This window comes from Streptomyces cynarae, assembly GCF_025642135.1.
GTDB classification, from domain to species: domain Bacteria; phylum Actinomycetota; class Actinomycetes; order Streptomycetales; family Streptomycetaceae; genus Streptomyces; species Streptomyces cynarae.
This window is the reverse complement of sequence record NZ_CP106793.1, coordinates 1532717-1588091: the sequence shown is the minus strand read 5'-3', so window position 1 is coordinate 1588091 and position 55375 is coordinate 1532717. Positions and strand designations below refer to the sequence as shown.

The window sequence follows — 55375 nt, the reverse complement described above, 5'->3', positions numbered from 1 at the left end:
CCTGCTTCGAGATGAGGACTCCCACCCACTTGATGGGGTAAGGCTCCCAGTAGACGACTGGGTTGATAGGCCAGGTCTGGAAGCCCGGTAACGGGTGGAGGTGACTGGTACTAATAGGCCGAGGGCTTGTCCTCAGTTGCTCGCGTCCACTGTGTTGGTTCTGAAACCACGAACAACCCCGCCGTGATTGTCACGGCGGCCGGGTTGTCAGTTTCATAGTGTTTCGGTGGTCATAGCGTGAGGGAAACGCCCGGTTACATTCCGAACCCGGAAGCTAAGCCTTACAGCGCCGATGGTACTGCAGGGGGGACCCTGTGGGAGAGTAGGACACCGCCGAACAATTCTTGAGAAAACCCCCGTGCTATTCGGCACGGGGGTTTTCTGCGTTCCAGGCCTGCCCCTGGGCAGGGCCGCAAGCGAACCCCTCCGCACCCCGGCGCGAACCCGCCGGGTAAGGTCAGGGAGCATCGTTGGTTCGTTCCCGCAGGAGGCCCCCGGGTGGAGGTCCAGGAGACCCGTGTCCAGACGGACCGCGTCCTCACCATCCCGAACATCCTCAGCATGGCGCGGCTGGTCGGCGTGCCCGTCTTCCTGTGGCTGATCCTCAGGCCCGAGTTCGGCGGGCCGAAGAGCGACGGCTGGGCCCTGCTGGTGCTGGTGCTGAGTGGCGTCAGCGACTATCTCGACGGCAAGCTCGCCCGGCGCTGGAACCAGATCAGCAGCCTCGGCCGGCTCCTCGACCCCGCCGCCGACCGGCTCTACATCGCCTCGACCCTGCTCGGTCTCACCTGGCGCGGCATTCTGCCTCTCTGGCTGACCGGTGTACTCGTGGCGCGAGAGTTGGTTCTGTTGGTGATGGTGGGCATCCTCAGGCGTCACGGCTATCCGCCGCCTCAGGTGAACTTCCTCGGGAAGGCCGCCACCTTCAACCTGATGTACGCCTTCCCGCTGCTGCTGCTCAGTGACGGAAGTGGATGGATCGCGTCACTCGCTGCTATTTTCGGATGGGCGTTCGCCGGATGGGGTACAACGCTCTACTGGTGGGCAGGAGTCCTCTACGTGGTCCAAGTCCGCCGACTTGTCAGGGCGGACGCCGTGGCCGATTCAGCCCACTGATTGCCCGCCGCGCGCGGCTCGATGGCCCGCCCAGGGAAACTGCGGGACAATCTAGACGGGTGAAGTCGGCTGGACCGTCGTCTCTTGGAGGAGGACGCTTCCGACATGAAGGCCGTCGTGATGGCCGGAGGCGAAGGCACGCGCCTTCGCCCCATGACCTCGAGCATGCCCAAGCCGCTCCTGCCGGTGGCCAACCGGCCGATCATGGAGCACGTGCTGCGGCTGCTCAAAAGGCATGGGCTCAACGAGACCGTCGTAACCGTGCAGTTCCTGGCCTCACTCGTCAAGAACTATTTCGGTGACGGCGAAGAGCTCGGTATGGAGCTCACATATGCCAACGAGGAGAAGCCACTCGGTACCGCCGGGAGCGTCAAGAACGCCGAGGAAGCACTCAAGGACGACGCGTTCCTGGTGATCTCCGGTGATGCCCTGACCGACTTCGACCTCACCGATCTGATCAATTTCCACAAGGAAAAGGGCGCCCTGGTCACCGTCTGTCTGACGCGTGTACCCAATCCGCTGGAATTCGGCATCACCATCGTCGACGACGAGGGAAAGGTCGAGCGCTTCCTGGAGAAGCCGACGTGGGGCCAGGTCTTCTCCGACACCGTGAACACGGGCATCTACGTGATGGAGCCCGAGGTGTTCGACTACGTCGACCCCGACGTTCCGGTCGACTGGTCCGGCGATGTCTTCCCACAGCTCATGAAGGAGGGCAAGCCGATCTACGGCTATGTCGCCGAGGGCTACTGGGAGGACGTCGGCACCCACGAGAGCTATGTGAAGGCGCAGGCCGACGTCCTGGAGGGCAAGGTCGACGTAGAGATCGACGGCTTCGAGATCTCCCCGGGCGTCTGGGTCGCGGAGGGCGCGGAGGTACACCCCGACGCCGTGCTGCGGGGGCCGCTCTACATCGGTGACTACGCCAAGGTGGAGGCCGGGGCCGAAATACGGGAACACACCGTCGTCGGCTCGAACGTGGTGGTGAAGAGCGGGGCGTTCCTGCACAAGGCCGTCGTCCACGACAACGTGTACATCGGCCAGCACAGCAATCTGCGTGGCTGTGTGGTCGGCAAGAACACCGACATCATGCGGGCGGCCCGGATCGAGGACGGCGCGGTGATCGGCGATGAGTGCCTCATCGGCGAGGAGTCCATCGTCCAGGGCAACGTACGGGTGTACCCGTTCAAGACCATCGAGGCCGGTGCCTTCGTCAACACCTCGGTCATCTGGGAGTCCCGCGGACAGGCACACCTCTTCGGAGCCCGCGGTGTGTCCGGCATCCTGAACGTGGAGATCACACCGGAGCTGGCCGTACGGCTGGCCGGCGCGTATGCCACCACCCTCAAGAAGGGTTCGACGGTCACCACGGCACGTGACCACTCCCGTGGCGCGCGTGCGCTGAAGCGCGCGGTCATCTCGGCGCTCCAGGCCAGCGCCATCGACGTACGGGACCTGGAGAACGTGCCGCTGCCCGTGGCGCGGCAGCAGACCGCGCGAGGCAGCGCCGGCGGCATCATGATCCGGACGTCGCCCGGCGTGCCGGACTCCGTCGACATCATGTTCTTCGACGGGCAGGGCGCCGACCTGTCCCAGGCCGGTCAGCGCAAACTGGACCGGGTGTTCGCGCGGCAGGAGTACCGGCGGGCCTTCCCGGGTGAGATCGGGGACCTGTACTTCCCGTCCAGCGTCTTCGACTCGTACACCGGTTCGCTGTTGCGGAGCGTCGACACCACGGGGATCGCCGAGTCGGGCCTCAAGGTCGTGGTGGATGCCTCGAACGGCAGCGCTGGGCTGGTTCTCCCCAGCCTGCTCGGCAAGCTCGGCGTGGACTCCCTGACGATCAACCCCGGACTGGACGAGTCCCGGCCCACCGAGTCCGCGGAAGCGCGGCGGGCGGGGCTGGTGCGGCTCGGTGAGATCGTCGCGTCGTCGGGGGCCGCGTTCGGCGTCAGGTTCGACCCCGTCGGTGAGAGGCTGTCGCTCGTCGACGAGAAGGGGCGCATCGTCGAGGACGACCGGGCGCTGCTGGTGATGCTCGATCTCGTGGCCGCGGAGCGGCGCAGCGGGCGGGTGGCGCTGCCGGTGACGACGACGAGGATCGCCGAGCAGGTGGCGGCGTACCACGGGACGCAGGTCGAGTGGACGACCACCTCGCCCGACGACCTCACACGCGTGGGCCGCGACGAGTCGACGATCTTCGGCGGCGACGGCCGTGGCGGGTTCATCGTGCCGGAGTTCAGCAGCGTCTTCGACGGCACGGCGGCGTTCGTACGGCTGATCGGGCTGGTGGCGCGGACCCAGCTCACTCTCAGCCAGATCGACGCGCGGATTCCGCGGGCGCACGTCCTCAAGCGCGATCTCGCGACTCCGTGGGCCGTCAAGGGACTGGTGATGCGCCGGGTCGTGGAGGCCGCGGGCGACCGGTTCGTGGACACGACCGACGGCGTGAGGGTCGTGGAGACCGACGGGCGCTGGGTGCTGGTGCTGCCGGACCCGGCCGAGGCGGTCACCCACCTGTGGGCCGAAGGGCCCGACGACGCCTCCGCGCAGGCCCTGCTGGACGAGTGGTCCACCGTCGTGGACAGCGCCGGACGGTAAAACACGCGGCACGTCGCGTGCCGGACAAGTGTCCCGCAAGGGGGGCCTGTCCGGCACGCGTGTGGGGCCATTCGGAGGTAGCGCGCGCGACGTGCGACGATGTGCGGCATGCCGCAGCCGCCCCCCGTTCGGAGCACATCGACGCGCTCCTCGCGCCCGGACGCCTCCATGTCGTTGCTCACCAACGTCATGGACCACAGCCTCGACGAGGGATACGCCGAGGCCGCCGCGCGGAAGAGAGCCGAGGGCGCTGCGGGCATGCCCAGGACGGTGCGGGCCAGGCTAGGTCTCGCGGCGGGTCTCGTGCTCGCCGCCCTGGTGGTGACCGTGGGCGCCGCGCAGGCGCGGATCGCCGCGCCGACGGTCGCCAAGGAGCGTCAGGAACTCATCGACCGCATCCAGCGGGAGACCGCCGCCGCGGACAAGCTCGAGGGCAAGGTCGACAAGCTGCGCGACGACGTGAGCGCACGGCAGCGCGCGGCCCTGCGACAGGACGGGGGCGGAGACGCGGCCGACCTGGTCGGGATTCTCTCGGGAGCCGTCGCGGTGCACGGACCTGGGGTGAAGCTCGTCGTGGACGACGCCAAGGAAGCCACTACGGGTGGCGAAGGCAACCCGCGTGAGACCTCGGGGTTCTCCGACACCGGTCGCGTACGCGACCGGGACATGCAGCGCGTCGTCAACGGTCTGTGGGAGTCGGGCGCCGAGGCGATCGCGATCAACGGGCAGCGGTTGACGGCCCTGTCGGCGATCAGGGCCGCGGGTGACGCGATACTGGTGGACAACAGGCCGCTGGTGCCGCCGTACACGGTGCTCGCGGTGGGGGACGGGCAACGGCTCAGCACGCGGTTCCAGAACAGCGCCGACGGGCTCTACCTGCACGCGCTGCAGGAGAACTACGGGATCCGGACCGGCATCTCCACCGAGAGTGACCTCCGGCTGCCCGCCGCCCCCAGTGTGATCGTACGAACAGCACAACCGAGTACAGAGAAGGGCACATCGTGATCGCGGTACTGGGCCTCGTCGTCGGAGTGGTGGTCGGCCTGTTGGTCCGGCCGGAGGTCCCGGCGGTCGTCGAACCTTACCTTCCGATCGCCGTCGTGGCGGCGCTCGACGCCGTGTTCGGTGGTCTGCGGGCCATGCTCGACGGCATCTTCGACGACAAGGTCTTCGTGGTGTCGTTCCTGTCCAACGTGGTGGTGGCGGCGCTGATCGTGTTCCTGGGCGACAAGTTGGGCGTCGGCGCGCAGCTGTCCACCGGTGTGGTGGTCGTCCTCGGCATCCGCATCTTCTCCAACGCGGCGGCGATCCGCCGGCATGTGTTCCGGGCGTGAGGCCGATGAGCGACGAGAACGAGAACAAGAACGGGGGCGAGGCGACCGAGCCGGCGCAGACCTCCGAGCACCGGCTGCGCAGGGAACTGCCCGAGGAGGTGCCGGCCGCGGCCCCCGAGAGGTCGGGGACGACGGACGACGAGCAGGCCACCGGGATGACCGGCCGTCAGCGTCTCGTGCAGGGACTGTGGCCGCCGCGCGTCAGCCGTGCCCAACTCATCGTGGCCGTGCTGCTGTTCGGCCTCGGCTTCGGCCTGGCCGTCCAGGTCGCCTCCAACAGCGACGGCAGCAGTGCCCTGCGCGGCGCGCGCCAAGAGGATCTTGTGCGCATCCTCGATGAACTCGACGACCGTACGCAGCGTCTTCAGGACGAGAAGCAGGGTCTCGAGGATCAGCGGGCCGAGTTGGAGAACAGCTCGGACCGGGCCGAGGAGGCCCGCAAGCAGACCGCCGAGAAGGAGAAGCAACTCGGCATTCTTGCGGGCACGGTGACCGCCGAGGGGCCCGGGATCACGATGACGATCCAGGACACGAAGGGGACGGTCCAGGCGGACATGTTGCTCGACGCGATCCAGGAGCTGCGCGCGGCCGGCGCGGAGGCGATAGAGGTGAACGGCGTACGGGTCGTCGCCGGCACCTACCTGGCGGACGCCGGGAAAGGTGTCAGTGTGGACGGGAACAAGATCACCCAGCCCTATCGTTTCAAGGTCATCGGCAAACCGCAGGACCTCGAACCGGCGCTCAACATCCCCGGAGGCGTGGTGCAGACTCTCGAGAAGGAGCAGGCCACGATCACCGTGGAGCGTTCCACGAAGATCATCGTGGACGCCTTGCGAGCGGCGAAGCGGCCTGACTACGCTCGGTCGTCCTCCCAGTGAACCGGGGGTGCATGGAGGCCGTCCGGCAGGGGCATGAGGTTGCGGGGGGTCGGCGCATCGATTGGGTGGTGCGTGGTGGAAACTGTCTGGTGGAAACGGACGTTGTGAGGATGTCCGGGTCGGCCGGTGTATGCAATCAGGGTTCGTCCTGCCCCACGGGCGGGTCTGTTTCGGTCAAGGGGAATCGCCCGTGAAGTTGTTTGCGAAGTTGTTCGGCAAGAGCGCGCGAGAGGGCAGCGACAACGCGACTGCCCGCCATCGCGCACAGCCGGGAGACGCGGAGGGCCAGCGGCCGCTGTTCCGCGATCAGGTCGGTGGTCCGGGTGGTCACATTTCCGGAGGTCAGGGCGCGCCGTCTGTTGACCCTGCCGCGTCCGGCGGCATAGGTTTCCGGGACATGTCGGCCCTGGTGTGTACGCGGTGTGGTCACCGCAACGCGGAGAACAGCCGCTTCTGCTCCAACTGCGGTGCGCCGCTGCGGGCCGGGGCGGTCCCGGAGCGTGCGTCGGAGACGACGTCCACGATCTCCATCTCGGGCCTGGAGGCCTACGACGCGGAGGCCACCGGCCAGACGCCGGTGCCGACGCTGTCGCCCGAGGCGCAGGCGGCCGTGGAGGCGCTGCCGTTCGGCTCGGCTCTCCTGGTGGTGCGCCGGGGCCCGAACTCGGGCAGTCGCTTCCTGCTGGACAGCGACCTGACCACGGCGGGGCGCCATCCGCAGAGCGACATCTTCCTGGACGACGTGACCGTCTCGCGCCGCCACGTCGAGTTCCGCCGGGGCCCGGACGGCATGTTCACGGTCGCCGACGTCGGCAGCCTCAACGGCACGTACGTCAACAGGGAGCGCATCGACCAGGTCGCGCTGCACAACGGCGACGAGGTGCAGATCGGCAAGTACAGGCTGGTCTTCTACGCGAACCAGCGGGGCATCTGACCCGCGCGGGGAAGGGTCCATGCTTCACACACCGAGCGGCGGTGCCGACAGCGGCACCGCCGCCGCGGACGGCCGGCTGATGAGCATCGGCACGGTGCTGAACGTGCTGCGCGAGGAGTTCCCCGAAGTCACCATCTCCAAGATCCGTTTCCTGGAGTCCGAGGGGCTCATCGAGCCGCAGCGGACCCCTTCGGGGTACCGGAAGTTCAGCGCGCGTGACGTCGAGCGGCTCGGCCAGGTGCTGAGGATGCAGCGGGACCACTATCTGCCGCTGAAGGTGATCCGCGAGCACCTGGACGCCCTGGAGCGGGGCGATGAGGTGCGGCTGCCGCCCCTGGGCCGGCCGGGGGAGACCGCCGAGGGCGAGCTGCTCGGAGACCTCCTGGGCGAGCCCGACTGCCCCGCGCCCGCCCGGATCGGCCGCGAGGAGCTGCTGACGGCCGCCGGGATCGGTGCCGAGCAGCTTCAGGAGTGGGAGTCGTACGGGCTGCTCGCGCCGCTGCCGGACGGCACGTATGACGCCGAGGCGATCACCGTGGCCACTCTCGTGGTGGAACTGGGCCGGCACGGCATCGAGCCACGCCATCTTCGCGCGGTGAAGGCCGCCGCGGACCGCGAGGCCGGCTTGGTGGACCAGGTGGTGGCCCCGCTGCGCCGCCACCGCAATCCACAGACCAGGGCGCATGCCGAGGCCCGTACGAAGGAGCTCGCGGGGCTCGCGGTGAAACTGCACGCGGCGCTGGTGCAGTCCGCGCTGGGCGTACGGCTGCCCTGATCCGGGCGTTCGCCATGGGCGGATCGGCCAGGCGTTCTGTGCCCGACTACCCAAACATCCCGGGCACGGCCTAGGGTTGCTGTGTGAACGAGCTCGATGTCGTAGGTGTCCGGGTCGAGATGCCCTCCAACCAGCCGATCGTGCTCCTGCGTGAAGTGGGAGGCGACCGCTACCTCCCCATCTGGATCGGCCCCGGGGAGGCGACGGCCATCGCGTTCGCCCAGCAGGGCATGGCCCCCGCGCGACCTCTGACGCACGACCTGTTCAAGGACGTGCTGGAGGCCGTCGGGCAGGAGCTCACGGAAGTGCGCATCACGGATCTGCGTGAAGGCGTCTTCTACGCGGAGCTGGTCTTCGCCAGCGGTGTCGAGGTGAGCGCCCGCCCGTCCGACGCCATAGCGCTCGCGCTGCGCACCGGCACGCCGATCTACGGCAGTGACGGCGTGCTGGACGACGCGGGGATCGCCATCCCGGACGAGCAGGAGGACGAGGTCGAGAAGTTCCGCGAGTTCCTCGACCAGATCTCACCGGAGGACTTCGGGACCAGCAGCCAGTGACGGTCCCTGAGGGGTCTCGGGCCGACGGGCGACGCGGCGCCCGCGGCGGCTTGCCCGTCTTGTGTCTGCGGCATCCCTTTGCCGGGCACGGGCCGGAGCATGCCGACCCCGGTGCGGGGCGGCGCACTGCGCTGAGAGGACGGCCCAGGACACGGCCGTGTGTGCGGGGAGCCGGGACACGTCCGGCCGTCGGGCGATACGACAGAGAGGCGGGCGGCCGGGGCCGCGGCCATCAAGGGCCGCGCTAGAGCATTCGGCTAGCCTTTCCCCGCGGAAGGGCACGGGAAACCACTCCTAGGGTGATTATCACTCGGCGTGCCGAGTGTGGCGATCGTTGACGCACCCGTGGTGACTGCCTACCGTCGAGAAGGCAGGTCAAGGACGGAGGTCGGCGTGAGAAGCAGCGGCGGCGGTACGGCTGGGGGTGCCCCTGGACGCAGTCTGGGGGAGAGCGGTCCGTACCGGCTTCACGGCAACGCGGCCGGCTCCGCCCCTCAGCGGCCGACGCCCGTGCCGGGCGGCGGAGGGGCGGCTTCCGAGGACATCGGCTATCGCGGCCCCACGGCGTGCGCCGCCGCGGGCATCACCTACCGGCAGCTGGACTACTGGGCCAGGACGGGTCTGGTCGAACCTAGCGTGCGCCCCGCCTACGGATCGGGGACGCAGCGGCTGTACAGCTTCCGCGACGTCGTCGTCCTGAAGATCGTCAAGCGTTTCCTCGACACCGGAGTGTCCCTGCAGAACATCCGAACCGCGGTCCAGCACCTCAGGGAGCGGGGTTTCCGTGACCTGGAGCGGATGACGCTGATGAGCGACGGCGCGACGGTCTACGAGTGCACGTCCCCGGACGAGGTCCACGCCCTGCTCCAGGGCGGGCAGGGCATCTTCGGCATCGCCGTGGGCGTCGTGTGGCGGGACGTGGAGAACGCGCTGTCGCAGTTGCACGGTGAACGTGTCGACACGGGCGAGACGATCGTGGGCCACAACCCGGCGGACGAGCTGGCGCGGCGGCGCAACCGGGCCGTCTGAGAGGCCGGCCGCGGCGGGGCCGCACTGTCAGTGGTGTAGGGCAGCATCGGAGATGTGAGAACCGCGCCGACCATCCTGCACCTCGACATGGATGCCTTCTACGCCTCGGTGGAGCAGGCAGCCAAGCCGAGCCTGCGCGGGAAGGCCGTGATCGTGGGCGGGCTGGGGCCGCGCGGAGTGGTGGCCACGGCGTCGTACGAGGCGCGCGTCTTCGGGGTGCACTCGGCGATGCCGATGGCCCAGGCACGCCGGCTCGCGCCCAACGCCGCGTATCTGGTGCCGCGCTTCGGGATCTACCGCAGGATCAGCGAGCAGGTGATGTCCCTGCTGCGGGGCCTGTCGCCGCTGGTGGAGCCGTTGAGCCTGGACGAGGCGTTCGTGGATCTGGAGGCCGGGGGAGCAGCCTGGGACGAGGAGTCGGCGCGACGGGTCGGTGTGAAGCTGCGCGCGGACATCCGGGCCGTCACCGGGCTGACGGGGTCCGTGGGGCTCGCCGCCTCCAAGATGCTCGCCAAGATCGCCTCGGAGCAGGCCAAGCCGGACGGCTTGACGCTGATACGACCGGGTACCGAGCGCGCACTGCTCGGTCCGATGCCGGTGCGCACGCTCCCGGGGGTCGGTCCGGCGACCGGTGACCATCTGCGGCGGGCCGGGATCACCACGATCGACGAGATCGCCGAGGCGGGCGAGGACGAGCTCGTACGGCTGCTCGGCAAGGCGCACGGGCAGGCGCTGTACGCGATGGCACTGGCGCACGACGAGCGGCCGGTGGTGGCCGAGCGGGAGGCCAAGTCGGTGTCCGTCGAGGACACGTACGACGTCGACATCCACGACCGGCTGCGGATCGGCCTGGAGGTGCAGCGGCTGGCGGACCGGTGTGTGCGCAGACTGCGGGACGCCGGGTTGTCGGGGCGGACCATCGTGCTGAAGGTGCGGAGGTACGACTTCTCCACCCTGACCCGGTCCGAGACCCTGAGGGGGCCCACGGACGATCAGGCGGTGGTGCGGGAGGCGGCGGCGCGGCTGCTGGAGCCCGTGGACACGACCGGCGGGGTGCGGCTGCTGGGGGTGGGGGTCAGCGGACTCGCCGACTACACACAGGAGGACCTGTTCGCGCAGGCCCACCTGGCGGCGGGGGAGGCCACGGCGGAGGAGCGGCCGGAGGCGGAGGAGCCCCTTGCCGAAGAGCAGGCGGCGCCACCCGAGCGGGTCTGGCTCGCGGGGCACGACGTCCGTCATGGCGAGTACGGGCCGGGATGGGTGCAGGGCAGCGGGCTGGGCAGGGTGACCGTGCGGTTCGAGACACCGCAGTCGGGGCCGGGCCGGGTCCGCACGTTCAGCGTCGACGACCCTCAGCTGGAGCCGGCGGACCCGCTGCCCCTGGTGCTCGACGTCCCCGAGATCGCGGAGCGTCCGGCCCCCACGGGCACGGGCGCCTGACACCGGCGAGCAGGCACGGAAGTCTGCCCCCGACGCATCACGCCTCGTCCGACCCCGCCAAACGGCCGAAGTCACGGTCCGGCGGCGGCGGTGCCGAGACGTCCAGGCCGTAGTGGTGGTAGAGCTGCAGTTCCTGTTCGGGGGACAGGTGGCGGCCGACGCCGAAGTCGGGGGCCTCCTTGATCAGGGCGCGTTCGAAGGGGACGTACAGCGCGCCCTCGACCAGCTCGCTGGGCTCCAGGGGGACGAACGCGTCCCTGCCGAACAGGCCGGTCCGTATCGCCGCCCACTCCGGTACACCCGTCGCGTCGTCGAGGTACACCTCGTCGATCGTGCCGATCTTGTGGCCATTGCGGTCGAACGCCTTGCGGCCGATCAGATTCCGCGGATCGATGTCGGTCTGCACGGTCCCTCCAACTGGTCGCAACCCATCCGTAAGCACTACGAAAGAGCACATTCGGGAAGGCGGCCACTTGAAGATTCCCGCGCAGGCTGCCGACTCGTCCTCGCTGGTAGTCTGGCAAGCGGCCGTTGACCCCGTGCGGGAGAGTCCTCCGGAGCGATCCGGAGGCGCCGAAGGAGCAAATCCTCCCCGGAATCTCTCAGGCCCAGGTACCGCACGGACGAGGTCACTCTGGAAAGCAGGGCGGGTGTCGACGGCTTCCGCTCTCACCGACGGTGAAAGCCGGCGAGCCTTCGGGCGGACCGGTGAAGCTCTCAGGTCGAGATGACAGAGGGGGAGGCCGTCGGGGTACCCGCGCCGTGGTGCCCCTCAAAGGTCGCGTCAGACCAGGAGGCCTCCGCAATGACCGCCCAGCGCATTCCGCTCTCCGAGCTCGAACAGGGCACTCCGTTCGAGCACCGCCACATCGGGCCCGACCCGGAGGCGCGGGCCAAGATGCTCGCGCATGTCGGCTACGGCTCGCTCGACGAGCTGACCGCCGCCGCGGTGCCCGATGTGATCAAGAACGCCGACGCCCTCGACCTGCCGGGCGCGCGCACCGAGTCCGAGGTGCTGGCCGAGCTGCGCTCCCTCGCCGACCGCAACCAGGTCCTGGACTCCATGATCGGTCTCGGCTACTACGGGACCTTCACGCCCCCGGTGATCCTTCGGAACGTGATGGAGAACCCCGCCTGGTACACCGCGTACACGCCCTACCAGCCGGAGATCTCCCAGGGCCGGCTGGAGGCCCTGCTCAACTTCCAGACCATGGTGGCCGACCTCACCGGCCTGCCGACCTCCGGCGCCTCCCTGCTCGACGAGGGCACCGCCGCCGCCGAGGCCATGGCGCTGTCCCGGCGCATGGGCAAGAACAAGAAGGGCCTGTTCCTGGTCGACGCGGACGCGCTGCCGCAGACCATCGCCGTGATCCAGACCCGCGCCGAGCCCACCGGTGTCGAGGTCGTCGTCGCCGACCTCAGCGCCGGCATCCCGGCCGAGGTCGCCGAGCGGGAGATCAACGGCGTACTGATCCAGTACCCGGGCGCCTCCGGTGCCGTACGCGACATCAAGCCCCTCATCGACCAGGCCCACCAGCTGGGCGCCCTCGTCACCGTCGCCGCCGACCTGCTCGCGCTGACCCTGCTGAAGTCGCCCGGCGAGCTCGGCGCCGACATCGCCGTCGGGACCACCCAGCGCTTCGGCGTCCCGATGGGCTTCGGCGGCCCGCACGCGGGCTACATGGCGGTGAACGAGAAGTTCGCCCGCAGCCTGCCCGGCAGGCTCGTGGGAGTCTCCGTGGACGCCGACGGCCACAAGGCGTACCGGCTCGCCCTGCAGACGCGCGAGCAGCACATCCGCCGCGAGAAGGCGACCAGCAACATCTGCACCGCTCAGGTGCTGCTCGCCGTGATGGCCGGGATGTACGCCGTGTACCACGGGCCCGAGGGCCTGCGGAACATCGCCCGGCGCACCCACCGGTACACGGCGGTCCTCGCCGCGGGCCTGACGGCCGGCGGGGTCGAGGTCGTCCACGGCGCCTACTTCGACACCGTGACCGCCCGGGTTCCGGGGCGGGCCGCCGAGGTCGTCGCCGCCGCCCGGGAGAACGGCGTCAACCTGCGCCTCGTCGACGCCGACCACGTCTCGGCCGCCTGCGACGAGACCACGGGCCGGGCCCAGCTGCGCGCGGTGTGGACCGCGTTCGGCGTCGGGGGCGACATCGACGCGCTGGACGCCACCATCGAGGACGCGCTCCCGCAGGCCCTGCTGCGCAGCGACGACTACCTCACCCACCCGGTCTTCCACCAGCACCGCTCCGAGACCGCGATGCTGCGCTACCTGCGCAGGCTGGCCGACCGCGACTACGCGCTCGACCGGGGCATGATCCCGCTGGGCTCCTGCACCATGAAGCTCAACGCAACCACGGAGATGGAGCCGGTCACCTGGCCCGAGTTCGGCCAGCTGCACCCGTTCGCGCCCGCCGAGCAGGCCCAGGGCTACCTCACGCTCATCCGCGAGCTGGAGGAGCGTCTCGCCGAGGTCACCGGCTACGACAAGGTCTCCCTCCAGCCCAACGCCGGCTCCCAGGGCGAGCTGGCAGGTCTGCTGGCCGTGCGCGGCTACCACCGCGCCAACGGCGACGACCGGCGCACCGTCTGCCTCATCCCGTCCTCCGCGCACGGCACCAACGCCGCCAGCGCCGTCATGGCCGGGATGAAGGTCGTCGTGGTGAAGACCGCCGAGGACGGCGAGATCGACGTGGAGGACCTGCGGGCCAAGATCGAGCAGTACCGCGACGAGCTGTCGGTGCTGATGATCACGTACCCGTCCACGCACGGCGTGTTCGAGGAGCACGTCGCCGACATCTGCGCGGCCGTGCACGAGGCGGGCGGGCAGGTCTACGTCGACGGAGCCAACCTCAACGCGCTGGTCGGCCTCGCCAAGCCGGGCCACTTCGGCGGCGACGTCTCGCACCTGAACCTGCACAAGACGTTCTGCATCCCGCACGGCGGCGGTGGCCCGGGCGTCGGCCCGGTGGCGGTCCGCGAGCACCTGGCGCCGTATCTGCCGAACCACCCGATGCAGCCCGAGGCCGGTCCGCAGACGGGCGTGGGCCCGATCTCGGCCGCCCCGTGGGGCTCCGCGGGCATCCTTCCGATCTCCTGGGCGTACGTCCGGCTGATGGGCGGCGAGGGCCTCAAGCGCGCCACGCAGGTGGCCGTGCTGTCCGCGAACTACATCGCCAAGCGTCTGGAGCCGCACTACCCGGTCCTCTACACCGGCCCCGGAGGCCTGGTCGCGCACGAGTGCATCATCGACCTGCGGCCGCTGACCAAGGCGACCGGTGTGACCGTGGACGACGTCGCCAAGCGGCTCATCGACTACGGCTTCCACGCGCCGACGATGTCGTTCCCGGTGGCCGGCACGCTGATGATCGAGCCCACCGAGTCCGAGGACCTGGCCGAGCTGGACCGGTTCTGCGACGCGATGATCGCGATCCGTGCGGAGATCGAGAAGGTCGGCTCGGCCGAGTGGCCGGCGGAGGACAACCCGTTGAGCAACGCGCCGCACACGGCGGCGGCGCTGGGCGGGGAGTGGAAGCACGCCTACACGCGTGAGGAGGCCGTCTTCCCGGCCGGTGTGTCGACCGCGGACAAGTACTGGCCGCCGGTGCGCCGCATCGACCAGGCCTTCGGTGACCGGAACCTGGTCTGCTCCTGTCCGCCGCTGGACGCCTACGAGGACTGATCACCCTCGGACATGCGTCGGGGCCGGTGCGGAGCATGTGTCTCCGGCCGGCCCCTCGTGTGTCAGGGCAGCGGATGCCCTGGTGCGCGCTCAGGCGGCTGTCATCACCTGGTCGGTGCCCAGCGGGCGGTGCGGGGCGATGATCTGGCCGTCCGGCAGAAGCTCACCGGTGTCCTCGAAAAGGAGCACGCCGTTGCACAGCAGGCTCCATCCCTGCTCCGGGTGGTGCGCCACGAGACGGGCGGACTCCCGGTCGGCGGATTCGGCGGTCGGGCACGGTGGCTGGTGCTGGCACATGGTGGTGGGGATCTCTCGCTCTGTCGGTATGTGTGAGATGGCTGTCGTGTCTGTCCTGCGGCTCGTGGTGTCGCTCATCGCCGCCCCCCGTCGGTGATACGTCGGTCAGGAACCCAGTGTTGCCCCACGGGCGTCGATCCGCAGGGATTTCGCAGCACCGCTCCTCACAGGTTCATGACGCGTCCCCCGCCCGGACGGTTCAGCCCGACCGCAGGGTCACTTCGGATGGTTCGGGGTGGCCGGAAGGGGCTAGTCAGTACGGGCCGACCCGCACGTCGTCCCTCGTACGAGCGTGATCGGGCACGAACGAGCGAAGGGGACGGGAGCCGTTCGACGGCCCGAACATGCGACGTGCCCCGCGGCCGGAGACGGCCGCAGGGCACGGTGAGAGGAGACCCGGAAGCTATGCCGGCTGGCCGAGCAGCGGGGTGCGGGTGATCCGGAGGGTCAGGATCGGCAGGAGGTCGGCGACGCGGTGCGGGCGGTGCGCCGCGATGCCGGGCGGCGCGGGGGCGAGCGGCACCAGGAGGTCGTTCGCGGCGGGGTGGCCCGTCGCGCCGTCGGCGGTGCAGTCGCCGTGCAGCCACAGGGTGAGCATGTACAGCTCCGGCACGGACAGCAGCCGGGCCTGGTAGGGCTCGGTCAGCGAGGTTTCCGCCTGGAGCACGGCGCGCTCGGTGGCGGCGACGTACGGGCCCTCGAAGAAGTGCGAGAAGGCCCAGCCGTCGGGCGTCAGCATGGTCTCGGCGGCGGCCACGGCGCGGCCCCCGGAGCGGATGAGGAATCGCCACCCGGCGAGCCGGGTGGCCGCGCCGGCCGGGGTGATCCGGTCCAGGACATGGACGGGCAGCGGAAGTTCGGGGGTCGCGGGTCCCTGGGCCGTGCGCAGGGAGGGAGTGGGAGCCTCCCGGACCGCGGTGGGGGAACCGAGTGCCGTGAGGACGGAGCGGAGAGCGGGCGCGGGAGCCTGAGGGACATGCAGCTGCATGGTGGGTCGCCTCTCATTCGACAGGCAAAGGTGGCGCGAGGGCGTGGTGGGCGGGCGGACGGCGCTGTCTGCTCTCGGGGTCAGAGGGAGGGAAGGGGGTAACCGAGCCCGGACGAATGGCGGCGCTTTGACGACAGGGCCCGAACCGTGAGCGCCAACTCTCTGCCCCGTGCGCAAAGTTTATACGACACGTGTTCATGCGCTGTTTCATCGGAACGACGCGCTTATGTCGGCAAGGTGATATCCGGTCGGCGATAAGCGGGGTTCGTCCCGATCCTGCGCAGGCGTCAGCGCGGCGACCTCGGAATACTTGTCCGTAGCGGTCGGCTGATTCTCGTCGGCGTTTTTCACGACACGGTTGCACCGTGAAACTGCGTCCTGCTCCATGCCTCGTGAATGTGCCCGGCCGTGCGCCGCCTCCAGCGTAGCGGGTGACGGTCGCAACAGGGACGTTATCGATCGCGTTGCCTGGGCATCATCCCCCGTGACCCGGGACAGCAGCGGCCGTAACGTCGGCCTGCCCATCTCAGGAGGGACGCTTCGATGGGAGAGAAGGTCGTGGCAGGGCCGTTCGACCTGTCCGATCGCCAGCACTACCGCGACAAGCTCAGGCAGTGCCTGACGGGACTCGCGCGACTGCTGGAGGAGAAGCGGTTCGATCGCCCCAAGAACCTGATGGGCCTGGAGATCGAGTTGAATCTCGTCGGGCAGGACGGGACTCCGAGAATGATGAACGCCCAGGTTCTGGAAAGGATTGCGAGCCGAGATTTCCAAACAGAACTCGCCATGTTCAACCTCGAGGTCAACATAGCTCCACACAGGTTGGGAGGCCGGGTTTTCGACCGGCTCGCCGAGGAGCTGCGGATCTCGCTCGCCTATGCGGACCGGAAAGCGAACGAGTTGGATGCCTCGATCCTGATGATCGGCATCCTTCCGACGCTCGACCGCGACGACCTGGTCTCCTCGAACCTCTCCGCGGTCGACCGCTACACCCTGCTCAACGACCAGATCGTGGCCGCGCGGGGCGAGGACTTCCGGCTCGACATCGAGGGCGTCGAACGGCTCGAGTGCAGCGCGCGGTCGATCACGCCCGAGGCCGCCTGCACCTCGGTCCAGCTGCACCTCCAGGTCACCCCGAACCGCTTCGCGGACCTGTGGAACGCGGCCCAGGCGGTCGCGGCGGTGCAGGTCGCGCTCGGCGCCAACTCTCCGTTCCTGTTCGGACGTGAGCTGTGGCGCGAGTCCCGGCCGCCGTTGTTCCAGCAGTCCACCGACACCCGGCCGCCGGAACTCCAGGCGCAGGGTGTGCGGCCGCGGACCTGGTTCGGGGAGCGCTGGATCACCTCGGCCCAGGACCTGTTCGAGGAGAACCTGCGCTACTTCCCGGCGCTGCTGCCGATCTGCGACGAAGAGGAACCGCTGCGAGTCCTGGACGAGGGAGGCGTCCCGAAGCTCTCGGAACTGGTCCTGCACAACGGCACCATCTATCGCTGGAACCGACCCGTCTACGGCATCGCGGACGGCGTCCCGCATCTGCGGGTGGAGAACCGGGTGCTGCCGGCCGGACCCACCGTCACCGATGTGATCGCCAACGCGGCCTTCTACTACGGCGTGGTCCGCGCCCTCGCCGAGGAAACGCGGCCGGTGTGGACACGCCTGCCGTTCGAGGCCGCCGCCGCCAACTTCGACGCGGCCTGCCGCCATGGCATCGAAGCACGCCTGCAGTGGCCGAAGCGAGGCCGGTACGGCGGGACCACCGAGGTGGCGGCCGTGGACCTGGTGCGCGACGAACTGCTGCCGCTCGCCGAGGCGGGACTGGACGCGTGGGGAGTCGAACCCGCCGACCGGGACTTCTACCTGGGAGTGATCGAGGAGCGGTGCCGGCGGCGGGTCAACGGTGCGAGCTGGCAGGCCGCCATGTTCCACCGGGCCCTGGAGCGGGGGCTCGACCGGGACGCCGCCCTGGCCGCGACGACCGTGCGGTACCGCGAGCTGATGCACGCCGGAGAGCCGGTCCACACCTGGCCGGTCGGGTTACCGGAACCGGCGGGCGTGAGGTGAGTGATCCCGTGCGGCCGGCTGACCGGCCGCACGGTCACCTCGGTCCGTCTCCCCTGACGAGCAGCCCCTCCCTGTTGAGCCCCGCGCCCGTACACAGCCGTATGGCAGAAGATGGGGACGAGGCGGGATCGCTCAACTGGAGGCGGAGTGCGGGTGGAGGCAGGGTCGGTGGCCGATTCCTTTACGGCGGAAGGACCGACACGACGGATTTTCCGTGCTGAGACGCTGCTGGTGCTGGGGCTCTCGCTCGGGGCGAGCGGGGTCTCCGCGCTGATCAGCTTTGTCGGGTCGGTCACCAAACCCGGCGGGCTCAAGGACCAGGCGGCCACCATGAACGCCTCGGCCGCGCCCGGCCGCCCCTGGCTCGATCTCGCGTGGCAGCTCTTCGGGATCGCCACCGCGCTGGTCCCGGTGGCGCTGGTCGCGCACTTCCTGCTGCGGGAGGGCGCGTCGCTGCGCGCGCTCGGCTTCGACCGCAGGAGGCCGTGGCCGGACCTCGGGCGCGGGGCGGCGATCGCGGCGGTGATCGGCTCCACGGGCATCGCCTTCTACCTGGCAGCCCGAGGGCTGGGCGCCAATCTGACGGTGGTGCCCGAGGCGCTGCCGAACGTGTGGTGGAAGTTCCCCGTTCTGATCCTGTCGGCGGTGCAGAACGCCGTCCTCGAAGAGGTCATCGTCGTCGGCTATCTGCTGCGCCGGCTGGGCCAGTTGGGCTGGACCCCCGGCACGGCCCTGGTGGCCAGCTCGGTGCTGCGCGGCTCCTACCACCTGTACCAGGGCATCGGCGGGTTCTTCGGCAACATGGTGATGGGCGTGGTCTTCGTCTACCTGTACCGGCGCTGGGGGCGGGTCGGCCCCCTGGTGGTGGCCCACTCACTGCTCGACATCGGGGCTTTCGTGGGGTACGCGCTGCTGGCGGGGAAGGTGGGCTGGCTGCCCACGGCGTGAACGGGCCGGACAGGGGCGCACGAGGGCGTCGCGAGCCCCTGGTGTGCCGTTATGCGAGCAGTTCGCCCTCGATGACGGTGACCGCGTGGCCGGTGAGCAGGGTGCGGTCGCCGCGGAGTTCGGTGCGGACGCGGCCGGAGCGCGGGGAGGCCTGCAGCCCGGTGAGGCCGGGGCGGCCGAGGCGCTCGGACCAGTAGGGGGCGAGGGCGGTGTGGGCGCTGCCGGTGACCGGGTCCTCGTCGATGCCGACGTTGGGGAAGAAGCAGCGCGAGACGAAGTCGTAGCCGCGGGAGGGATCCTCGGCGCGAGCGGTGGCGATGACGCCGCGCTGTGAGTGGCGGGCGAGGGCCCGGAGATCCGGGGTGAGGCCGAGGACCGTCTTCTCGTCGGCGAGCTCGAGCACCAGGTCACCGACCCCCGGCCCGGTGTCGACGGCGGTGCGGGGCTGGGCGCCGAGGGCCTCGGCCACGCCGTCGGGGATCTCGACGAGGGTGAGCGGCGCGGTGGGGAAGTCCAGGGTGACCGAACCGTCCTCGTGCGGCGCGGCGCGGAGGACGCCGCTGCGGGTGGCGAATCGTACGGGGCCCTCGTGGGCGCCCGTGGTGTGCAGGACGTGGGCGGTGGCCAGGGTCGCGTGGCCGCAGAGGGCGACCTCGGTGGTGGGGGTGAACCAGCGCAGCGCCCAGTCGGCCTCGCCGCCCTCGGGCAGACGGTGCGCGAAGGCGGTCTCGGCGTGGTTGACCTCGCGGGCCACGTTCTGGAGCCAGTCGTCGTCCGGGAACGAGTCGAGGAGGAGGACACCGGCCGGGTTGCCGGCGAAGGGGCGGTCGGTGAAGGCGTCGACGATACGAATCCGCATGGGCCGACGCTAGAGGCCCATGGACAGGGCGGGCCAAGGCCAATTCGGGGCGGCTGGACTGGTATCGGCGTCCGCCGTCGGCCGTCCGCCCACCGGACCCCGGTTTCTGTGCGAGCTTCGGCAGGGCCTTGTCATGCGAACAGTCCCGATATATCGTTGAGACATCGCGACAGATCAACGATGGAATGGAGTGGTTGCCATGCGTTCCCATGGACAGGACTTCGGATACGAGCGACAGGGACACCACGGCGGTCCCGGGCGCCACATGAAAGGCGGCTTCGACGGTCGGCGCGGAGCCTTCGGCCCCTTCGGGCCGGGCGGACCCGGCGGCCCCGGCTTCGGCGGACCGGGCTTCTTCGGCCCGGGCGGACCGTGGGGCGGGCGCGGCCGGGGCGGACCGCGGGGCAGGGCGCGACGCGGTGACGTACGCGCGTCGATCCTGGCCCTGCTCAAGGACCGGCCCATGCACGGCTACGAGATGATCCAGGAGATCGCCGAGCGCAGCGGCGGGGCGTGGAAGCCCAGCCCGGGCTCGGTCTACCCGACCCTCCAACTGCTGGAGGACGAGGGTCTGATCACCAGTGAGAGTGAGGGGGGCAAGAAGCTCTTCTCGCTCACCGAGCCGGGTCGCGCCGCGGCCGATGAGGGGCCGGACGCCCCCTGGGAGGAGGCCTCGCGCGGTGTCGACTGGGAGGCGCTGCACGAGATCCGGCAGGCCGGTGTCGGTCTGATGGAGGCGTTCGGCCAGGTCTGGAAGACCGGTGACAAGGACCAGCGCGACAAGGCCCTCGCGGTCATCAACGAGGCCCGCAAGAAGCTGTACCTGATCCTCGCCGACGAGCACTGACGACGCGGTGAGGTGAGGCGCCCCGCGGCACCGCGTCCGCGGGGCGCCTTGACGCCGGCGTGCCTACCGTCAGGACACCAGTGCGCCTAGCCTGCGCAGCGACTCGTTCAGCGCGGCCGTCGCCGAGTCCTTCAGCTTGCCTGCCATGAGGGACACCGCCGCGCCGGTGAACTCCCCGTCGATGCGCAACGAGGTGGCCTCGCCGTTGGGCGTCAGCGTGTATCGGGTGGCGAGGTCCACAGCCATCGGGCCCTTGCCGCGGATGGACAGCACGCGCCCCGGGTGCAGTTCGTCGATGGTCCAGGTGACCTCGGCCGGGAAGCCCATGAGCTTCATGTTCTCCTCGAAGGTCCCGCCCACCGCGAGGGCTTCGGGACCGCCCCTCGGAAAGCCGGTGTGGGTCGCGTTCCACTCGCCGTACGCCGACCAGTCCGTGAGCGCGGCCCACACCTTCTCGGCGGGGGCCTCGATGCGAGCTTCCGCGCTGACTTCGGCCATGCGACCACCCCTTCGCGTCGGCTGCTGCGCCGGGCGCAGCTGTGGTGTCGCGGAACGTAGCGGCAGGGTCTGCAACATTCAATACTGATGAACAGTCAGAAATAGCGGGCGCCGTTCCGCACCGGCCACGGGCAGGGCGATGCGCGGCCCCTGAGCGGAAAGGGCGCGATGTCATCCGTAAGGAGGAGAGCCGGGTCAGCCATGCCCAACCTGTGTCGGACGCACAAATGCTGCCCGCCGAGGATGACTCGGACCGCTGGGACTGATGGGGTGGTGGACGTGCCACCCCGTCACGTCCAGCGATCGGCCGCCGAACGCGGCACGCGCCAGTCCCACCTCGATGCCAGGGTCACCTCGGAGCTGGCAGCGGTGCTTTCCGGCGCCCGCAGGAGGGCGCTGCGTGACGGGGACCGGGGGATCGACACCGCCCATCTGCTGCACACGCTGCTGGAGTCCGACCCCGAGGTGCGCGCCGTCTTCGACGGGCCGCAGGTCGCCCGGCTGCTCGGTTACCTCGTCCAGCGCGCCATCGGCTACGGCCTGCGCTGGCAGACCACCGTCGAGGACTCGGGCGCGGTGCCGGTGTTGGAGGAGCCGGACGGCTGGTCGCCCGCCGCGGCCACCGCCCTCCGGGCGGCGTACGGGCGCGCTGCCGGGCGGGGTGACGTATGCGCCCGCGGGCTCGACCTGCTCGCGGCGATGGTCGCGGACCCCGAGTCACGCGCCGTCGAGGTTCTCGGCCGCGCGGGCGTCGACGTGAGGGTGCTGGCGGACCGGATCGAGGCGGCGGGAGCGGTTCCGTCCAGTCGCTGAGACAGGAGCTATCGATGGTGACGCTCATGTCGTCTCCTGCCATCATGTGCCGGTGCATACGTCTCAGGGCAGTCAGAGCAACCGTGGCAGAGGCGTCGGGCTGGGGCTCGCGCTCGCGTCGGCGGTCGCCTTCGGTGGATCGGGTGTCGCGGCCAAGCCGCTGATCCAGGCGGGGCTCGACCCTCTCCACGTGGTGTGGCTGCGGGTCACGGGCGCGGCGCTCGTGATGCTGCCGCTCGCCGTACGCCACCGTGCCCTGCTGCGCCGCCGCCCCGCCCTGCTCGCCGGGTTCGGACTGCTCGCCGTCGCCGGTGTCCAGGCCTGCTACTTTGCCGCGCTGTCCCGGATACCCGTCGGTGTCGCCCTGCTCATCGAGTACCTGGCGCCCGCGCTCGTCCTCGGTTGGGTGCGCTTCGTGCAGCGGCGGTCGGTGACGCGTGCCGCGGCGGTCGGTGTGGTCCTCGCGGTCGGCGGGCTCGCCTGCGTCGTCGAGGTGTGGTCGGGGCTGGGCTTCGACCCGCTCGGGATAACGCTCGCGCTCGGCGCCGCCTGCTGCCAGGTCGGCTACTTCGTCCTGTCCGACCAGGGCACCGAGGCGGGCGACCAGGCCCCCGACCCGTTCGGCGTCATCGCGTACGGACTGCTCGTCGGGGCCGCCGTGCTCACCGTCGTGGCCCGTCCCTGGACCATGGACTGGCAGGTGCTCACCGGCACCGCGGACATGAACGGCACGCGTGTCCCGGCCGTCCTCCTCCTGGCCTGGATCGTGCTGATCGCCACGGTCCTCGCCTATGTCACCGGCGTGCTGTCCGTGCGCCGGCTCTCGCCCCAGGTCGCGGGCGTGGTGGCCTGCCTCGAAGCGGTCATCGCCACCGTGCTGGCCTGGGTGCTGCTCGGCGAGCACCTCTCTGCGCCGCAGATCGTCGGCGGTGCGCTGGTTCTGGTGGGCGCGTTCATCGCCCAGTCCTCGGCGCCCGCGCAGGGCTCCGCGGAGCCGGTCGCGAGCGCCGGTGAGGAAAGCGAGTTGTCGGCCCGCGAAGCCGCAGCCTAGGGTACGGATCATGCATTCGAGCGCACTCGTTCTTCCGCCTCCGGCCGCCTGAGGCGGGCCCTCCGGATATCGCGCCCGGCCAACCGCCGGGCGCAGCGGTGTGCTGCCCGCAGAAGAAGTCCACGGACCCGGCCCATGACGGGTCCCCTGCCGAACTTCTGCACCTCTGCGGAGACGACTCGTGTCGAATGCTGCTTCCGGCCTGCCCGTCGGGCGAGGCCTTGTCTACCTGATCGTCGCCGGTACCGCCTGGGGTACCGCGGGCGCGGCCGCATCCCTGGTCTACCGGGCCAGTGACATGGGCCCTGTCGCCCTGTCCTTCTGGCGCTGCGCGTCCGGGCTCGCGCTGCTGGTCGCCGCCCGCCTGATGCGCCCGCGTGCCGCCCGCGCCGCCGCACCCGGGCCGCTCGGCCGCAGGGCGCTGCGGGCCTGTGTCACCGGGCTGGGGCTCGCCGTCTTCCAGACCGCCTACTTCGCGGCCGTCTCCGCCACCGGGCTCGCGGTGGCGACCGTCGTCACCCTCGGCGCCGGGCCCGTCCTCATCGCCCTCGGCGCGCGTCTCACCCTGGGGGAGCGGCTCGGCGGCGGCGGGATGGCCGCCGTCGCCGGGGCACTCGCCGGGCTGGGGGTGCTCGTGCTCGGCGGTGGTGGCGCGACCGTACGCCCGTGGGGTGTGGTGCTCGGGGTCGTGTCGGCGGCCGGCTACAGCGTCATGACGCTGCTCACCCGGTGGTGGGGGCGCGGCGGCGCCGCCGACGGGACATCCACGACCGTGTCGGCGTTCGCGGTCACCAGTCTGTGCCTGCTGCCGTTCGCACTGGACGAGGGGCTGCTGCCGCACGCCGCGCGCCCCGCCGTGCTGGTGGGGCTGTTGGCGTATATCGCGGCGGTGCCCACGGCACTGGCCTACGCCCTCTACTTCGCGGGCGCGGCTGTCGTACGGTCCGCCACCGTGTCCGTGATCATGCTGCTCGAGCCGGTCGGCGCGGCGGTCCTGGCCATCGCCCTGCTCGGTGAGCGGCTCACGGCGGCCACGCTCGCCGGTACCGCACTGATGCTCGGCTCGGTCGCGGGGCTCGCGCTCGCGGAGGCGCGGCAGGCGCGCGCGGCGGAGGAGGGAGCGGTCCCGGTGTGACGGGGCCGAGGGGTGCGGGTTCCTCGAAGCCGTGCAGGAGCCCGCACCGGCACCTCACCGGTCCGGGGACCACACTGCCCGCCTGCGCAACTGGTGCTCCCGGGCCGCCGCGTCCCGCACCCCGCCCCGAGCCTCGAGGCCCGCCACGATCCGGTCCTGCACCTCTTCCGCCATGTGGCTCGCGTACTTGAACTTCGCCCGGACATCGGTCACTTCGAGTCGCAGACCGCGGATCCCGGACAGCATGCGGCCGTACGGCGCCTCGCCCGCCGCCGCCCGCGCGGAGCCGCCCTCCGGCTGGAAGTGGCCCATCTGGCGGTTCAGCAGCTCCGCCTTGCCGGCCGCGTCGTCCACCACATGGGCGATGCACCGGAGCTGGACGGCCGCGTAGAAACTCGTGGGTACGCCCTGCTCGGACGGGGTGTCGGCCGGGGCCTGCCAAGGGCCGGGCACATACACATAGTCGTCGACCACGCTGAGCAGTACCCGCGGGTTCGCCTCCAGAGCGGTCCAGAGTGGGTTGGGACGGGCGAGGTGGGTGACGGCCTCGCCGCGCCCGGCGTCGTACGCGAAGTGCAGCGGCTGCACGTAAGGCGGCTCGCCCGGTGATCCGTTCACGGCGAGCTGCCCGAAGTCGTGGGCGGCGAGCCAGCGTTGCCACTCGGTGTCGTCGCGGGGCGCGTCCCAGGGATGGATCAGCATCACAGGGCCGCCAGGTAGTCCGGCAGGCCGGTGCCGGGTGCCAGGCCGGCGTCCGGGAGCGGGGTCCCGTACTCCCTGCGGACCGGGACGACGCCGGCCCAGTGGGGGAGAGAGAGGTCCTCGGGCTCGTCGTTCACGCCGCCGGTGCGGAGCTTGGCGGAGACCTCGTCCAGGTCGAGGCGGATCACGGCGGTGGCGGCCAGCTCCTTCTTGTCGGCGGGCCGGGAGTCGCGTGAGCGGCCCGGCACGACGTGGTCGACCAGCGCGTCCAGGGCCGTGCGCTTCTCCTCGGGGTCCGTGACCTGGTGGGCGATGCCGTGCACCACCACGGAGCGGTAGTTGATCGAGTGGTGGAAGGCCGAGCGGGCCAGGACCAGGCCGTCGACGTGCGTCACCGTCAGGCAGACCGGAAGTCCGGGGTCGGCCTGGCCGGTCATCCGCAGCGGACGCGAGCCGGTCGAACCGTGGACGTACAGCCGCTCGCCGACCCGGCCGTACAGCGTGGGCAGCACGACCGGGGCGCCGTCGCGGACGAAGCCGAGATGGCAGACGTAGCCCTCGTCGAGTATCGCGTGCACCAGTTCCTTGTCGTACGACGCACGGCCCGCGGAGCGCGTGGGGACGGTGCGGTCGGTCGGGGTGTAGACGGCGGGCCGCGGTGTCGTCTGTCGGTTCCCCTGCATGTGCGCCCCCTGCATGTGCGTCCTCCATTGCACTAGTGCATAATCTGCTTTGTGCTAGAAGGATATCGGTTCACAGGGCGGCGCGCAGCGGAGATTGCGGCCGGCGTCGAGCATGCGGTCGGTACCGGCGAGCTGGAGCCGGGCGAACTGCTCCCGCCGCAACGGGAGTTGGCCGTCGAGCTGGGCGTCAATCCCAACACCGTCGCGGCCGCGTACCGCATCCTCCGGGAGCGCGGCGTCATCGAGACCGCCGGACGCCGCGGCAGCCGGGTACGGCCCGCGCCGGCCACGACGGGCCGGGACCACATCCGTGTGGACGTGCCCGAAGGTGTACGCGACGTGTCGAGCGGTAACCCGGATCCGGCGCTGCTGCCCCCGCTCGCGGAGGCGTTCGCGGCGGCCGCCGCCGAGGGCGATCGGGCACCGGTGCTGTACGGCGACGTCGCCGTGGAACCGGAGCTGACGCGGCTCGCGCGGGCCGCGCTGGACGCCGACGGGGTGCCGGACGGCCCGCTCGCCGTCGTCTCCGGATCGCTCGACGCCGTCGAACGGGTGCTCGCCGCCCATCTGAAGACCGGGGACGCCGTCGCCGTCGAGGATCCCGGCTGGGGCAGGACCCTCGACCTGGTGCCGGCGCTCGGACTGCGCACGGTCCCTGTCGGCGTCGACGACGAGGGGCCGCTGCCCGACGCCGTACGGGCGGCCCTGGAGGCCGGCGCTCGTGCCCTCATCGTCACGGACCGGGCGCAGAACCCCACCGGCGCCGCGGTGAGCGCCCCCCGCGCGCGTGCCCTGCGAGCCGTGCTGCGGGAACATCCGGGGGCCCTGCTGATCGAGGACGACCACGGCCACGGGATCGTCGACGTGCCCCTCCACCCCCTCGCCGGGGCCACCCGGCACTGGGCCCTAGTCCGCTCGGTCGCCAAGGCGTACGGCCCCGACCTGCGACTCGCGGTGCTCACCGGGGACACCGTCACCGTTGACCGGGTACGCGGGCGGCAGCGGCTCGGGCCCGGGTGGGTGAGCCTGCTCGTGCAGCGTGCGGTGGTCCGGCTGTGGACGGACGGCGCGGTGGACGCACGGGCGATCGCTGCGGAGTACGGGCGGCGCCGCTGCGCGCTGATCGACGCGCTCGCCGAGCGCGGTGTCACGGCCCACGGCGTCAGCGGCATGAACGTGTGGGTGCCGGTGCCCGACGAGACCGGGGCGGTGGCCCGGCTGCTGCACGCCGGCTGGGCCGTCGCGCCCGGCGCCCGCTTCCGGCTGAGCGCGCCGCCCGGCATGCGGATCACCGTCTCGACCCTGACCGCGGACGACACCGGGCCCCTGGCGGACGCGGTCGCCTCCGCCCTGGGGCCGGGCCCGGGGCGGAGCTATGTCTAGTGCCCCGACAGGCCCAGGGTCTTTCGTTTGGCTCAGGCGGGATCAGGGAGCGGGGCCATGGGGGTGCCCCCGCGCGAGCGTGTTCGAGCGTGGGGGAGCGTGCAGCTGCAAGGCGGAGGAGGCTGTGACAGCAGCCGCTACCGCGGCGGGCGACGCGGCGGGGGTCCCCCCGCGCGAGCGTGTTCGAGCGTGGGGGAGTCGACGAGTGACGACAACGCCGCTGGGGGCCCCACGCCGTCAGGGCAGTGGGGGAGTGCGTGCCAGGCCCCGCGAGCCCGGCGTGATCCAAACGAGAGGCCCTAGTTCCCGGTCTCAGCCTTCGGGCGGGACTGGGTCAGTGCCGCTCCCGCCAGGACGATCAGCGCGCCGACCGGTGTCGACCAGGTCAGCGACTCGCCGAGGACCGCCACGCCCGCCGCGATGGCGACGACCGGCACGAAGTACGTGACCATCTGCGCCGTCGTGGGGCCGACCTCGGCGACCAGGCCGTACTGGACCAGCATCGCCACACCCGTGCCGAGCGCGCCCAGCGCGGCGATGGCCAGCAGGGGCAGGACCGCGACGTGCGTGGGCAGGGTGGTGAAGACCGGAGTGACGACGGCCAGTTGCAGTGTGGCCAGCAGCAACTGGCCGCCCGTCAGCGACAGGTGGGAGTGGGCGGAACCGGCCAGGGTGCGGCGGACGTAGATCCAGCCCACCGGGTAGCTCAGCGAGGCGAGCAGGGCCAGCGCCGTGCCCGTCAGGTCCAGGCCGTGGAAGCCCTGCCAGGCGCCGAGCACCGTCAGCACGCCGAGGAAGCCGATGCCGAGCCCTGTCACCCGGCGCCGCGTCGGCCGGTCCTCCGAGAGCGCCACCAGGGACAGGGCCATGCCCCACAGCGGCGAGGTCGCGTTGCAGATTCCGGCGAGCGTCGACGGGATCGTCAGTTCCGCGTAGGCGAAGAGTGAGAACGGCAGCGCGTTGAGGAGGAACCCCGCGACCGCCAGATGTCCCCAGGTGCGGGCGGAGCGCGGCAGGCGCTCGCGCTTGACCGCCATGGCGACGGCGAGCACCGCCGTGCCGAAGACCAGTCGGCCGAGCGTGACCTGGAACGGGGCGTACGCCTCCGTGCCGACCTTGATGAACAGGAAGCTGAAACCCCAGATCAGCGAGAGGACACCGAAGCGGATCCGCCAGTCGAGGGCGGCCCGGCGGCGAGGGGCGGTGGTGGGGGCGGTGACGGTTCGGGGAGTGGAGACGGTGCTCATGGTCCCCACGATGACCCAGACGATCTCGTAGCACAATCGAGATTTCGCACTCGGTATCTCGTAGTATTGCTTACATGTTGAACCTGGAGCGTCTACGCACCCTCGACGCCCTCGCCCGGCACGGCTCGGTCAGCGGCGCCGCCGAGGGGCTGCACGTGACCACCTCGGCCGTCTCGCAGCAGATGGCCAAACTGGAGCGCGAGGTGGGGCAGCAACTGCTGGCCAGGAACGGGCGCGGGGTGCGGCTCACGGACGCGGGCCGGCTGCTCGCCGAGCACGCGGCGCGGATCCTGTCGCAGGTCGAACTCGCCCAGGCCGACCTGGAGGCACAGCGCGGACAGGTGGCGGGTGAACTGCGCCTGTCGGCCTTCCCCACGGCCGCCCGCGGACTTTTCCCCACCGCGCTGGCCGCGCTGCGCGCCGACCATCCCGCGCTGCGGCTGCGCTCGAGCGAGCTGGAACCCGAGGACGGGGTGGCCGGCGTGGTGCGTGGCGACCTGGACCTCGCGGTCGTCCTCGACTGGTACAACAAGCCGATGCCGCTGCCGGACGGCTTGGTGAAGGCGGCGATCCTGGACGATCCGGCGGATGTGGCGATGCCGGCCGGACACCGGCTCGCGGACCGGGCGGAGGTCGGCCTGGAGGAGTTCGCCGAGGACGAGTGGATCACGTGGGGCGACGGCGAGTTCTGCCATGAGTGGCTCATGTTCACCCTGCGTTCCAAGGGCATCGAACCGTGTGTCGGCCACCGCGCCGGGGAGACGCACACCCAGCTCGGGCTGGTCGCCGCCGGGCTCGGGGTGTGCATCGCACCGCGCCTCGGGCGCGACCCGGTGCCCGGGGGAGTGGTGACCGTGCCCGTGCGGCAGCAGGTGCGACGGCACGTCTATGTGGTGTGGCGGGCCGACGCCGACCGCCGCCCCTCGATCCGGGCGGCGGTGGAGGCGTTGCGCGCGGCAGGCGAGGCCGTGACGGCCCGGGTGAGCGGGTAGGGGAGCCTACCCGCCCAGCTTGCGGAAGTCCCAGGAGACGATCTTCGTCGGGGTCAGCCGGATCCAGGCGTGGCGGCCGTCGTGCGGCATCTCCTCCAGGCCGAAGTTCTTTCGGGCGAACAGCATCTCCGGCACGTCGAGTTCCGCGCACAGCTCCCCGGTGCGCGGTATCTCGCCGACGAACTCCGCCGTGCCGGACAGCTCGGCGCCCCGCAGCTGGTCGTACTCCTCGCCCGTGTCCACCACGACGGCGATCCGTCGATCGCGGCGCAGATCCGCCCAGCGCTTGCTGCGCACTACCGAGTACAGCCACAGCGAGGTGCCGTCCCAGACGTACCACAGGGCGCTGACGTGCGGAGCGCCGTCGGCGGACACGGTCGCCACGCGGCAGGTGCGCTGGCCGGCGAGGAACTCGTCCAGCTCACCCGGTGTCATCATGATCTTCCGGCCCCGGCGCTGCGTGGTGACGGTCATGCGGCCCCCTCCTTCTCCCACGTCGTGTCAGAGAGATCCTCTGACATCACGTCAGAAAAGAATGGGCGGTCTTCCGTCCGTCCGCAATGGTCGTTAGCCTCGCCGCCTCGGACCGTCGACGACAGGGGGAGCCATGCCGTCGCGCGAACACCTCAAAGACCTCCTGGACCTTCCGGCCACGGTGCTGCTCACCGTCGAGTGCCAGCACGGTGTCCTCGGCCCGGACGGCGCGCTGCCCGAACTGGCCCGCGAGGCGTGCTCCTCGGGGGTGCTCGCCAACGTCGCCCGGCTGGTCGCCGCCGCCCACGAGGGCGGGGTACAGGTGATCCACGCGATCGCCGAACGCCGCCCGGACGGCCGCGGTGCCAGCCGCAACGCCCGCTTGTTCCACGCGGCCGAACGGCTGCCCGTCCAGCAGCTGACCGGCACCAGGGCGGTACGGGTCGTCGCGCCCATCGAGGTGCGGGAAGAGGACCTCGTCGTCCGCCGGCTGCACGGACTGTCGCCCCTCGCGGGCACCGAGGTCGACGCACTGCTGCGCAACCTGGGCTGCCGCACCCTGATCGTCACCGGCGTCTCGGCCAACGTCGCGATCCCGAACGCGGTGTTCGACGCCGTCAACCGCGGCTACACAGCCGTCGTGCCCGCGGACGCCATCGCGGGGGTGCCCGCCGACTACACCCCCGCGATGATCCGCAACACCCTCTCCCTGGTCGCCACCGTCACGACCACCGACGAGCTGCTGACCTGCCTCGCACCACCGCGTCCGGCGGTGGGCGATTAGCGGAGGTCAGGCCAGCTTGATCTCGTCGCCGGAGACGGTGATCTTCGCGGCGGGCAGGGGCTGGGTCGCCGGGCCCTTCTTCACGCTGCCGTCGGTCGCGGAGAACTGGCTGCCGTGGCACGGGCAGTTGATCACACCGTTCGAGATGTCCTTCACCGCGCAACCCGCGTGGGTGCACTTGGAGGAGAACGCCTTGAACGTGCCCGCCGACGGCTGGGTCACCACCACGCCCTGGTCGGCGAAGACCTTGCCGCCGCCCTCGGGGATGTCCGAGGTCTTCGCCAGGGCCGTGCCGTCGGAACCGGCCGCGGCGGAGCCGCCCCCGCCCGTGGTGGCGGTGCTCGCGGTGTTGCTGTTGTCCTGTGAACCGGACGTGCTCGACGACGACTTGTCGTCCGAGCCTCCGCACGCGGTCAGCGCGACGGCGAGCCCCGTCACGCCGGCCGCCGCCATGACGGTACGGCGGGCAGGCGCCGAGACGGGTTGAAGCGATTCGCTGGTCATGCTGACGTTCCCTTCCACGGACGTTCCGTAAATCTGTACGGAGGTACGGTCTGCGGGCACCGACCGTTCAGACCCCGTCGAGATCCTGACCTGTCCGGGATGAGCCAGGCGTAAAACACGCCTGTCGTTCCGCTGTCAGATGGACAGACGACCCCCTCCGGCCGCTCCGGCCTGCGCCGGGACTGCCTCTATGGGGCGGGGTTGAGCGGGTTGTCGACGAGGCCGGCCAGGCGGCTGGTTTCGTCCATCAGGTCCAGCCCCAGGTCGTCCGCGGCGGCGGTCAGTGCTCTCAGCGCCGGGAGCAGACCGGCGCGTTGCTGTGCCGGCAGGCGCTCGACCAGGGCGCGGATCTCCGCACGTCGGTGGCTGAGGACCCGGTCGACCAGCTCCCCGCCCGCGGACGTCAGCCGCAGGACGACCTGGCGGCGGTTGTCGGGGTTGACCCGTCGGTCGATGAGGCCGAGGGATTCGAGGCGCTCGACCATGCGCAGGGCCGTGGAGGAGTTGACGCCCAGGGTGGCGGCCATGGCCGCCAGGTTGATCGGGCCGCAGGTGTGCAGCGCTACCAGCGAGCGCAATTGAGGCAGGGTGAGGGACACGTCGACCGAGGCGAGGGCGCGGGCGGACAGCGCGACGATGAGCCGGGAGGCGGCCATGACCGCCAGGGTGACCTGTTCCGCCTCGCGGTCCGCTCCCTCGTCGGGGGGTGCCGGATCCTCCAGGGGTCGCTCCACGCCGTGCTCGTGCTGAGCCATGGACTCCTCGCTTCGCCGTCTCCGCTTCGACGGCCCGCCCCACTCGCTCACCCTTGGTGACCATTGCAGACTGCAATGGTAGAGTCGTCGACACCGGCCGGGCGGGCGTGACGGTTACGGCGGCAAGGGTGATGACCATGAAAACCGAGCCGATACACGAAGCCTATTCGTTCGTGTGCCTGCGCTGCGGGCACGCCTGGGAGGGCGAGTACGAGATCCGGCACGTCCGGGACGCCGATGGACGCTGGTGCGCCGAGTACCGCGTCACAGGCGGTCCGAGGGTGCCATCCCCGCTCACGGACAACACCTGCCGGGTATGCGCGGGGCGCACGATCCGCGTCCTGCGCCCCGGCCGCGTGGTGTCCGCCCGCCCTCCGCTGAGGTGAGCGACGCCCCGCCTCGTCACCGGTGACGGACGCGCAACGAGGCGCGTCCGTCTTCCCTGCCGGAGCGGGCCGGATCCCGGCTCGGGTCCGCCTCGTTCCCCGAGCCAGCGACCTCGCGGGCAGCGTCGCCCGCCCTTCCCGTGCCCGCCCTTCCCGTGCCCGCCGGGCCCCGCCGGCGGCACGCCTCGGGAACCGCCGAGCAGGCCGCCGTGCCACTGCAAGCCCCTGCCGTCCCCTTCACCGGAGGTGCCATGTCCGCGTCCATATCCACCAGATCCCGGTCGAGCGCCCCACCGCTCGATGACCGGCCTCCCCATGCCGCCGTGAAGATTCCGCATCTGGGCGATTTCCAGGTACAGACCCGCGTCCTGCTGATCACCGCCCTGGCCGCGCCCGTCGGCGCCGCCGCGGCCCTCGTCGCCGCCGGTCTGCTCAAGCTGATCGCGCTGATCACCGATCTCAGTTTCCGTTGGCGGTTCGGCTTCGGCACCGCGGTACCAGCCGGCACTGCGCACCGATGGCTGCTGCTGGTGATGCCCGTGATCGGCGGTCTGGTCATCGGTCTGATGGCCCGTTACGGCTCGGAGAAGATCCGGGGCCACGGCATGCCCGAGGCGATCGAGTCGATCCTGGTGGGCGGCAGCCGGGTGCAGCCCCGCGTCGCCGTCCTGAAGCCCACGTCGGCCGCCATTTCCATCGGTACCGGCGGGCCCTTCGGCGCCGAGGGCCCCATCATCATGACCGGCGGTGCCGTCGGCTCCCTCCTGGCCCAGTTCCTGCGTGTCACCACCGACGAGCGCAAGGCACTGCTCGTCGCCGGTTCCGCCGCGGGGATGGCCGCCACCTTCAACGCACCTCTCGCCTCCATCCTGCTGGCCGTCGAGCTGCTGTTGTTCGAATGGCGGCCCCGCTCCTACCTGCCGGTCGCCGTCGCCGCGGTGACCGCCACCCTGGTCCGCCGACCGCTGCTCGGTACCGCACCCCTCTTCGGCGGCGCGCACGTGCCCGACCACATCTCCCCCTACGCCTATGGCCTGTGCGTCGTCGCCGGATCCGCGGCGGGACTGCTCGCCCTGGGCGCGACCGCCCTCGTCTACTTCTCCGAGGACCTCTTCTCCCGCCTGCGCATCCACTGGATGTGGTGGCCCGCCATCGGCGGGGCGATCATCGGCGTGGGGGGTCTGATTGAACCGAGCGCCCTCGGCGTCGGCTATGACGTCATCGGCCGGCTGCTCACCGGACACGCCACGGTGGGCCTGATCGTCGGTGTCCTCGTCGTCAAGACCCTCATCTGGGGCCTGTCCCTCGGCTCGGGCACCTCCGGCGGCGTGCTCGCCCCCATGTTCATGGTCGGCGGCGCCCTGGGGGCCGCCGAGGCCCTGGTCTTCCCCCACGTCAGCCCCGGCTTCTGGGCCCTGGTCTCACTGGCGGGAGTCCTCGGCGGCGTGATGCGGTCCCCGCTCACCGGCATCGTCTTCTGCCTGGAGCTCACCCACGAGATCAATGCCCTGATCCCCATGGTGATCACTGCGTCGGCCGGCTACCTGCTCTCGGTCATCCTCCTCAAGCGCTCCGTCCTGACGGAGAAGCTCGCCCGGCGCGGACTGCACCTCACCCGCGAGTACTCCGTCGACCCGCTCGAGGTCCACCTCGTCCGCCAACTGGAGACCCCGGCCGCGGTCACCTTCGACAGCGACCGCGCCGCGGGCGAGATCACCGCACTGCTGCGGGCGGCGCACGACGCCGGCGACTGCGACCGGCTGCTCGCCCAGCGCCTCTACCCCGTGCTCGACGCCCATGGCGACCTCGCCGGCGTCGTGACCCGCAGCCGGATGATCCATGCCGATCCCTCCGACCGCACGCCCGTCGGCGACCTCGCCGTCCCGGCGGTCACCGCCCACCCCGACGAGACCCTGCGGGCTCTGGCCAACCGCATGGCCCAGCACGACGTCAGCCGTCTGCTCGTCGTCACGCGGGACGAGCGCCCCCGGGTGGAGGGCATCATCAGCCTGCGCCACCTGCTCGCCGCCCGGCGCATCGACCTCCACGAGGAACATCACGCCGAACGTGTCCTGTCCCTGCGGCCACGGCGCACCCCCGCACCGGCATCGGTCACGAGCTGATCCGTTCGCCATTACTAACAATTGGTTGATCAGGTGAAACTGCTAAACCTAGTGTTAGTAACTATGAAGGTGGATGGGGAAGCAGGTCGCGAGCACACCCGTGGTCCGAGCGACACCGCCCGACTGGCGTCCGACCTTCGGCTCGCCGTCGGCCGTGTCACCCGGCGACTGCGCCAGGCGCACGCCGTGGGGGACGTGACGCTCTCCGGTGTGTCGGTGCTCGCGCGGCTCGCTGCCGACGGTCCCGACTCCCCGGGATCCCTGGCTGAACTGGAGCGCGTACGTCCGCAGGCGATGGCGAGCACGCTCGCCGTTCTCGAACAGCGCGGGCTCGTCAGTCGCGCGCCTGATGCGGAGGACGGGCGGCGGGCCGTCGTGGCCGTCACCGACGAGGGACGTGCCGTGCTCGCGGAGCGGCGCTCCGAGTCCGTCCAGCGCCTGACGGTCGTTCTGGACGAGTTCACCGCGGAGGAACGCGCGACGCTCGCATCGGCGCTGCCGCTCCTCGATCGACTCGCGGAGGAACTGTGATGGCGCGCGCCCCTCGTACCCGAGACCGGAACGGGGACCAGGCGCAAGGGCCCGGCGCGTCCGGGCTGCGCGCCCTGCGGTCCGCGCGCCGGAGTGACGCCCCGGCGGGACCCGGCTACAAGTGGGTCGCGCTGTCCAACACCACGCTCGGTGTGCTGATCGCGACGATGGACGCCTCCATCGTGATCATCTCGCTGCCCGCCATCTTCCGTGGGATCGGACTCGACCCGCTGGCGCCGGGCAACATCGGCTATCTGCTCTGGATGATCCTGGGCTATCTGCTGGTGTCCGCGGTACTCGTCGTCGTCCTCGGCCGGCTCGGCGACATGTACGGCCGCGTCAGGATCTACAACCTCGGCTTCCTGGTCTTCGCCTGCGCGTCCATCGCGCTGTCCCTCGATCCGTTCCGGACCGGGGCCGGTGCTCTGTGGCTGATCCTGTGGCGCATCGTGCAGGCGTTCGGCGGTTCCATGCTCACCGCGAACTCGGCCGCCATCCTCACCGACGCCTTTCCCGCCCGGCAGCGCGGAACGGCCCTCGGCATCAACCAGATCACCGCGCTCGCCGGCCAGTTCCTCGGGCTCCTCGCCGGCGGCCTGCTCGCCGCCGTCGACTGGCGTGCGGTGTTCTGGGTGAGTGTGCCGGTCAGCGTGGCCGGCACGGTCTGGTCGTACCTGAGCCTGCGCGAGACCGCGACGGGCCGCCGCGGACGCATCGACTGGCTGGGCAACATCACGTTCGCGGGCGGCGCCGGGATCCTGCTCGCCGGCATCACGTACGGCATCCAGCCCTACGGTTCCAGCGCCACCGGCTGGGGCAACCCGTGGGTGCTGGCCGGGCTGATCGGGGGCGGGGCCCTGCTGCTGCTCTTCTGCTACGTCGAGACGCGGGTCGCCGAGCCCATGTTCCAGCTGGCCCTGTTCAAGGTGCGGGCGTTCGCCGCGGGCAACCTGGCCGCGCTGTTGACCGCGATCGCGCGCGGTGGGCTGCAGTTCATGCTCATCATCTGGTTGCAGGGCATATGGCTGCCCCTGCACGGCTACGCGTTCGAGGACACCCCGCTGTGGGCGGGCATCTTCATGCTGCCGCTGACGCTGGGCTTCCTGATCGCGGGCCCCCTGTCCGGTTACCTCTCGGACAAGTTCGGCGCCCGCGTGTTCTCCACGGTCGGCCTGGTCGTCGTCGCGGGCTCCTTCCTCGGACTGCTCACCCTGCCGGTCGACTTCGACTACGGGCTGTTCGCGGCACTGCTGCTGCTCAACGGACTGGGCCAGGGCATGTTCTCCTCGCCGAACACGTCCTCGATCATGGGCAGCGTGCCGCCGGAGTACCGGGGCGTCGCCTCCGGCATGCGCTCCACCTTCCAGAACTCGGGGACCGCCCTGTCCATCGGCGTGTTCTTCTCCCTGATGATCTCCGGTCTGGCCTCATCGCTGCCCGCAGCGCTCATGAGCGGACTGACGGCACACGGCGTGCCCGCCGACGCGGCAGGGCACGCGGCGTCGCTGCCACCGGTGAGCACGCTGTTCGCCACTTTCCTCGGCAACAACCCCGTCGAGCACCTGCTCTCCTCCGGCGGCACCCTCGCCCACCTCTCCGCGGCCCAGCGCGCCACCCTGACCGGCCACACCTTCTTCCCGCAGCTGGTCTCCGGGCCGTTCCACCACGGGCTGACCATCGTCTTCAGCGTCGCGGCGGGCATGGCCCTGGTCTCGGCACTCGCCTCGGCGATGCGCGGCGGCCCTCGTTCCGCGTACGACAACCCTGCCCCGGGCCGGCCGGCCGCGACGGCCGAACCCCGGGAGACGGCACGGCGTCGGCACGACGCATGCTCGTAACGCACTGTGATCAACAGTCCGTTGGACCCGATAGCCTGGGGAAATGCTTACAGAACTGACAGTGACCCGCTACATCACGCCGCTGCGTGAGGGCGGTTCGCTGCCGGGGCTCGTCGAAGCCGATGATCTCGGGACCTACGTCATGAAGTTCACCGGCGCCGGGCAGGGCCGGAAGACGCTCGTCGCCGAGGTCGTCTGCGGCGAACTCGCCCGCCGGCTCGGCCTGCGCGTACCCGGCCTGGTGACCCTCGGCCTCGACCCGGTGCTGGGTCTCGGCGAGCCCGACCAGGAGGTGCAGGAGCTGCTCAAGGCGAGCGGCGGCCTCAATCTCGGCATGGCCTTCCTGAGTGGCGCGATCGGCTTCGACCCGCTCGCGTTCCGGGTCGAGCCGAAGGAGGCCGGGAGGATCGTCTGGTTCGACGCGCTGGTGGGCAACGTGGACCGCTCCTGGCGCAACCCCAACCTGCTGATGAGGCAGGGCGACCTGTGGCTCATCGACCACGGCGCGACCATGATCTGGCACCACAACTGGCCCGGCGCCGAGACCTCCGCCGCGCGCCCCTACGACGCCTCCGACCACGCCCTCGCCCCCTTCGCGCCGGACGTCAAGGGTGCCGCCGCCGACCTCGCGCCCCTCGTCACCGAGGAACTGCTGGCCGAGGTGACCGCGCACATCCCGGACGAGTGGCTGACCGGCGAGCCCGGCTTCGAGACCCCGGACGAGCTGCGACGGGCCTACGCGCGGCCGCTGCTCGCCCGCGCCGCCGTCATCCACGAACGCATCCAGGGCCTTCAGACCCGTCAGGGGGACAAGTGAGCGAGCGGGACGTCTTCGAGTACGCGCTGCTGCGGGTCGTACCGCGGATCGAGCGCGGCGAGTGCATCAACGCGGGCGTGCTGGTCTACTGCCGCGCCAAGTCGTTCGTCGCCGCCCGTACGCACCTCGACGAGCGGAAACTGCTGGCCCTCGACCCGGACGCGGACGTGGCGGGCGTGCGGGCCGCGCTCACTGCCGTCGAGGGCGTGTGCGCGGGCGGCGCTGCGGCCGGGCAGGCGGCGAGCGACGACGCCGGGCGTCGCTTCCGCTGGCTGATCGCGCCCCGTTCCACGGTCGTGCAGCCCGGGCCCGTGCACACCGGGCTGACCGCCGACCCGGCGGCCGAGGCGGAGCGGTTGCTGGGCCTCCTGGTGAGGTAATGGATCACACGCGCCGGGTGTGCCGTTGACACCGGGTGCCAGGGCTTCTAGCGTCACGTCTGCTGAAGGTACTAAGCGGTCGCTCACCGAGGGCGTACCGTGAGCCGCAGACGCTTGTCAGCAGACGTTCCAAAGGTGTTCCAGGCTTTCCAAGGGCGAGGAGAACCATCAATGTCCACCACCGATCAGCGGGTCGCCGTCGTCACCGGCGCCGCGCGCGGCATCGGCGCCGCCACCGCCGTACGACTGGCCGCCGAGGGCCGTGCCGTCGCGGTGATCGATCTCGACGAGGCCGCGTGCAAGGACACCGTCGAGAAGATCACCGCCGCCGGTGGCAAGGCCATCGCCGTCGGCTGCGACGTCTCGGACGAGTCCCAGGTCGAGGCGGCCGTCGCGCGGATCGCCGAGGAACTGGGCGCGCCGACCATCCTCGTCAACAACGCGGGCGTGCTGCGCGACAACCTGCTGTTCAAGATGAGCGTCTCCGACTGGGACACCGTCATGAACGTCCACCTGCGCGGCGCCTTCCTGATGTCCCGGGCCTGCCAGAAGCACATGGTCGACGCCGGCTTCGGCCGGATCGTCAACCTCTCCTCGTCCTCCGCGCTCGGCAACCGCGGCCAGGTGAACTACTCCGCCGCCAAGGCCGGTCTGCAGGGCTTCACCAAGACCCTGGCCAAGGAGCTCGGCAAGTTCGGCATCACCGCGAACGCCGTCGCTCCGGGCTTCATCGCCACCGAGATGACGAAGGCCACCGCCGACCGCGTCGGCATGGGCTTCGAGGACTTCAAGGCGGCGGCCGCCACCCAGATCCCCGTGGCGCGCGTGGGCGAGCCCGAGGACATCGCCAACGCGATCGCCTTCTTCACGGGCGAGGCCGCCGGATTCGTCTCCGGCCAGGTGCTGTACGTCGCCGGCGGACCGCTCGACTAGGGCCGGGGGACACGCAACATGACTGAACTGCCCGCACTCTCCGGCAAGGTCGCCCTCATCACGGGCGCCAGCCGCGGCATCGGCTACGGCATCGCCGAGGCGTTCGTCGCCCGCGGCGACCGCGTCTGCATCACCGGACGCACCGAGGAGGCCCTGAAGGAGGCCGTCGAGAAGCTCGGCGCCGACCGCGTCATCGCCGTCGCCGGCAAGGCGCACGACGAGGACCACCAGGCCATCGCCGTGGAACGCACCATGGAGGCCTTCGGCCGGGTCGACTTCCTGGTCAACAACGCCGGGACCAACCCGGTGTTCGGTCCCATCGCCGACCTCGACCTGAACGTGGCCCGCAAGGTGTTCGAGACCAACGTCGTCTCGGCGCTCGGCTTCGCCCAGAGGACCTGGCACGCCTGGCAGAAGGACAACGGTGGCGCCATCGTCAACATCGCGTCCGTGGCGGGCCTGAACGCCTCGCCGTTCATCGGCGCGTACGGCATGAGCAAGGCCGCGATGATCAACCTGACCCTGCAGCTCGCGCACGAGTTCGCACCCGGGGTGCGGGTCAACACCATCGCGCCGGCCGTGGTGAAGACCAAGTTCGCGCAGGCCCTGTACGAGGGCCGCGAGGAGGAGGCAGCCGCGTCCTATCCCCTGGGCCGGCTCGGCGTGCCCGCCGACATCGGCGGCGCCGCCGCGTTCCTGACCTCGGACCAGTCCGACTGGATCACCGGTCAGACGCTCGTCCTCGACGGCGGTCACTATCTGAACGCCGCGGTCTGACGGAACCGGCCCTCGACATGGGCCGGCGACACGGGCGTCCCTTGACACAAGGGGCGCCCGTGTCGACGTACGGGAGGCACCCGGAGTGATGACAACGTCGTCATAAAACGCCCCGGTCACAGCCGTCGCCGAACCGGTCCGGTCGGCGGGGTGCTGCGGTATGGTCTGCCGCCGACCCCTGGTACGGCAGATCGAGGAGTGTGCGCGTGTTCAACCGGAACCGTCTGCGTCGGCTGGCGGCGATCACGTCCCTGTCCCTGGTGGCCGGCTGCGGTGCCCTCTCCTCGCAGTCCTCCGACGACAAGGGGCCGATCGTCGTGGGCACCACCAGCGCGCCGAGCACCCTCGATCCCGCCGCGTCCTGGGACAGCTCCTGGGAGCTGTTCCGCAACGTCTACCAGACCCTGCTGAACTACCCCGACGGCGCGGTGCTGCCGGGACCCGACGCCGCCGAGAGCTGCGGGTTCACCGACCGGACGAACCTCCTCTACCGCTGCGTCCTGCGCAAGGGGCTGACGTTCTCCAACGGGGACAAGCTCGACGCCCGGTCCGTGAAGTACTCGATCGACCGGATCAAGCGGATCAATGTGTCCGGCGGCCCGGCGGGCCTGCTCGGCAGCCTCCAGCGGGTCGAGGTGCGGGGCGACCGTGAGGTCGTCTTCCACCTGAACGAACCGGACGCCACCTTCCCGTTCGTCCTCGCGACCCCGGCAATGTCGATCGTCGACCCGGCCGACTACCCCGCCACGCGGGTGCGCGAGGACGGCGGGATCAGCGGGTCGGGGCCGTACACGCTGCGGTCCTACGAGGAGGGCAAGGAGGCCCGGCTCACCCGGAACGGCCGCTACGAGGGCTACGCCGACCGCAAGAACGACGCCGTCACCATCCGGTACTTCCAGGACTCCGCCGGCATGGTCGACGCCCTCAAGAACCACAAGATCGACATCACCTACCGGGGGCTCGCCTCCTCCGACATCGTGGCCCTCCAGCGCCACGAGTCCTCGGGCGGCATCCAGCTCGTCGAGAACCCCGGCATCGAGATCAGCTACCTGGTGTTCAACCCGAAGGACCCCTGGGCCGGCAAGCTCGCCGTCCGCAAGGCCGTCGCCCAGGTGGTGGACCGGGCCGCGATCGCCCACAACGTCTACAAGGACACCGTCGAACCCCTCTACTCCATGGTCCCGGCGGGACTGACCGGGCACACCACGCCCTTCTTCGACGACTACGGGGACCCCAGCACCGCCAAGGCCCGCAAGATCCTCACAGCGGCGGGCATCACCCAGAGGGTCCCGCTGACCCTGTGGTACACCACCGACCGGTACGGCTCCGAGACGGGCCCGGAGTTCCAGGCGCTCAAGCAACAGCTCGAGAATTCCGGCCTGTTCCAGGTCACCCTCAAGAGCCGCCCCTGGAAGACCTATGTGGACGGCTACCAGAAGGGCGAGTACCCGGTGTTCGGCCGGGGGTGGTTCCCCGACTTCCCGGACCCCGACAACTACATCGCGCCGTTCGTCGGCGAGCAGAACGCGCTGGGCACGCCCTATCCGTCGCCGGAGATCAGCAAGGTGCTGCTGCCGCAGTCGCGGCGCGAGAGCGACCGCGCCAACGTGGTCAAGGAGTTCCAGCAGGCCCAGCAGATCCTGGTGAACGACGCCCGGCTGCTGCCGCTGTGGCAGGGCAAGCAGTTCCTGGCGGCGAGCGAGGACATCTCCGGCGGGGAGCGGGCGCTGGACCCGTCGACGATCATGATGATGTGGGAGCTGTACCGGAAGACCAGCTGGTAGCGCGACCCCGGGGCGGGGGCCGCATGCCGGTTGTCAGTGGTCGCCTGTAGGTTCCGTACCTGGAAGTGACCGCACATCGGAGGAAGTTGACGTGACCGACATCGCCATGCTGCCGGAGTCCTGGCGGGGCGTTCTGGGCGACGAACTGCAGCAGCCCTACTTCAAGGAGCTCGTGGAGTTCGTCGAGGACGAGCGTGCCAAGGGTCCCGTCTACCCTCCGCGCGAGGAGGTCTTCGCCGCGCTGGACGCCACGCCGTACGAGAAGGTGAAGGTGCTCGTCCTCGGCCAGGACCCGTACCACGGCGAGGGCCAGGGCCACGGCCTGTGCTTCTCCGTCCGGCCCGGGGTCAAGATCCCGCCCTCGCTGCGCAACATCTACAAGGAGATGCACGAGGAGCTGGGCACGCCGATCCCGGACAACGGCTATCTGATGCCGTGGGCCCAGCAGGGCGTGCTGCTGCTGAACGCGGTGCTGACGGTGCGCGGCGGCGAGGCGAACTCGCACAAGGGCAGGGGCTGGGAGAAGTTCACCGACGCGGTGATCCGTGCCGTGGCCGGACGGCCCGACCCGGCGGTGTTCGTGCTGTGGGGCAACTACGCGCAGAAGAAGCTGCCGCTGATCGACGAGACGCGGCATGCGGTGGTCAAGGGCGCGCACCCCTCGCCGCTGTCGGCGAAGAAGTTCTTCGGTTCCCGTCCGTTCACTCAGATCAACGAGGCGGTGGCCCGGCAGGGACACGAGCCGATCGACTGGACGATCCCGAACCTGGGCTGACACCCGGAGAGGCGGGGCGGCACGGCCGCGCGTCCGCGGAGGACATGGGGGGTCCTCCGCGTGCGGCCGGTCGCCGTCGTCGGCCGGCCCTGTCGTCACCGGCTTGGCCCAGTGCCGTACGGAGCTGCCTGAGCCTCATTGTCCGTGGTGGCGGTTAGCGTCGTGATGACGGTGACGAGCATGGAGGGCGCGGTGGCGAAGCGACAGGAACAGGCGGCGCCGGACGCCGTCATGACCCGCATCGGACAGGTCGTCATGCTGCACCACGCCGGCGACCGCGAGGAGGCCAGGGACCGCTTCCTGGGGCTGTGGGCGGAGATCGGCGAGGACGGCGACCCACTGCACCGCTGCACTCTGGCGCACTACATGGCGGACACCCAGGACGACCCGGCCGACGAGCTCGCCTGGGACCTCAGAGCGCTGTCGGCCGCCGAGGAGCTGACCGACGAGCGCCTCGCCGACCACGAGGGCGCTCTCGCGGCACACGCGTTGTACCCCTCGCTCCAGCTGAACCTGGCCGCCGACTACGTCAAGCTCGGCCGTCGCGAGGACGCCCGCGCCCATCTGCGCCTGGCCCGGGCCGCGGTCGGCGCTCTGGGCGACGACGGCTACGGCGAGGGCATCAGAGCGGCGATCGGCCGCCTGGAGCGACGGCTCGCGGCAGAGGAGGCGGAGGAACCGCCGTCCGGCAGACCCGGACCCGTTCCCAGGGACGGCCCGGGAGACGGGACTCCGGGGCCGCCGAGACAGCGCTCGTAGGCCCTGCCACCACATTCCCGTCGTCCACGCGGAGGCGGCGGGCGCGCGGTGCGACGGGGGTGCCCCGCGCGAACTCGTTCGAGCCTGGGGAGTCGGCGGCCGACGACAACGCGGCTGGGGTCCCCCACGCCCTTGAGGCGATGGGGGAGGGCGTGCCAGGCGTCGCGCGGCAGGCGCGAATTCGACGGTGAGGCCCGGAGCTCAACGCCCGTATGTGTCCCGGCAGATGGTCGCCTCGGGGCTGTCCGGCTGCCATCCCCCGTACCTGCGGCCGAGCGCGCACACGCCCGTGTCCTTGGGGAACGCGTTGGAGACGGCCGGCGGTACCTCGACGTGGGGAGCCGGGCGGGTCTGCTGCGGGGGCGTGGCCGCCGCGGTGCGGTGCGGCGCGGCCTGCGCCGGACGGGTCGCGTGCTCCGGGGCGGCCGGGGGCGGCGACGGGCGGGGGGAGGGGCCGACCATCTCCAGCGCCTCCCGCGCCGGCGCCTGGACGACGCGTGGTTCCCCGCTGCCGTCGGGGCGTGGCGATGAGGGACGCGAGGAAGCGGGCGGCGGGCCGGGATTCGGCGGTCGCTGGACGGTCACACAGCCGGCGAGGGCCGAGACGGCCACGGAGACCAGGAGCGTTGCGGTCGTCGTCGTTCGGTGCACGCGCGCAACTCTGCTGTGTCGGCGCCGCTTTGGGGAGCGGACGGGCGCAGGATGCCCCGCACGGGTGATCCGAGGCCCCGTACGGAGTGCCCCGCGCCCGCCCGGGGTGACGTCATTCGCCGGTGGCGCCGTCGATGCGCTCGCGGATCAGGTCGGCGTGGCCGTTGTGGCGGGCGTACTCCTCGATCATGTGGGTGTAGATCCAGCGCAGGCTGAAGCGTTCCTCGGTGAACCTGCTGGTGCCCCGCGAGAGGTCGTCCAGGCCGAAGCCGGCCGCATTGCGCCGGGCGATCTCGACCTCGGTCTGCCAGGTGGCGTACGCCTCCTGCCAGGTGTCGGCCTCGGTGAGGTGGAACTCTCCGTCCTTGTCCTCGTCGCTGTAGTAGATCGGTCCCGGGTCGTCGCCCACCAGGACCTTGCGGAACCAGCCCCGCTCCACCTCCGCCATGTGCCGTACGAGCCCCATCAGAGAGAGCTCGGACGGCTCCACCGAGGCGGTCCTGAGCTGGGCGTCGGTCAGGCCCTCGCACTTCCAGGCGAGCGTGTGGCGGTGGTAGTCGAGCCAGCCTTCCAGCATGGTGCGCTCGTCGGCGTTCAGGGCGGGTTCACGGCGTTCGGCAGTCATGTCCCCATCCTCACCCGGCCCGAGCGCCTCCCACCATCGCATTTCCGCCGGGCCGGCCGGGTCAGCCGCCGAGCATCCCGTCGAGCAGTTCCCGCAGCCCGGCGCGGACCTCGTCCAGGGGCGGCACCTCGGCGGTGAAGGTCCCGGCCACGCACGAGAACATCAGCCCGTCCAGCCAGGCCACCAGCGACAGCATGTGCCGTGCCGGGTCGGGCGAGCCGAGAGCCGTCAGCAGAGCGGCGAGCTGGTCGCGGAAGCGGGCTCCGGCCGCGTCGAAGTACCGCCGCAACTCGGGCCGCCGGGTGGCCTCCAGGGCCAGTTCGTACCGGGCGAGCGTGAGATCCCGGTTGCGCGTGAGGGAACGGTGGGCCGCCAGGGCCAGGCCGTCCACCAGCGCGCCGAGTTCGTCCTCGAGATCGGGCATCTCCTCCGGGGCGAGCACCCGGGTCTCCCGCTCCGCGAGGCGGCGCACCGCGAGTTCCAGGAGCGCCAGCCGGGTCCGGGCGACGTTCGAGGTCGAGCCCTGGGGCAGCTCCGCCGCCTCGTCGACGGCCCGGTGGGTCAGTCCCCGCATCCCGCGCTCGGCGAGCAGGGCGAGCGCGGTGTCGGCGACGAGGTCGGCGCGAGGGGCGCCCGTGGTGCGTGCGGACATGAAGGTCAACCTACCGGTCGCACTACTCCTGTAGTACGCTCGACACGCTCGGTCACTACTCCTGTAGTGGACCCGCCGGAGCATCGTGGGACTTGAGGAGCAGCCATGGCACAGCAGTCGCGGGCAATCGTGATCGGCGGCGGCATCGGTGGCCTCACCGCGGCCGCGGCCCTGCACCTGCGCGGGCTCCGGGTCACCGTGCTGGAGCGCGCTCCTTCCCTCGAGCCGGTCGGCGCGGCCATCTCCCTCGCCCCGAACGCCCTGCGCGCACTGGACGTCATCGGCATCGGCCACGCGCTCCGCGACCTCGCCGCCTGGCAGGGTGACGGCGGGCTGCGCACCCCGGCGGACGCTGGCTCACCCGGACCGGCGCAGCTGCCGCGGCCGAGCGCTTCGGCGGACCGCTCGTCCTGCTGCCCCGGGCCACCCTCATCGACGGCCTGGCCGCCCTGCTGCCGCCGGACGCCATCCGCACGGCCGCCGCCGCTAGCCTCGCCGACCCCGGCGACACGGACCGCCCGGCCCGGGTCACCACCTCCGACGGAGACCTTGAGGCAGAACTGGTCGTGGCCGCCGACGGCATCCACTCCGGCGTACGACGGACACTGTTCCCGCACCATCCGGGGCCCGTCTACTCCGGATTCACCACCTGGCGCGTCATGATCCCCGTGCCCGGACCCGCCTTCGCCTCGCACGAGACCTGGGGCCGAGGCCGCATCTGGGGCACCCATCCGCTCAAGGACGGCCGGGTCTACGCCTACGCGGCGGCCGTCGTGCCCGCCGGGCAGCGCGCGTCCGACGACGAGAAGGCCGAACTCCTGCGGCGGTTCGGCGACTGGCACGACCCGATCCCCGCCGTCCTCGCCGCCGCCCGCCCCGAGGACGTGCTGCGCCACGACGTCCACCACCTCGCCGAGCCGCTGCCCGCCCACCACCGCGGCAGGGTCGCCCTTCTCGGCGATGCCGCGCACGCCATGCCACCGACGCTGGGTCAGGGCGGCAACCAGGCCATCGAGGACGCGATCGTGCTCGCCCACCACTGCGACGACCTAGTGCCGCAACAGGCAACGTTCGCCCCGTCGCGACGCCGGCACGCTCCCCCAAGCTCTTCGAGCAGGGGGTACCCCCAGAGCACGCACCGGCCGAAAGCCCAAGTACATCCAGTACGAGGACTTCCGGCCGGCACTCCCCCAAGCTCTTCGAGCAGGGGGTACCCCCAGAGCACGCACCGGACGCCGCTCCTTGACGGGCAAACGTTGCCTGGCGCGGCACTAGCCGCGTACACGGCCGTCCGGCTGCCCCGGACGACCGCCGTCACCCGCCGGGCCGTCCGGGCCGCCCGCCTGAACATGATGAGCGGCCGCGTCGGGACCGCCGTACGCGACGCCGCGATCGCCGCGCTGTCGAAGGCATCACCCGCGCTGCTCCTGCGCGGCTTCGAAGGCATCGCCGACTGGCGGCCACCGCAGCAGCCGTATGCTGCGGACCAGGCATCGTCGGCAATTCCTAGGAGTACCCCGTGAAGGTCGGCTGCATCGGACTCGGCGACATCGCGCAAAAGGCCTATCTGCCGGTGCTCGCCCTGCAGCCCGGGCTCGACCTGCACCTCCAGACACGCACCCCCGCCACCCTCCACCGCGTCGGCGACAGCCTCCACCTCCCGCTCGGGCAGAGGCATGCCGATCTGGACGCGCTGCTCGCACAGGACCTCGACGCGGCGTTCGTGCACACGCCCACCACCACCCACCCCGAGATCGTCACCCGGCTCCTCAAGGCGGGAATACCGACGTACGTCGACAAGCCGCTCGCCTACGAACTCGCCGACTCCGAGCGGCTGGTACGGCTCGCGGAGGAGCGGAACATCAGCCTCGCGGTCGGCTTCAACCGGCGTCACGCACCCGGATACGTGCAGTGCGCCGACCACCCGCGTGACCTCGTCCTGATGCAGAAGAACCGCGTCGGACTGCCCGAGGAGCCGCGCAAGATGATCCTCGACGACTTCATCCACGTCGTCGACACACTGCGGTTCCTGGTCCCCGGCACGGTCGACGACGTGACCGTGCGGGGCCGCGTCGAGGGCGGACTGCTGCACCACGTGGTGCTCCAGCTGTCCGGTGACGGATTCACCGCGCTCGGCGTGATGAACCGGCTGAGCGGTTCCGCCGAGGAGATCCTGGAGGTCTCCGGGCAGGACTCCAAGCGGCAGGTGCTCAACCTCGCCGAGATCGTCGACCACAAGGGCCAGCCGACCGTGCGCCGGCGCGGCGACTGGGTGCCGGTGGCCCGGCAACGCGGCATCGAGCAGGCCGCGCTCGCCTTCCTCGACGCCGTCCGCGCCGGCAAGGTGCTCAGCGCCAATGACGCACTGGCGACACACGAGTTGTGCGAGCGGGTCGTGACCGCGGTGCGGGAACGCGCCGTCGCGCCCTGAGCGCCCGGAGCCCCTCGGCCACACCCAGCCCCGCGATCACCAGCAGGGCGCCGTGCACCGGCCAGTCGCCGAAGCGGACGTACGGGGTGACGCCGTGGGCGGTCGGCACCTCGTAGACCGCCGACGTGCTCCGGTCGGTGCCGAGCCAGGAGCCGATCCGCTCGCCGCTCGGACCGTAGACGGCGGAGACCCCGGTCAGCGTGGCGTGCACCATCGGGCGACCGGTCTCGGCGGCGCGCAGCGCGGCCAGCGAAGCGTGCTGCTCCGGTGCCCAGCTGTGCTGGAAGGTCGACGTCGACGACTGGGCGAGCAGCACGTCGGCGCCGTCCTCGGCGAGATGGCGGCTCATGTCCGGGAAGGCGGACTCGAAGCAGACCATCGGGCCGACGCGCAGCCCGTGCCCCACGTTCATCACCACCTGCTCGGTGCCGCGCCTGCGGTCCTCACCGGCCGCCTTGCCGACCGAGGTGGCCCAGCCGAGAACCGACCGCGCCGGTATGTACTCGCCGAACGGGACGAGCCGCATCTTGTCGTAGCGGTCGCCGGTCGGGCCGTCCGGGCCGATGAGCACGGAACTCTTGTAGATGCCGGGGTGGTCGGAGCGGCGGGCGTCGACGTTGACGAGGACGTCGGCCTTCACCTGCCGGGACAGCGCCGCGATCCGGCGGGCCAGGTCGGGCCGCTGCCCGAGGTCGTAGCCGACGCTGCTCTCGCCCCAGACGACCAGGTCCACATCCTGCCCGGCGAGTTCGCGGGTCAGCCGCTCCTGAAGGTCGAAGCGTTTCATGCCGCTGTCGGTGCCGTCCACGATCCCGGGCTGCACGACCGCGATCCGCACCCGTCCGTCGACGTCGGGCCGCGGCGACCAGGCCCAGGCAGCCGAGGTCACAGCGGCCGTCGCGACGAGCCCCGCCAGGGCCGGCACGCGCGACGCGCGCACGGACGTCAGCAGCGCCAGGGCGACGTTGACGGCCACGACCAGGAAGCTCAACAGCCACACCCCGCCGATGGAGGCGAGCCGCAGTGCGGGCTCCACCTGCCACTGGCTGGACCCCAGCAGCCCCCAGGGGCCGCCGAGCCCCTGCCAGGAGCGGACCAGCTCCACCGTCAGCCAGCCCGACGGCAGGACGACCAGGGCGGCGCAGACCCGCCCCGGCGAGGGAACCCCGGCCAGGAACCGGCGCACCAGCCAGCCCCAGGGCGCCCACAGCGCCCCGAGCAGTGCCGCGATGACGAACGTGAACACGTTCAGGTTCGGCAGCAGCCAGTGGTGCACGGCCGTCATGAAGCCGAAGCCGCCGAGCCAGCCGTCGCACGCGGCCCGCTTGCCGGTCGGGGCCGTGCGCACGAGCAGGATCCACGGGACCAGGCAGACGTACGCGAACCACCACCAGGACGGCGCCGGGAAGGTGAGCATCGGCAGCGCACCGGCGATCACGGCCGCGGCACCGCGCCACCACCGGGAGGCGAGCCAGTCGTCGAGCCTCCGGATGCGGCGCTTCCCTCCCCAGATCATGTCTCCAGTGTGCGCGCCGCGGAGGAATCTTCGACAGGGGGCCTAGGTGTGCGGCGCGTGGGGCCCGCCCGGAGGCGTGCGCGGTACTGCTCAGCGGTACCGATCAGGTGGACGGACGCGGGGCGCGGCGCCACTTCTCCTGGACGACCACTGCGCGCAGCCGCCAGCCGTCGTCCGTCCGCAGGAACGTGAATGCGTACCGTCCGCCGCAGACGAAGTCCGGTTCGGGCGTCCCGCCGTCGCCGTCCCCGCTCGCGAACCGCATCGGATTGACGTAGTCGGCCCACACCCCGGCCGTGTCGCCGATGTCCCGCTCCAGCACGCCGAACCGGATGCGCCGGTTGACGATCAGGTGCTGACGCATGGGGAACAGCCGCATGGTCTCCTCGAGCCACCCGGCGACCTGCCGGGCATCACCCTCGATCCCGCCGGCCGAGCGGTAGTCGGCGCGCCCGTCCCCCGTGAACAATCCCCGGTACGCCTCCCAGTCCCCGTCGTCCACGGCCGCCGCGTACTCGGTGACGAGTCCGTCGACGGCCAGCCGGTCCATCACGGTCGCGAGCTCCACGCGCTGGGTCATCGGCTCAGTTTTGGGGACGGGGGAGGCGTAGCCAAGGGGTGTGCAGGGGCGGGTTCGGGCGCGGGCCCGCCGGGCGGGTATTCCGGGGTGCGTCGTCACCACTCGTCGTCGTGGTGGCCGATCACCCGGAAGCTGCCCGCGACACCGTCGTCCGGGAACAGGCTTCCGAAGCCGCCGTAGCCACCGGAACCGCCGAATCCGCCGAAGCCCTCGTGGTCCTCCTGGTCGCCGTAACCCTCGTGGACGGTGCGGGGCACCACCCCGAAGGTGTCGCCGTGGGGGCCGACGACGGCGACTGGGGCTCCGTTGTCACAGGTGAACCCGCGGAAGACCTCGACGGTCTTGTCGCTGTCGTTGAAGATGCTGAAGCTGCTGGAGCCCAGCCCGCTCGCGGCGACGATGCAGCCGTCCTCGACGGCGGGGTACGTCCGTTCGTTGAACTGGATCCTGCCCTCGTGTCGGCGTTCGTGGCCGTGGTCCTCCCCGCGGCCGCGGCCCTCTCCGCGTTCGTGGCCGCCGCCACGCCCCTCGTCGCGCTTCTCGTTCGTCTTGCCCTGGGGGGCCGGAGCCGCGGGGGCGGGGTGCTGGGCGGGCGGGGCCGCCCGGTGGACGTGCGCGACGGCCGGTTTGGCGGCGGCTTGGCGGCGGCGCGGGCCGGTCGGGTCCGGCTGCCGAGGCATAGGTGATGCCGGTGGTGGCGAGGGCGGTCGCGCCTACTAGGGCGGCGGCCACGGCGAAGGTACGCGTGGGCATGTCATTTCCTTCTGTCGCAGAGACGCCGGCCGGGCAGCCGAACTGCGACGAACGTATAGACACTGCACATAACTGTCATATCGGACGATCGCAAGGTGTGATCCGACGGGGCCGGTCGGGTGTAAACGCCGCGCCAGGCGCATACCGATGGCCCTCTGTCTGTTCCTCCGTCAAAGGCGAGGAGCCTGCGCAGAACTGACCGCCAGACAGGTAGGACTCGGGCGTACGGGGACGAGCGTAGGATGATCCACTCCGTTGGGGCTCGGGAAGGGGAGACCACAGATGACGCGTCCGGTGACGGTGGTCACGGGCGGCAGCCGCGGGATCGGTGCCGCCACCTGTGTGCGGCTCGCAGCGGACGGACACGACGTGGCGCTCGGCTACCTGCGCAACGCCGAGGCCGCGGAGCGGACCGCCGAGGCCGTACGGGCGGCGGGGGCGCGGTGTGTCACCGTGCGCGTGGACACGTCCGACGAGGCCGCTGTCGACCGGCTCTTCGATACGGCCGCCGACGCCCTGGGACCGGTCACGGGTCTGGTGAACAACGCCGGGGTGACGGGACCGCTGGGCCGGCTCGCGGACACGGACACCGACGTTCTGCGCCGGGTGGTGGAGGTCAACCTCCTCGGTACGCTGCTGTGTTCGCGCCGCGCCGCGCGGGAGATGGCGACACGCGGGAGCGGTGTCATCGTCAACGTGTCGTCGGGGGCGGCGACGCTGGGAAGTCCCGGTGAGTACGTCCACTACGCGGCGTCCAAGGCCGCGGTGGACACCCTGACGATGGGCCTCTCCAAGGAACTGGGACCGGACGGCATCCGCGTCAACGCGGTGGCACCCGGACTGGTCGACACCGAGATCCACGCGGCGATGGGCGACCCGGACCGGCCCCGGCGGATGGCGGCGGCGATCCCGCTGCGCCGGGCCGGCAGCGCCGAGGAGATCGCTGCGGCGATCGCCTGGCTGATGTCCCCGGAGTCCTCGTACACGACGGGCGCCGTGCTGAGGGTGGCTGGCGGGCGGTGACCTGCCGACCGCCGTTCCCTCTCCGCGCGGCGGCGGCTCGCGTCAGGCCGCCTCTATGACCTCGCCGCGTATCGCCGCCGCCCACTCGACGACCAACAGCTCGTACTCCGCGCGCTCCTCAGCCGACAGGGAACCGCCCGCACGCATCCACAGCGCGCGGATCTGCTCGTTCAAGTCCTCGGCAGAGCGCATGGAACCAGGGCTCATGGATTCGGGGGACATGCGAACAAGCCTAGGGGCAGGGACTGACAGCGCGCTACCGCACGGCTACGCGTGCGGTATGTGGTTGGTCACGGTCCTTTGCGAGCTCGGGAATTGGGGGATTCTGTCGCCTTGGCGCCGGCTCGGTGGCCGTCCGGCCGGCTCAGTGGGCGAAGGGCGGCTCGAAGCATCCGGTCTCCGGATACGGGCCGTTGGTGCTCACCTGGTAGTTGGTCTTCTGCACGAACGCCGTGACGCAGGCGTCGTCATGGACGCGAAGGCCGACCAGCGCACCCTCGGGCGTGACGTAATGGCCGTCCCCGTAGCGTGAGTCCATCGCCCGGACGGTCAGCGTCCCGCCGAGGCGCTCCCCCTTCGGCCCGGTCCGTTCCTCCTTGTAGCCGAGCCGGAGGAGTGCCGCGCGCACCGTCGCGGGGTCCCACTTCCTCTCCTCCCACAGCCGCTTGAGCACCGGCTCGATGCGATCCGCCTCCCGCTGCGCGTCCTTGGCGTCGGCGGGGGACATGGTGTGCGGCCGGCGGTGGTCGTTGTTCTCGTTGTAGTGCGGAGCGCCGTCGCCTGCCCCCGGCTCCACGTACGCCGGGGCTCCCCCCGTGGCGGAGACGGCACCTGGCGGGACGCTCGTGGCGACCGGTGCGGAACTCCGAGGCGTGCTCGGGGCGTCCGGAGCGGAACTACGGGAGGTGCTCACGGCGTCCGGGGCGGAACTACGGGACGTGCTCGGGGCGGCTGCGGCCGTCGAACTCGCGGCCCGCTGCTGACCGCAGGCCTCGAGGGACAGGGCGGCGAGCAGGAACAGTGCCGTGACGGTCACCGTGCCGCGTCGGCCGGACATCGAGGAGGACATGGCATGACTCTGCCATGCCGGGCCACCGTGGATCAGCCACGGACGAACAGTGGCGCGAACTGCCCCGTGCACGCCAGGCTGTGGACGTGCCCCTTTTCAGCCCGCGGACTCCGCGGCATGCGGGCTCAGGACCCCGGCGGCCACCAGCGCGATGATCGCGACGCCCAGCGCGATGCGGTACCAGACGAACGGCATGAACGACTTCGACGAGATGAACTTCATGAACCATGCGATGACCGCATACCCCGACACGAAGGCGATCACCGTCGCGAACAGCGTCGGCCCCCAGCTGACATGCCCTGCCTCCGCCGCGTCCTTGAGCTCGAACGCCCCCGAGGCCAGCACGGCCGGAACGGCCAGGAGGAACGAATAGCGGGCGGCGGCCTCGCGCCGGTAGCCGAGGAAGAGGCCGCCGCTGATCGTGGCGCCGGAGCGGGAGACGCCGGGGATCAGGGCCATCGCCTGGCAGACGCCGTACGTCAGGCCGTCCCTGACGCTGAGGTCCTGAAGTGTCTTGCGCTGCTTGGGCGCCCGGTGCCGGCCGCCGGTCTCGTCGCGTGCCGCCAGGCGGTCCGCGATGCCGAGGATCACGCCCATGACGACCAGCATCGTCGCGGTCACGCGAAGATCGCGGAACGGGCCCTCGATCTGGTCCTTGAGGGTCACTCCGAGCACACCGATGGGTATGGAACCCACGATCACCAGCCAGCCCGTCCGCGCGTCCGGGTGCTGCCGCATCGTCTTGTCGAACAGGGACCGGAACCAGGCGGAGAGAATGTTCGCGATGTCCTTGCGGAAGTAGATCAGCACCGCGGACTCCGTGCCGATCTGCGTGATCGCCGTGAAGGCGGCCCCCGGGTCCTCCCAGCCCGCGAAGGCCGCGGTCAGCCGCAGATGCGCGCTGGAGGAGACGGGAAGGAACTCGGTCAGCCCCTGGACGAGTCCGAGGATGAGGGATTCAAGCCAAGACATGACGTGATGTGGTCCAAGAGCTGATCGTGGGGGTGACGACGGGCACACCGAGCCGGGGCGTGCCCCAGGTCCTGGGCGCAGCCGGTGATCGAGTGCGGTGGAGGGCAGCGTAGCGTCCCGGCATGACGGTTCCATCACCGGGGCTTTGCCTGCGCTTGGGGTGGTGCGGCGGGCCGCCCGCGCCCGGACCTCGTCTCCTGGTTCGAACGTCACACGTCCGTGGTGTTGACCGGCCACTTGGGCGCCGCTTACGTTCAAGCGCAGGGAAAGCGCTTGCTGCCCCCCGGGTCCTCGGGAGTCACCAGGCGTTGGCCAACGTCAGACGTCACGTCCGATGGAGCGCTGATCACGTTCATGCCCACAGACCACAACGCGTCCGCCACCGACGATGCCGCAAGTCCTCAAAGCACGCCCGATCCGGAGCCTCACCGAGCGGTGATCCCGAAGCCGCGCACGGACCGTCCGGTGTCGCCGTACGCAGGCCGCCGCATCAAGGCCGCGATCGTGGGCACGGGCGGCATCGCACGTTCCCATATCGCCGCGCTGGCCCGCCTCGCCGAGGAGGGCGAGACCGAGATCGTCGCAGCCGTCGACATCGACGCCGACGCGGTCGAGCGCTTCTGCGCCGAGGGCGGCATCCCGCACGCGTACACCGACCTCGACCGCATGCTGGAGGAGCAGCAGCCGGACCTGGTCAGCATCTGTACGCCGCCCACCCTGCACCGGGAGCAGACCGTAGCCGCGCTGCGGGCGGGCGCCTGGGTGTGGTGCGAGAAGCCGCCCGTGCCCACGCTGGCCGACTTCGACGCCGTCGAGGCGGAGGAGGGCGCGGACGGCGGCCCGTACGCGGCGATCGTCTTCCAGCACCGCTTCGGCTCCGGCTCCCGGCACGTGCGGCGGCTGCTCACCGAGCAGGCCCTGGGCCGACCGCTGGTCGCGCACTGCCAGACCACCTGGTACCGCAACGCCGCCTACTACGCCGTGCCGTGGCGCGGCCGCTGGCACACCGAGGGCGGCGGACCCGCCATGGGCCACGGCATCCACCAGATGGACCTCCTGCTCGACCTGCTCGGACCGTGGAGCGAGGTGCGGGCCATGGCCGGGCGGCTGGTGCACGACGTGGAGACGGAGGACGTCTCGACGGCGCTCGTACGGTTCCAGAACGGCGCCCTCGCCACCATCGTGAACAGCGTGCTCAGCCCGGACGAGGTCAGCCGCATCCGCATCGACTGCGAGCGCGCCACCGTGGAACTCAAGCACCTGTACGGCCACAGCAACGACAACTGGCGCATCACCGCGGCCCCCGACGTGCCCGAGGAGGAGGCCGCGGCCTGGAGCGACTTCGGTGAGGACGTGCCGAGCTCGCACCTGGAGCAGCTGCGCGAGCTGGTCGCGAGCATGCGCGCGGGCGAGCGGCCGCGCAGCAGCGGCACCGACGGGCGGACCAGCCTGGAGCTGATCACCGCGCTGTACAAGTCCGCGTTCACCGACACGACCGTCCGCGCCGGGGAGATCGGCCCCGGCGACCCGTACTACACGGCCCTGCACGGAGGCGCGCCCGGCTGGGCGCCCGTGGTGGCTCAGGCGTCCTCGGCGGCGCCGAGCGAGGAGGTGTCCGCATGACCGCGACCCTGCGCATCGTGCACGCGCACGGCGACCGCATCACCCTCACGGAACCGACCACCGGCGTCGAACTCTTCTCCTACGTGTACGGCCCCGAGGCGGCCTGGGAGGCGCCCAAGCCGTATCTGCACCCGGTCCGTACGCTCGCCGGCGACGTCGTCACCGACTACCGGCCCAACGACCACCGCTGGCACAAGGGCCTGCAGCTGACCGCCTCCCATCTGTCGGGGCAGAACCTGTGGGGCGGCAACACCTACGTGCACGGTGAGGGCTACCTGGAGCTGCCCGAACGCGTCGGCTCGATGGCGCACGTCGCCTTCGACGAGGTCGAGGCGGACGGCGACCGGGCGGTCATCGCCGAGCGGCTCACCTGGCACCCGTACACCGGCGAGCTGTGGGCCGAGGAGGAGCGCCGCATAGAGGTGCACGACGTCGACGTCGCCTCCCGGAGCTGGGCGCTGACCTGGACGTCCGCGATCACCAACCGCCGTGACGAGCCGCTGCTGTTCGGCAGCCCGACGACGGCCGGCCGGGAGATGGCCGGCTACACGGGTCTCTTCTGGCGCGGTCCGCGCGCCTTCCGTGACGGACGGGTCGTCGCGCCCGACGCGGAGGGCCCCGGTCTGATGGGGCAGCAGGCCCCCTGGCTCGCGTACTCGGGCGAGCACGACGGCAGCGACGGGCACGCCACCCTCGTCTTCGCGCACGCGCCCGAAAACGACCACCTGGGTGAGCGGGGCGCCCACCCCGCCCACTGGTTCGTCCGCAGCGAACCCTTCGCCGCCGTCGCTCCCTCCTGGGCGTTCTACGACGAGCTGGAACTGGCCCCGGGCGACACCCTGCGCCGCCGCTACCGGGTAGTGGTCGCGGACGGCGCGTGGGAGCGTGAAGAGGTGGCCAAGTACCTCGAGGAGCATCCGTGGTGAGCACAGCGGAGTTCACGGGGCTGCCGGGCGCCGTCGCCGTCTCCCACCTGTCCGTCTACGACTGGCCGGCGGCCG

At 71.0% G+C, this 55375-nt stretch carries 58 protein-coding genes, 2 rRNA genes and 1 riboswitch (2 of these 61 cut by a window edge); of the genes, 40 read left to right on the top strand and 20 right to left on the bottom strand.

Features of this window, described 5'->3' with window-relative positions; genetic code table 11:
• The 12 genes from N8I84_RS07545 to N8I84_RS07490 form a co-directional block, all read left to right on the top strand.
• Positions 1-134 (top strand): 23S ribosomal RNA (locus N8I84_RS07545) (it extends 2987 nt beyond the left edge of the window).
• Between the two features lie 88 nt (positions 135-222).
• Positions 223-339 (top strand): 5S ribosomal RNA (rrf, locus tag N8I84_RS07540).
• Between the two features lie 159 nt (positions 340-498).
• Positions 499-1116 carry a CDP-alcohol phosphatidyltransferase family protein gene (locus N8I84_RS07535; RefSeq protein ID WP_200423546.1) on the top strand — a complete coding sequence of 206 codons (618 nt, stop codon included), beginning with the start codon at positions 499-501 and terminating at the stop codon, positions 1114-1116.
• 105 nt (positions 1117-1221) lie between these two features.
• A complete protein-coding gene (locus tag N8I84_RS07530) occupies positions 1222-3717 on the top strand; it encodes a mannose-1-phosphate guanyltransferase (RefSeq protein ID WP_263228828.1) in 2496 nt (831 codons plus the stop codon).
• Positions 3718-3885: 168 nt separating this feature from the next.
• Positions 3886-4722, top strand: coding sequence for a DUF881 domain-containing protein (locus N8I84_RS07525; protein WP_263234689.1), 837 nt, complete (start codon positions 3886-3888; stop codon positions 4720-4722).
• Positions 4719-5051: a small basic family protein gene (locus tag N8I84_RS07520; RefSeq protein WP_019708255.1), complete on the top strand. Its 333-nt coding sequence runs from the start codon at positions 4719-4721 to the stop codon at positions 5049-5051. Before N8I84_RS07525 ends, N8I84_RS07520 begins: the two co-directional genes overlap by 4 nt.
• A 5-nt stretch (positions 5052-5056) precedes the next feature.
• Complete coding sequence (locus N8I84_RS07515; protein ID WP_263228827.1) at positions 5057-5929, top strand: DUF881 domain-containing protein; 873 nt, start codon at positions 5057-5059, stop codon at positions 5927-5929.
• 61 nt (positions 5930-5990) lie between these two features.
• Positions 5991-6863, top strand: a complete 873-nt coding sequence (locus N8I84_RS07510) for a zinc-ribbon and FHA domain-containing protein (protein ID WP_263228826.1) — start codon at positions 5991-5993, stop codon at positions 6861-6863.
• A gap of 19 nt (positions 6864-6882) precedes the next feature.
• A complete protein-coding gene (ftsR, locus tag N8I84_RS07505) occupies positions 6883-7638 on the top strand; it encodes a transcriptional regulator FtsR (protein ID WP_263228825.1) in 756 nt (251 codons plus the stop codon).
• A gap of 83 nt (positions 7639-7721) precedes the next feature.
• Positions 7722-8195, top strand: coding sequence for a bifunctional nuclease family protein (locus N8I84_RS07500; protein ID WP_004002801.1), 474 nt, complete (start codon positions 7722-7724; stop codon positions 8193-8195).
• Positions 8196-8588: 393 nt separating this feature from the next.
• On the top strand, positions 8589-9224 hold the full coding sequence (locus tag N8I84_RS07495; protein ID WP_200423541.1) for a MerR family transcriptional regulator: 636 nt from the start codon (positions 8589-8591) through the stop codon (positions 9222-9224).
• Between the two features lie 54 nt (positions 9225-9278).
• On the top strand, positions 9279-10664 hold the full coding sequence (locus N8I84_RS07490) for a DNA polymerase IV (RefSeq protein ID WP_263228824.1): 1386 nt from the start codon (positions 9279-9281) through the stop codon (positions 10662-10664).
• Between the two features lie 37 nt (positions 10665-10701).
• Here N8I84_RS07490 and N8I84_RS07485 read toward each other — a convergent pair whose 3' ends face one another.
• Positions 10702-11070, bottom strand: a complete 369-nt coding sequence (locus tag N8I84_RS07485; RefSeq protein WP_263228823.1) for a PRC-barrel domain-containing protein — start codon at positions 11068-11070, stop codon at positions 10702-10704.
• Positions 11071-11196: 126 nt separating this feature from the next.
• Positions 11197-11292, top strand: a riboswitch (glycine riboswitch).
• Positions 11293-11469: 177 nt separating this feature from the next.
• On the opposite strand from N8I84_RS07485, the gene gcvP reads away from it, so the two are divergent.
• The gene (gene gcvP, locus N8I84_RS07480) at positions 11470-14355 is read left to right on the top strand and encodes an aminomethyl-transferring glycine dehydrogenase (protein ID WP_263228822.1); all 2886 of its coding nucleotides are present in this window, start codon (positions 11470-11472) and stop codon (positions 14353-14355) included.
• A 90-nt stretch (positions 14356-14445) separates the two neighbouring features.
• Here gcvP and N8I84_RS07475 read toward each other — a convergent pair whose 3' ends face one another.
• Positions 14446-14652 carry a DUF5999 family protein gene (locus N8I84_RS07475; RefSeq protein ID WP_103840200.1) on the bottom strand — a complete coding sequence of 69 codons (207 nt, stop codon included), beginning with the start codon at positions 14650-14652 and terminating at the stop codon, positions 14446-14448.
• Positions 14653-15055: 403 nt separating this feature from the next.
• Entirely contained in the window at positions 15056-15640 is a 585-nt protein-coding gene (locus N8I84_RS07470; protein WP_200423536.1) for a hypothetical protein, read from the bottom strand.
• 543 nt (positions 15641-16183) lie between these two features.
• On the opposite strand from N8I84_RS07470, the gene N8I84_RS07465 reads away from it, so the two are divergent.
• Both N8I84_RS07465 and N8I84_RS07460 read left to right on the top strand, forming a co-directional pair.
• A complete protein-coding gene (locus tag N8I84_RS07465; RefSeq protein WP_263228820.1) occupies positions 16184-17701 on the top strand; it encodes a glutamate-cysteine ligase family protein in 1518 nt (505 codons plus the stop codon).
• A gap of 147 nt (positions 17702-17848) precedes the next feature.
• On the top strand, positions 17849-18649 hold the full coding sequence (locus N8I84_RS07460; RefSeq protein WP_263228819.1) for a CPBP family intramembrane glutamic endopeptidase: 801 nt from the start codon (positions 17849-17851) through the stop codon (positions 18647-18649).
• Positions 18650-18698: 49 nt separating this feature from the next.
• On the opposite strand, the gene N8I84_RS07455 is transcribed toward N8I84_RS07460, so the two are convergent.
• Positions 18699-19508: a PhzF family phenazine biosynthesis protein gene (locus tag N8I84_RS07455; RefSeq protein ID WP_263228818.1), complete on the bottom strand. Its 810-nt coding sequence runs from the start codon at positions 19506-19508 to the stop codon at positions 18699-18701.
• Between the two features lie 199 nt (positions 19509-19707).
• On the opposite strand from N8I84_RS07455, the gene N8I84_RS07450 reads away from it, so the two are divergent.
• Positions 19708-20355: a PadR family transcriptional regulator gene (locus N8I84_RS07450; protein ID WP_263228817.1), complete on the top strand. Its 648-nt coding sequence runs from the start codon at positions 19708-19710 to the stop codon at positions 20353-20355.
• A gap of 69 nt (positions 20356-20424) precedes the next feature.
• Here the strand turns inward: N8I84_RS07450 and N8I84_RS07445 are convergent, their stop codons facing one another.
• A complete protein-coding gene (locus N8I84_RS07445) occupies positions 20425-20853 on the bottom strand; it encodes a type II toxin-antitoxin system Rv0910 family toxin (protein WP_263228816.1) in 429 nt (142 codons plus the stop codon).
• Positions 20854-21123: 270 nt separating this feature from the next.
• On the opposite strand from N8I84_RS07445, the gene N8I84_RS07440 reads away from it, so the two are divergent.
• From N8I84_RS07440 to N8I84_RS07430, 3 genes are all read left to right on the top strand, one after another.
• Positions 21124-21666 carry a Clp protease N-terminal domain-containing protein gene (locus N8I84_RS07440; RefSeq protein WP_263228815.1) on the top strand — a complete coding sequence of 181 codons (543 nt, stop codon included), beginning with the start codon at positions 21124-21126 and terminating at the stop codon, positions 21664-21666.
• Positions 21667-21712: 46 nt separating this feature from the next.
• Complete coding sequence (locus tag N8I84_RS07435) at positions 21713-22717, top strand: EamA family transporter (protein ID WP_263228814.1); 1005 nt, start codon at positions 21713-21715, stop codon at positions 22715-22717.
• 181 nt (positions 22718-22898) lie between these two features.
• Positions 22899-23852 carry a DMT family transporter gene (locus tag N8I84_RS07430; protein WP_263228813.1) on the top strand — a complete coding sequence of 318 codons (954 nt, stop codon included), beginning with the start codon at positions 22899-22901 and terminating at the stop codon, positions 23850-23852.
• A 54-nt stretch (positions 23853-23906) separates the two neighbouring features.
• Here the strand turns inward: N8I84_RS07430 and N8I84_RS07425 are convergent, their stop codons facing one another.
• Complete coding sequence (locus tag N8I84_RS07425) at positions 23907-24554, bottom strand: FMN-binding negative transcriptional regulator (protein WP_263228812.1); 648 nt, start codon at positions 24552-24554, stop codon at positions 23907-23909.
• The gene (locus N8I84_RS07420; RefSeq protein ID WP_263228811.1) at positions 24554-25237 is read right to left on the bottom strand and encodes a pyridoxamine 5'-phosphate oxidase family protein; all 684 of its coding nucleotides are present in this window, start codon (positions 25235-25237) and stop codon (positions 24554-24556) included. Before N8I84_RS07420 ends, N8I84_RS07425 begins: the two co-directional genes overlap by 1 nt.
• Before the next feature lie 51 nt (positions 25238-25288).
• Between N8I84_RS07420 and N8I84_RS07415 the strand changes: the two genes are divergently transcribed.
• Positions 25289-26620, top strand: a complete 1332-nt coding sequence (locus N8I84_RS07415) for an aminotransferase class I/II-fold pyridoxal phosphate-dependent enzyme (protein ID WP_263228810.1) — start codon at positions 25289-25291, stop codon at positions 26618-26620.
• Between the two features lie 299 nt (positions 26621-26919).
• Here N8I84_RS07415 and N8I84_RS07410 read toward each other — a convergent pair whose 3' ends face one another.
• Positions 26920-27867, bottom strand: a complete 948-nt coding sequence (locus N8I84_RS07410) for a DMT family transporter (RefSeq protein ID WP_263228809.1) — start codon at positions 27865-27867, stop codon at positions 26920-26922.
• A 74-nt stretch (positions 27868-27941) separates the two neighbouring features.
• On the opposite strand from N8I84_RS07410, the gene N8I84_RS07405 reads away from it, so the two are divergent.
• On the top strand, positions 27942-28859 hold the full coding sequence (locus tag N8I84_RS07405; protein ID WP_263228808.1) for a LysR family transcriptional regulator: 918 nt from the start codon (positions 27942-27944) through the stop codon (positions 28857-28859).
• A gap of 6 nt (positions 28860-28865) precedes the next feature.
• Here N8I84_RS07405 and N8I84_RS07400 read toward each other — a convergent pair whose 3' ends face one another.
• On the bottom strand, positions 28866-29333 hold the full coding sequence (locus tag N8I84_RS07400) for a pyridoxamine 5'-phosphate oxidase family protein (protein WP_263228807.1): 468 nt from the start codon (positions 29331-29333) through the stop codon (positions 28866-28868).
• Positions 29334-29466: 133 nt separating this feature from the next.
• Between N8I84_RS07400 and N8I84_RS07395 the strand changes: the two genes are divergently transcribed.
• Positions 29467-30117 (top strand): cysteine hydrolase, encoded by a 651-nt coding sequence (locus N8I84_RS07395; protein ID WP_263228806.1) that lies wholly within the window; start codon positions 29467-29469, stop codon positions 30115-30117.
• Between the two features lie 6 nt (positions 30118-30123).
• On the opposite strand, the gene N8I84_RS07390 is transcribed toward N8I84_RS07395, so the two are convergent.
• Complete coding sequence (locus N8I84_RS07390) at positions 30124-30621, bottom strand: Rieske (2Fe-2S) protein (protein ID WP_263228805.1); 498 nt, start codon at positions 30619-30621, stop codon at positions 30124-30126.
• Positions 30622-30809: 188 nt separating this feature from the next.
• Positions 30810-31376, bottom strand: a complete 567-nt coding sequence (locus N8I84_RS07385) for a MarR family winged helix-turn-helix transcriptional regulator (protein WP_390898865.1) — start codon at positions 31374-31376, stop codon at positions 30810-30812.
• A 137-nt stretch (positions 31377-31513) separates the two neighbouring features.
• Between N8I84_RS07385 and N8I84_RS07380 the strand changes: the two genes are divergently transcribed.
• From N8I84_RS07380 to N8I84_RS07330, 11 genes are all read left to right on the top strand, one after another.
• Complete coding sequence (locus tag N8I84_RS07380) at positions 31514-31762, top strand: hypothetical protein (RefSeq protein WP_263228804.1); 249 nt, start codon at positions 31514-31516, stop codon at positions 31760-31762.
• A gap of 323 nt (positions 31763-32085) precedes the next feature.
• A complete protein-coding gene (locus N8I84_RS07375; protein WP_263228803.1) occupies positions 32086-33885 on the top strand; it encodes a chloride channel protein in 1800 nt (599 codons plus the stop codon).
• Positions 33886-33948: 63 nt separating this feature from the next.
• A complete protein-coding gene (locus tag N8I84_RS07370; RefSeq protein WP_263228802.1) occupies positions 33949-34416 on the top strand; it encodes a MarR family winged helix-turn-helix transcriptional regulator in 468 nt (155 codons plus the stop codon).
• On the top strand, positions 34416-36254 hold the full coding sequence (locus N8I84_RS07365; protein ID WP_263228801.1) for an MFS transporter: 1839 nt from the start codon (positions 34416-34418) through the stop codon (positions 36252-36254). Before N8I84_RS07370 ends, N8I84_RS07365 begins: the two co-directional genes overlap by 1 nt.
• A gap of 43 nt (positions 36255-36297) precedes the next feature.
• Positions 36298-37071, top strand: a complete 774-nt coding sequence (locus tag N8I84_RS07360; RefSeq protein WP_263228800.1) for a HipA family kinase — start codon at positions 36298-36300, stop codon at positions 37069-37071.
• The gene (locus tag N8I84_RS07355) at positions 37068-37451 is read left to right on the top strand and encodes a DUF3037 domain-containing protein (protein ID WP_263228799.1); all 384 of its coding nucleotides are present in this window, start codon (positions 37068-37070) and stop codon (positions 37449-37451) included. The genes N8I84_RS07360 and N8I84_RS07355 overlap by 4 nt, the downstream gene beginning before the upstream one ends.
• 171 nt (positions 37452-37622) lie before the next feature.
• Positions 37623-38384 (top strand): 3-oxoacyl-ACP reductase FabG, encoded by a 762-nt coding sequence (gene fabG, locus N8I84_RS07350; RefSeq protein ID WP_200423513.1) that lies wholly within the window; start codon positions 37623-37625, stop codon positions 38382-38384.
• A gap of 18 nt (positions 38385-38402) precedes the next feature.
• Positions 38403-39161, top strand: coding sequence for an SDR family oxidoreductase (locus N8I84_RS07345; protein WP_263228798.1), 759 nt, complete (start codon positions 38403-38405; stop codon positions 39159-39161).
• A gap of 200 nt (positions 39162-39361) precedes the next feature.
• The gene (locus tag N8I84_RS07340; protein ID WP_263228797.1) at positions 39362-40945 is read left to right on the top strand and encodes an ABC transporter substrate-binding protein; all 1584 of its coding nucleotides are present in this window, start codon (positions 39362-39364) and stop codon (positions 40943-40945) included.
• Positions 40946-41036: 91 nt separating this feature from the next.
• Positions 41037-41720, top strand: a complete 684-nt coding sequence (gene ung, locus N8I84_RS07335) for a uracil-DNA glycosylase (protein ID WP_200423510.1) — start codon at positions 41037-41039, stop codon at positions 41718-41720.
• Between the two features lie 192 nt (positions 41721-41912).
• The gene (locus N8I84_RS07330) at positions 41913-42479 is read left to right on the top strand and encodes a hypothetical protein (protein ID WP_263228796.1); all 567 of its coding nucleotides are present in this window, start codon (positions 41913-41915) and stop codon (positions 42477-42479) included.
• A gap of 201 nt (positions 42480-42680) precedes the next feature.
• Here N8I84_RS07330 and N8I84_RS07325 read toward each other — a convergent pair whose 3' ends face one another.
• From N8I84_RS07325 to N8I84_RS07315, 3 genes are all read right to left on the bottom strand, one after another.
• Positions 42681-43130 carry a hypothetical protein gene (locus tag N8I84_RS07325; RefSeq protein ID WP_263228795.1) on the bottom strand — a complete coding sequence of 150 codons (450 nt, stop codon included), beginning with the start codon at positions 43128-43130 and terminating at the stop codon, positions 42681-42683.
• Positions 43131-43242: 112 nt separating this feature from the next.
• Entirely contained in the window at positions 43243-43755 is a 513-nt protein-coding gene (locus N8I84_RS07320; protein ID WP_263228794.1) for a DinB family protein, read from the bottom strand.
• Positions 43756-43816: 61 nt separating this feature from the next.
• Positions 43817-44407, bottom strand: a complete 591-nt coding sequence (locus N8I84_RS07315; RefSeq protein WP_263228793.1) for a TetR/AcrR family transcriptional regulator — start codon at positions 44405-44407, stop codon at positions 43817-43819.
• Between the two features lie 105 nt (positions 44408-44512).
• On the opposite strand from N8I84_RS07315, the gene N8I84_RS07310 reads away from it, so the two are divergent.
• Genes N8I84_RS07310 through N8I84_RS07300 form a run of 3 tightly spaced genes read left to right on the top strand, consistent with a single transcriptional unit; the run spans position 44513 to position 46838 of the window.
• Positions 44513-45070 (top strand): NAD(P)-binding protein, encoded by a 558-nt coding sequence (locus N8I84_RS07310; RefSeq protein ID WP_263228792.1) that lies wholly within the window; start codon positions 44513-44515, stop codon positions 45068-45070.
• Complete coding sequence (locus tag N8I84_RS07305) at positions 44974-45930, top strand: FAD-dependent monooxygenase (protein ID WP_263228791.1); 957 nt, start codon at positions 44974-44976, stop codon at positions 45928-45930. The genes N8I84_RS07310 and N8I84_RS07305 overlap by 97 nt, the downstream gene beginning before the upstream one ends.
• Entirely contained in the window at positions 45927-46838 is a 912-nt protein-coding gene (locus N8I84_RS07300; protein WP_263228790.1) for a Gfo/Idh/MocA family protein, read from the top strand. The genes N8I84_RS07305 and N8I84_RS07300 overlap by 4 nt, the downstream gene beginning before the upstream one ends.
• Here N8I84_RS07300 and lnt read toward each other — a convergent pair.
• From lnt to N8I84_RS07285, 3 genes are all read right to left on the bottom strand, one after another.
• Positions 46756-48354: an apolipoprotein N-acyltransferase gene (lnt, locus tag N8I84_RS07295; protein WP_390898864.1), complete on the bottom strand. Its 1599-nt coding sequence runs from the start codon at positions 48352-48354 to the stop codon at positions 46756-46758. The genes N8I84_RS07300 and lnt overlap by 83 nt on opposite strands.
• Positions 48355-48457: 103 nt before the next feature.
• On the bottom strand, positions 48458-48934 hold the full coding sequence (locus N8I84_RS07290) for a nuclear transport factor 2 family protein (protein ID WP_200423504.1): 477 nt from the start codon (positions 48932-48934) through the stop codon (positions 48458-48460).
• A 95-nt stretch (positions 48935-49029) separates the two neighbouring features.
• Positions 49030-49614 (bottom strand): hypothetical protein, encoded by a 585-nt coding sequence (locus tag N8I84_RS07285; RefSeq protein WP_263228789.1) that lies wholly within the window; start codon positions 49612-49614, stop codon positions 49030-49032.
• A gap of 355 nt (positions 49615-49969) precedes the next feature.
• Here N8I84_RS07285 and N8I84_RS07280 point away from each other — a divergent pair, with 355 nt between their 5' ends.
• The gene (locus tag N8I84_RS07280; RefSeq protein WP_263228788.1) at positions 49970-50710 is read left to right on the top strand and encodes a glucose 1-dehydrogenase; all 741 of its coding nucleotides are present in this window, start codon (positions 49970-49972) and stop codon (positions 50708-50710) included.
• Positions 50711-50752: 42 nt separating this feature from the next.
• Here N8I84_RS07280 and N8I84_RS07275 read toward each other — a convergent pair whose 3' ends face one another.
• From N8I84_RS07275 to N8I84_RS07265, 3 genes are all read right to left on the bottom strand, one after another.
• Positions 50753-50932, bottom strand: coding sequence for a hypothetical protein (locus tag N8I84_RS07275; RefSeq protein ID WP_263228787.1), 180 nt, complete (start codon positions 50930-50932; stop codon positions 50753-50755).
• Between the two features lie 142 nt (positions 50933-51074).
• Positions 51075-51779 carry a hypothetical protein gene (locus N8I84_RS07270; protein ID WP_263228786.1) on the bottom strand — a complete coding sequence of 235 codons (705 nt, stop codon included), beginning with the start codon at positions 51777-51779 and terminating at the stop codon, positions 51075-51077.
• A 96-nt stretch (positions 51780-51875) separates the two neighbouring features.
• Positions 51876-52751 (bottom strand): undecaprenyl-diphosphate phosphatase, encoded by an 876-nt coding sequence (locus N8I84_RS07265; RefSeq protein WP_263228785.1) that lies wholly within the window; start codon positions 52749-52751, stop codon positions 51876-51878.
• 354 nt (positions 52752-53105) lie between these two features.
• Here N8I84_RS07265 and N8I84_RS07260 point away from each other — a divergent pair, with 354 nt between their 5' ends.
• The 3 genes in view from N8I84_RS07260 to N8I84_RS07250 are tightly spaced (each overlapping or abutting the next) and all read left to right on the top strand, a layout consistent with a single transcriptional unit that may run on beyond the window.
• Positions 53106-54374, top strand: coding sequence for a Gfo/Idh/MocA family protein (locus N8I84_RS07260; RefSeq protein ID WP_263228784.1), 1269 nt, complete (start codon positions 53106-53108; stop codon positions 54372-54374).
• Positions 54371-55300 (top strand): DUF6807 domain-containing protein, encoded by a 930-nt coding sequence (locus tag N8I84_RS07255; RefSeq protein ID WP_263228783.1) that lies wholly within the window; start codon positions 54371-54373, stop codon positions 55298-55300. The genes N8I84_RS07260 and N8I84_RS07255 overlap by 4 nt, the downstream gene beginning before the upstream one ends.
• A protein-coding gene (locus tag N8I84_RS07250) for a cupin domain-containing protein (RefSeq protein WP_263228782.1) crosses the window boundary here: on the top strand, positions 55294-55375 show its 5' portion. Its footprint extends 641 nt past the window's final position; the window shows 82 of its 723 coding nt (coding positions 1-82); its start codon is at positions 55294-55296; the stop codon falls past the right edge of the window. Before N8I84_RS07255 ends, N8I84_RS07250 begins: the two co-directional genes overlap by 7 nt.

What these genes read in the sequence shown, in the direction of transcription:
- N8I84_RS07315 (WP_263228793.1), bottom strand. Translation starts at nt 44,407, where the DNA reads ATGTCCGCACGCACCACGGGCGCCCCTCGCGCCGACCTCGTCGCCGAC.
- N8I84_RS07425 (WP_263228812.1), bottom strand. Translation starts at nt 24,554, where the DNA reads ATGCTGATCCATCCCTGGGACGCGCCCCGCGACGACACCGAGTGGCAA.
- fabG (WP_200423513.1), top strand. Translation starts at nt 37,623, where the DNA reads ATGTCCACCACCGATCAGCGGGTCGCCGTCGTCACCGGCGCCGCGCGC.
- gcvP (WP_263228822.1), top strand. Translation starts at nt 11,470, where the DNA reads ATGACCGCCCAGCGCATTCCGCTCTCCGAGCTCGAACAGGGCACTCCG.
- lnt (WP_390898864.1), bottom strand. Translation starts at nt 48,354, where the DNA reads ATGATCTGGGGAGGGAAGCGCCGCATCCGGAGGCTCGACGACTGGCTC.
- N8I84_RS07455 (WP_263228818.1), bottom strand. Translation starts at nt 19,508, where the DNA reads ATGCGGATTCGTATCGTCGACGCCTTCACCGACCGCCCCTTCGCCGGC.
- N8I84_RS07420 (WP_263228811.1), bottom strand. Translation starts at nt 25,237, where the DNA reads ATGCAGGGGAACCGACAGACGACACCGCGGCCCGCCGTCTACACCCCG.
- N8I84_RS07515 (WP_263228827.1), top strand. Translation starts at nt 5,057, where the DNA reads ATGAGCGACGAGAACGAGAACAAGAACGGGGGCGAGGCGACCGAGCCG.
- N8I84_RS07370 (WP_263228802.1), top strand. Translation starts at nt 33,949, where the DNA reads ATGAAGGTGGATGGGGAAGCAGGTCGCGAGCACACCCGTGGTCCGAGC.
- N8I84_RS07360 (WP_263228800.1), top strand. Translation starts at nt 36,298, where the DNA reads ATGCTTACAGAACTGACAGTGACCCGCTACATCACGCCGCTGCGTGAG.
- N8I84_RS07310 (WP_263228792.1), top strand. Translation starts at nt 44,513, where the DNA reads ATGGCACAGCAGTCGCGGGCAATCGTGATCGGCGGCGGCATCGGTGGC.
- N8I84_RS07395 (WP_263228806.1), top strand. Translation starts at nt 29,467, where the DNA reads ATGCCGTCGCGCGAACACCTCAAAGACCTCCTGGACCTTCCGGCCACG.
- N8I84_RS07270 (WP_263228786.1), bottom strand. Translation starts at nt 51,779, where the DNA reads ATGTCCTCCTCGATGTCCGGCCGACGCGGCACGGTGACCGTCACGGCA.
- N8I84_RS07365 (WP_263228801.1), top strand. Translation starts at nt 34,416, where the DNA reads ATGGCGCGCGCCCCTCGTACCCGAGACCGGAACGGGGACCAGGCGCAA.
- N8I84_RS07260 (WP_263228784.1), top strand. Translation starts at nt 53,106, where the DNA reads ATGCCCACAGACCACAACGCGTCCGCCACCGACGATGCCGCAAGTCCT.
- N8I84_RS07275 (WP_263228787.1), bottom strand. Translation starts at nt 50,932, where the DNA reads ATGTCCCCCGAATCCATGAGCCCTGGTTCCATGCGCTCTGCCGAGGAC.
- N8I84_RS07345 (WP_263228798.1), top strand. Translation starts at nt 38,403, where the DNA reads ATGACTGAACTGCCCGCACTCTCCGGCAAGGTCGCCCTCATCACGGGC.
- N8I84_RS07290 (WP_200423504.1), bottom strand. Translation starts at nt 48,934, where the DNA reads ATGACCCAGCGCGTGGAGCTCGCGACCGTGATGGACCGGCTGGCCGTC.
- N8I84_RS07380 (WP_263228804.1), top strand. Translation starts at nt 31,514, where the DNA reads ATGAAAACCGAGCCGATACACGAAGCCTATTCGTTCGTGTGCCTGCGC.
- N8I84_RS07255 (WP_263228783.1), top strand. Translation starts at nt 54,371, where the DNA reads ATGACCGCGACCCTGCGCATCGTGCACGCGCACGGCGACCGCATCACC.
- N8I84_RS07285 (WP_263228789.1), bottom strand. Translation starts at nt 49,614, where the DNA reads ATGCCTCGGCAGCCGGACCCGACCGGCCCGCGCCGCCGCCAAGCCGCC.
- N8I84_RS07400 (WP_263228807.1), bottom strand. Translation starts at nt 29,333, where the DNA reads ATGACCGTCACCACGCAGCGCCGGGGCCGGAAGATCATGATGACACCG.
- N8I84_RS07320 (WP_263228794.1), bottom strand. Translation starts at nt 43,755, where the DNA reads ATGACTGCCGAACGCCGTGAACCCGCCCTGAACGCCGACGAGCGCACC.
- N8I84_RS07410 (WP_263228809.1), bottom strand. Translation starts at nt 27,867, where the DNA reads ATGAGCACCGTCTCCACTCCCCGAACCGTCACCGCCCCCACCACCGCC.
- N8I84_RS07470 (WP_200423536.1), bottom strand. Translation starts at nt 15,640, where the DNA reads ATGCAGCTGCATGTCCCTCAGGCTCCCGCGCCCGCTCTCCGCTCCGTC.
- N8I84_RS07445 (WP_263228816.1), bottom strand. Translation starts at nt 20,853, where the DNA reads ATGGCCGAAGTCAGCGCGGAAGCTCGCATCGAGGCCCCCGCCGAGAAG.
- N8I84_RS07475 (WP_103840200.1), bottom strand. Translation starts at nt 14,652, where the DNA reads ATGTGCCAGCACCAGCCACCGTGCCCGACCGCCGAATCCGCCGACCGG.
- N8I84_RS07450 (WP_263228817.1), top strand. Translation starts at nt 19,708, where the DNA reads ATGCGTTCCCATGGACAGGACTTCGGATACGAGCGACAGGGACACCAC.
- N8I84_RS07280 (WP_263228788.1), top strand. Translation starts at nt 49,970, where the DNA reads ATGACGCGTCCGGTGACGGTGGTCACGGGCGGCAGCCGCGGGATCGGT.
- N8I84_RS07405 (WP_263228808.1), top strand. Translation starts at nt 27,942, where the DNA reads ATGTTGAACCTGGAGCGTCTACGCACCCTCGACGCCCTCGCCCGGCAC.
- N8I84_RS07525 (WP_263234689.1), top strand. Translation starts at nt 3,886, where the DNA reads ATGTCGTTGCTCACCAACGTCATGGACCACAGCCTCGACGAGGGATAC.
- N8I84_RS07265 (WP_263228785.1), bottom strand. Translation starts at nt 52,751, where the DNA reads ATGTCTTGGCTTGAATCCCTCATCCTCGGACTCGTCCAGGGGCTGACC.
- N8I84_RS07390 (WP_263228805.1), bottom strand. Translation starts at nt 30,621, where the DNA reads ATGACCAGCGAATCGCTTCAACCCGTCTCGGCGCCTGCCCGCCGTACC.
- ftsR (WP_263228825.1), top strand. Translation starts at nt 6,883, where the DNA reads ATGCTTCACACACCGAGCGGCGGTGCCGACAGCGGCACCGCCGCCGCG.
- N8I84_RS07465 (WP_263228820.1), top strand. Translation starts at nt 16,184, where the DNA reads ATGGGAGAGAAGGTCGTGGCAGGGCCGTTCGACCTGTCCGATCGCCAG.
- N8I84_RS07385 (WP_390898865.1), bottom strand. Translation starts at nt 31,376, where the DNA reads ATGGCTCAGCACGAGCACGGCGTGGAGCGACCCCTGGAGGATCCGGCA.
- N8I84_RS07530 (WP_263228828.1), top strand. Translation starts at nt 1,222, where the DNA reads ATGAAGGCCGTCGTGATGGCCGGAGGCGAAGGCACGCGCCTTCGCCCC.